The 57,671-nt window shown below is 54.9% G+C and carries 48 protein-coding genes, 1 tRNA gene and 1 pseudogene (2 of these 50 cut by a window edge); 29 read left to right on the forward strand and 21 right to left on the reverse strand.

Features of this window, described 5'->3' with window-relative positions; translation table 11 throughout:
- The 5 genes from murQ to FE839_RS11485 all read right to left on the reverse strand — a co-directional run.
- On the reverse strand, nucleotides 1-732 hold the 5' portion of the coding sequence (gene murQ / locus FE839_RS11465; RefSeq protein ID WP_138360938.1) for an N-acetylmuramic acid 6-phosphate etherase. 171 nt of this gene lie to the left of the window's left edge; only the first 732 of its 903 coding nucleotides appear in the window; the start codon lies at nucleotides 730-732; the stop codon falls past the left edge of the window.
- Nucleotides 733-893: 161 nt separating this feature from the next.
- Nucleotides 894-2,060, reverse strand: coding sequence for a multidrug effflux MFS transporter (locus tag FE839_RS11470; RefSeq protein WP_138360939.1), 1,167 nt, complete (start codon nucleotides 2,058-2,060; stop codon nucleotides 894-896).
- Between the two features lie 50 nt (nucleotides 2,061-2,110).
- Nucleotides 2,111-3,475: an efflux transporter outer membrane subunit gene (locus FE839_RS11475; protein WP_138360940.1), complete on the reverse strand. Its 1,365-nt coding sequence runs from the start codon at nucleotides 3,473-3,475 to the stop codon at nucleotides 2,111-2,113.
- Between the two features lie 3 nt (nucleotides 3,476-3,478).
- Complete coding sequence (locus FE839_RS11480; RefSeq protein WP_138360941.1) at nucleotides 3,479-6,586, reverse strand: efflux RND transporter permease subunit; 3,108 nt, start codon at nucleotides 6,584-6,586, stop codon at nucleotides 3,479-3,481.
- The gene (locus FE839_RS11485) at nucleotides 6,586-7,719 is read right to left on the reverse strand and encodes an efflux RND transporter periplasmic adaptor subunit (protein ID WP_138360942.1); all 1,134 of its coding nucleotides are present in this window, start codon (nucleotides 7,717-7,719) and stop codon (nucleotides 6,586-6,588) included. Before FE839_RS11485 ends, FE839_RS11480 begins: the two co-directional genes overlap by 1 nt.
- Nucleotides 7,720-8,347: 628 nt before the next feature.
- Between FE839_RS11485 and FE839_RS11490 the strand changes: the two are divergent.
- From FE839_RS11490 to FE839_RS11520, 7 genes and pseudogenes are all read left to right on the forward strand, one after another.
- A pseudogene (locus FE839_RS11490) lies at nucleotides 8,348-8,543 on the forward strand (GNAT family N-acetyltransferase); the annotation flags it as partial.
- Between the two features lie 151 nt (nucleotides 8,544-8,694).
- Nucleotides 8,695-9,504 carry a lipoprotein NlpA gene (gene nlpA, locus FE839_RS11495; protein WP_138360943.1) on the forward strand — a complete coding sequence of 270 codons (810 nt, stop codon included), beginning with the start codon at nucleotides 8,695-8,697 and terminating at the stop codon, nucleotides 9,502-9,504.
- A gap of 24 nt (nucleotides 9,505-9,528) precedes the next feature.
- The gene (locus FE839_RS11500) at nucleotides 9,529-10,389 is read left to right on the forward strand and encodes a DMT family transporter (protein ID WP_138360944.1); all 861 of its coding nucleotides are present in this window, start codon (nucleotides 9,529-9,531) and stop codon (nucleotides 10,387-10,389) included.
- 251 nt (nucleotides 10,390-10,640) lie between these two features.
- Nucleotides 10,641-11,420: an MBL fold metallo-hydrolase gene (locus tag FE839_RS11505; protein ID WP_138360945.1), complete on the forward strand. Its 780-nt coding sequence runs from the start codon at nucleotides 10,641-10,643 to the stop codon at nucleotides 11,418-11,420.
- A gap of 14 nt (nucleotides 11,421-11,434) precedes the next feature.
- Entirely contained in the window at nucleotides 11,435-12,388 is a 954-nt protein-coding gene (locus FE839_RS11510) for a GlxA family transcriptional regulator (RefSeq protein ID WP_138360946.1), read from the forward strand.
- An 812-nt stretch (nucleotides 12,389-13,200) separates the two neighbouring features.
- On the forward strand, nucleotides 13,201-14,106 hold the full coding sequence (locus tag FE839_RS11515; RefSeq protein ID WP_138360947.1) for a glycosyltransferase family 2 protein: 906 nt from the start codon (nucleotides 13,201-13,203) through the stop codon (nucleotides 14,104-14,106).
- Nucleotides 14,094-15,383, forward strand: coding sequence for an O-antigen ligase family protein (locus FE839_RS11520; RefSeq protein ID WP_138360948.1), 1,290 nt, complete (start codon nucleotides 14,094-14,096; stop codon nucleotides 15,381-15,383). The genes FE839_RS11515 and FE839_RS11520 overlap by 13 nt, the downstream gene beginning before the upstream one ends.
- A gap of 17 nt (nucleotides 15,384-15,400) precedes the next feature.
- On the opposite strand, the gene FE839_RS11525 is transcribed toward FE839_RS11520, so the two are convergent.
- Nucleotides 15,401-16,798 (reverse strand): aminotransferase-like domain-containing protein, encoded by a 1,398-nt coding sequence (locus tag FE839_RS11525; protein WP_138360949.1) that lies wholly within the window; start codon nucleotides 16,796-16,798, stop codon nucleotides 15,401-15,403.
- Between the two features lie 227 nt (nucleotides 16,799-17,025).
- Between FE839_RS11525 and FE839_RS11530 the strand changes: the two genes are divergently transcribed.
- Genes FE839_RS11530 through FE839_RS11550 form a run of 5 tightly spaced genes read left to right on the forward strand, consistent with a single transcriptional unit; the run spans nucleotide 17,026 to nucleotide 23,734 of the window.
- Entirely contained in the window at nucleotides 17,026-18,648 is a 1,623-nt protein-coding gene (locus FE839_RS11530) for an ABC transporter substrate-binding protein (RefSeq protein WP_138360950.1), read from the forward strand.
- A gap of 18 nt (nucleotides 18,649-18,666) precedes the next feature.
- Nucleotides 18,667-19,608, forward strand: a complete 942-nt coding sequence (locus tag FE839_RS11535; protein WP_138360951.1) for an ABC transporter permease — start codon at nucleotides 18,667-18,669, stop codon at nucleotides 19,606-19,608.
- Nucleotides 19,609-19,632: 24 nt separating this feature from the next.
- A complete protein-coding gene (locus FE839_RS11540; protein ID WP_138360952.1) occupies nucleotides 19,633-20,505 on the forward strand; it encodes an ABC transporter permease in 873 nt (290 codons plus the stop codon).
- Between the two features lie 23 nt (nucleotides 20,506-20,528).
- The gene (locus tag FE839_RS11545) at nucleotides 20,529-22,199 is read left to right on the forward strand and encodes a dipeptide ABC transporter ATP-binding protein (protein WP_138360953.1); all 1,671 of its coding nucleotides are present in this window, start codon (nucleotides 20,529-20,531) and stop codon (nucleotides 22,197-22,199) included.
- Nucleotides 22,200-22,258: 59 nt separating this feature from the next.
- A complete protein-coding gene (locus FE839_RS11550) occupies nucleotides 22,259-23,734 on the forward strand; it encodes an amidase (RefSeq protein WP_241675626.1) in 1,476 nt (491 codons plus the stop codon).
- A gap of 281 nt (nucleotides 23,735-24,015) precedes the next feature.
- On the opposite strand, the gene FE839_RS11555 is transcribed toward FE839_RS11550, so the two are convergent.
- The 6 genes from FE839_RS11555 to FE839_RS11580 all read right to left on the reverse strand — a co-directional run bounded on the left by FE839_RS11555 (nucleotide 24,016) and on the right by FE839_RS11580 (nucleotide 27,961).
- A tRNA-Sec gene (locus FE839_RS11555) sits at nucleotides 24,016-24,110 on the reverse strand.
- 344 nt (nucleotides 24,111-24,454) lie between these two features.
- Nucleotides 24,455-25,276, reverse strand: a complete 822-nt coding sequence (cysE, locus tag FE839_RS11560; RefSeq protein ID WP_138360954.1) for a serine O-acetyltransferase — start codon at nucleotides 25,274-25,276, stop codon at nucleotides 24,455-24,457.
- Nucleotides 25,277-25,615: 339 nt separating this feature from the next.
- A complete protein-coding gene (gene gpsA, locus FE839_RS11565; protein WP_138360955.1) occupies nucleotides 25,616-26,644 on the reverse strand; it encodes an NAD(P)H-dependent glycerol-3-phosphate dehydrogenase in 1,029 nt (342 codons plus the stop codon).
- Nucleotides 26,644-27,111, reverse strand: coding sequence for a protein-export chaperone SecB (gene secB / locus FE839_RS11570; RefSeq protein ID WP_138360956.1), 468 nt, complete (start codon nucleotides 27,109-27,111; stop codon nucleotides 26,644-26,646). Before secB ends, gpsA begins: the two co-directional genes overlap by 1 nt.
- A gap of 57 nt (nucleotides 27,112-27,168) precedes the next feature.
- Nucleotides 27,169-27,420, reverse strand: coding sequence for a glutaredoxin 3 (gene grxC, locus FE839_RS11575; protein ID WP_138360957.1), 252 nt, complete (start codon nucleotides 27,418-27,420; stop codon nucleotides 27,169-27,171).
- A 109-nt stretch (nucleotides 27,421-27,529) separates the two neighbouring features.
- On the reverse strand, nucleotides 27,530-27,961 hold the full coding sequence (locus FE839_RS11580) for a rhodanese-like domain-containing protein (RefSeq protein ID WP_138360958.1): 432 nt from the start codon (nucleotides 27,959-27,961) through the stop codon (nucleotides 27,530-27,532).
- Between the two features lie 244 nt (nucleotides 27,962-28,205).
- Here FE839_RS11580 and gpmM point away from each other — a divergent pair, with 244 nt between their 5' ends.
- The 3 genes from gpmM to FE839_RS11595 are packed head-to-tail and all read left to right on the forward strand — an operon-like array spanning nucleotide 28,206 to nucleotide 31,955.
- On the forward strand, nucleotides 28,206-29,750 hold the full coding sequence (gpmM, locus tag FE839_RS11585) for a 2,3-bisphosphoglycerate-independent phosphoglycerate mutase (protein ID WP_138360959.1): 1,545 nt from the start codon (nucleotides 28,206-28,208) through the stop codon (nucleotides 29,748-29,750).
- A 9-nt stretch (nucleotides 29,751-29,759) separates the two neighbouring features.
- A complete protein-coding gene (envC, locus tag FE839_RS11590) occupies nucleotides 29,760-31,031 on the forward strand; it encodes a murein hydrolase activator EnvC (RefSeq protein WP_138360960.1) in 1,272 nt (423 codons plus the stop codon).
- Between the two features lie 3 nt (nucleotides 31,032-31,034).
- Nucleotides 31,035-31,955, forward strand: a complete 921-nt coding sequence (locus tag FE839_RS11595; protein ID WP_171034867.1) for a divergent polysaccharide deacetylase family protein — start codon at nucleotides 31,035-31,037, stop codon at nucleotides 31,953-31,955.
- Here FE839_RS11595 and FE839_RS11600 read toward each other — a convergent pair.
- From FE839_RS11600 to kbl, 3 genes are all read right to left on the reverse strand, one after another.
- The gene (locus FE839_RS11600; RefSeq protein ID WP_138360961.1) at nucleotides 31,952-32,749 is read right to left on the reverse strand and encodes a glycosyltransferase family 2 protein; all 798 of its coding nucleotides are present in this window, start codon (nucleotides 32,747-32,749) and stop codon (nucleotides 31,952-31,954) included. The two genes, FE839_RS11595 and FE839_RS11600, sit on opposite strands and share 4 nt — an antisense overlap.
- Nucleotides 32,750-33,136: 387 nt before the next feature.
- The gene (tdh, locus tag FE839_RS11605) at nucleotides 33,137-34,162 is read right to left on the reverse strand and encodes an L-threonine 3-dehydrogenase (RefSeq protein ID WP_138360962.1); all 1,026 of its coding nucleotides are present in this window, start codon (nucleotides 34,160-34,162) and stop codon (nucleotides 33,137-33,139) included.
- Nucleotides 34,163-34,171: 9 nt separating this feature from the next.
- A complete protein-coding gene (kbl, locus tag FE839_RS11610; protein ID WP_138360963.1) occupies nucleotides 34,172-35,365 on the reverse strand; it encodes a glycine C-acetyltransferase in 1,194 nt (397 codons plus the stop codon).
- 442 nt (nucleotides 35,366-35,807) lie between these two features.
- Here kbl and rfaD point away from each other — a divergent pair, with 442 nt between their 5' ends.
- From rfaD to rfaC, 3 genes are read left to right on the forward strand one after another with little or no spacing between them, the layout of a single operon-like run.
- Nucleotides 35,808-36,740, forward strand: coding sequence for an ADP-glyceromanno-heptose 6-epimerase (gene rfaD, locus FE839_RS11615; protein WP_138360964.1), 933 nt, complete (start codon nucleotides 35,808-35,810; stop codon nucleotides 36,738-36,740).
- A 9-nt stretch (nucleotides 36,741-36,749) separates the two neighbouring features.
- A complete protein-coding gene (gene rfaF / locus FE839_RS11620; protein ID WP_138360965.1) occupies nucleotides 36,750-37,808 on the forward strand; it encodes an ADP-heptose--LPS heptosyltransferase RfaF in 1,059 nt (352 codons plus the stop codon).
- Nucleotides 37,809-37,811: 3 nt separating this feature from the next.
- On the forward strand, nucleotides 37,812-38,783 hold the full coding sequence (rfaC, locus tag FE839_RS11625; RefSeq protein WP_138360966.1) for a lipopolysaccharide heptosyltransferase RfaC: 972 nt from the start codon (nucleotides 37,812-37,814) through the stop codon (nucleotides 38,781-38,783).
- A gap of 180 nt (nucleotides 38,784-38,963) precedes the next feature.
- Here rfaC and FE839_RS11630 read toward each other — a convergent pair whose 3' ends face one another.
- Nucleotides 38,964-39,926: a polysaccharide deacetylase family protein gene (locus tag FE839_RS11630; RefSeq protein ID WP_138360967.1), complete on the reverse strand. Its 963-nt coding sequence runs from the start codon at nucleotides 39,924-39,926 to the stop codon at nucleotides 38,964-38,966.
- A 111-nt stretch (nucleotides 39,927-40,037) separates the two neighbouring features.
- On the opposite strand from FE839_RS11630, the gene rfaQ reads away from it, so the two are divergent.
- The 7 genes from rfaQ (at nucleotide 40,038) to coaD (ending at nucleotide 46,970) form a co-directional block, all read left to right on the forward strand.
- Complete coding sequence (gene rfaQ, locus FE839_RS11635; protein ID WP_138360968.1) at nucleotides 40,038-41,114, forward strand: putative lipopolysaccharide heptosyltransferase III; 1,077 nt, start codon at nucleotides 40,038-40,040, stop codon at nucleotides 41,112-41,114.
- Complete coding sequence (locus FE839_RS11640; protein ID WP_138360969.1) at nucleotides 41,111-42,238, forward strand: glycosyltransferase family 4 protein; 1,128 nt, start codon at nucleotides 41,111-41,113, stop codon at nucleotides 42,236-42,238. Before rfaQ ends, FE839_RS11640 begins: the two co-directional genes overlap by 4 nt.
- Nucleotides 42,239-42,240: 2 nt before the next feature.
- A complete protein-coding gene (locus tag FE839_RS11645) occupies nucleotides 42,241-43,335 on the forward strand; it encodes a glycosyltransferase (RefSeq protein ID WP_138360970.1) in 1,095 nt (364 codons plus the stop codon).
- Between the two features lie 29 nt (nucleotides 43,336-43,364).
- Nucleotides 43,365-44,354 (forward strand): glycosyltransferase, encoded by a 990-nt coding sequence (locus FE839_RS11650; protein ID WP_138360971.1) that lies wholly within the window; start codon nucleotides 43,365-43,367, stop codon nucleotides 44,352-44,354.
- Between the two features lie 92 nt (nucleotides 44,355-44,446).
- The gene (waaA, locus tag FE839_RS11655; protein ID WP_138360972.1) at nucleotides 44,447-45,721 is read left to right on the forward strand and encodes a lipid IV(A) 3-deoxy-D-manno-octulosonic acid transferase; all 1,275 of its coding nucleotides are present in this window, start codon (nucleotides 44,447-44,449) and stop codon (nucleotides 45,719-45,721) included.
- Nucleotides 45,721-46,497, forward strand: a complete 777-nt coding sequence (locus FE839_RS11660; RefSeq protein ID WP_138360973.1) for a glycosyltransferase family 2 protein — start codon at nucleotides 45,721-45,723, stop codon at nucleotides 46,495-46,497. Before waaA ends, FE839_RS11660 begins: the two co-directional genes overlap by 1 nt.
- The gene (gene coaD / locus FE839_RS11665; protein ID WP_138360974.1) at nucleotides 46,494-46,970 is read left to right on the forward strand and encodes a pantetheine-phosphate adenylyltransferase; all 477 of its coding nucleotides are present in this window, start codon (nucleotides 46,494-46,496) and stop codon (nucleotides 46,968-46,970) included. The genes FE839_RS11660 and coaD overlap by 4 nt, the downstream gene beginning before the upstream one ends.
- Before the next feature lie 118 nt (nucleotides 46,971-47,088).
- On the opposite strand, the gene FE839_RS11670 is transcribed toward coaD, so the two are convergent.
- From FE839_RS11670 to FE839_RS11685, 4 genes are all read right to left on the reverse strand, one after another.
- Complete coding sequence (locus tag FE839_RS11670) at nucleotides 47,089-48,804, reverse strand: AsmA family protein (RefSeq protein WP_138360975.1); 1,716 nt, start codon at nucleotides 48,802-48,804, stop codon at nucleotides 47,089-47,091.
- 145 nt (nucleotides 48,805-48,949) lie between these two features.
- Entirely contained in the window at nucleotides 48,950-50,341 is a 1,392-nt protein-coding gene (locus tag FE839_RS11675) for a nucleobase:cation symporter-2 family protein (protein ID WP_138360976.1), read from the reverse strand.
- A gap of 433 nt (nucleotides 50,342-50,774) precedes the next feature.
- A complete protein-coding gene (gene glpK / locus FE839_RS11680) occupies nucleotides 50,775-52,286 on the reverse strand; it encodes a glycerol kinase GlpK (protein ID WP_138360977.1) in 1,512 nt (503 codons plus the stop codon).
- Nucleotides 52,287-52,307: 21 nt separating this feature from the next.
- The gene (locus tag FE839_RS11685; protein ID WP_138360978.1) at nucleotides 52,308-53,168 is read right to left on the reverse strand and encodes an MIP/aquaporin family protein; all 861 of its coding nucleotides are present in this window, start codon (nucleotides 53,166-53,168) and stop codon (nucleotides 52,308-52,310) included.
- A 444-nt stretch (nucleotides 53,169-53,612) separates the two neighbouring features.
- Here FE839_RS11685 and zapB point away from each other — a divergent pair, with 444 nt between their 5' ends.
- The 4 genes from zapB to FE839_RS11705 all read left to right on the forward strand — a co-directional run bounded on the left by zapB (nucleotide 53,613) and on the right by FE839_RS11705 (nucleotide 57,473).
- A complete protein-coding gene (gene zapB, locus FE839_RS11690; protein ID WP_171034868.1) occupies nucleotides 53,613-53,858 on the forward strand; it encodes a septal ring assembly protein ZapB in 246 nt (81 codons plus the stop codon).
- Between the two features lie 148 nt (nucleotides 53,859-54,006).
- Nucleotides 54,007-54,996 carry a sulfate ABC transporter substrate-binding protein gene (locus tag FE839_RS11695; protein WP_138360979.1) on the forward strand — a complete coding sequence of 330 codons (990 nt, stop codon included), beginning with the start codon at nucleotides 54,007-54,009 and terminating at the stop codon, nucleotides 54,994-54,996.
- Nucleotides 54,997-55,166: 170 nt separating this feature from the next.
- The gene (locus FE839_RS11700; protein WP_138360980.1) at nucleotides 55,167-55,922 is read left to right on the forward strand and encodes a CDP-diacylglycerol diphosphatase; all 756 of its coding nucleotides are present in this window, start codon (nucleotides 55,167-55,169) and stop codon (nucleotides 55,920-55,922) included.
- A 246-nt stretch (nucleotides 55,923-56,168) separates the two neighbouring features.
- Nucleotides 56,169-57,473, forward strand: coding sequence for an SLC13 family permease (locus FE839_RS11705; protein WP_138360981.1), 1,305 nt, complete (start codon nucleotides 56,169-56,171; stop codon nucleotides 57,471-57,473).
- Between the two features lie 58 nt (nucleotides 57,474-57,531).
- On the opposite strand, the gene tpiA is transcribed toward FE839_RS11705, so the two are convergent.
- Nucleotides 57,532-57,671, reverse strand: the final stretch of a protein-coding gene (tpiA, locus tag FE839_RS11710; RefSeq protein ID WP_138360982.1) for a triose-phosphate isomerase. It continues 628 nt past the right edge of the window; only the last 140 of its 768 coding nucleotides appear in the window; its start codon lies off the right edge, out of view — the gene reads right to left on this strand; the stop codon is at nucleotides 57,532-57,534.

Here is a 57,671-nt window from a genome sequence, read left to right on the forward strand (position 1 = left end):
GACGATGGACACCTGGCGCTCAATAAGTTTGGCGTTGGTGGCTTCAACATCCACCATCAGGTTGCTGTAGACCTTGCCGATGCGGATCATCGCGCCGGTGGAGATCATATTCAGCACCAGCTTTTGCGCGGTACCCGCCTTCAGACGCGTTGAGCCGGTCACTACTTCCGGGCCGACGACCGGCGTAATGGCGACATCCGCCAGTTGCGCCATTTCGCCGTGTGGGTTACAGCTGACCATAGCGACAAAGGCATTCTGACTGCGGGCATATTCCATCGCGCCAATCACGTATGGCGTGCGCCCGCTGGCGGCCAGGCCGACCAGCACATCACCGCTGCTGACGCTGAGGTTTTGCAGATCCATCGCGCCTTGCGCTTTGTTATCTTCAACGTTTTCGACGGCGCTCAGAATCGCTTTATGGCCGCCCGCGATGATCCCCACCACCTGCTCAGGGCGGGTACCGAATGTTGGCGGACACTCGCTGGCGTCGAGGATCCCCAGACGACCGGAAGTCCCTGCGCCAATGTAAATCAACCGCCCGCCCGCCTGCAGCGCCGCCGCAACCTTATCCACGACCTGGGCAATTTGTGCCAGCCAGGGGGTGATCGCGTGCGCCACCAGCTGATCTTCCTGATTAATCACCGTCAGCATCTCTTCGGTGGAGAGGGTGTCAATATTGGCGCTATTGGCGTTTCGGCGCTCGGTCGGCAGTTTGCTCAGGTCGATACTCATAAGAACCTCATTATTCACAGTGACAGGCAGTATAAGGAATTAATTATTCCTTTCGTGTGAAGATTATCACGATTGGGATGTTATGAATAATAGGAGATTTCAGTAAGAGCGGGAAACATGGCGGTAATAAAATTGGAATATTTTATTACCGCCAGAGGATGTTATTCGCTGACGTGTGGTTTTTTCAGGCCAATAAGCAGGGAGGCCAGGTAGGCAAGAGTCATGGCAAGGCTCATTTTTAGCATCGTTTCACCGCCGATCCCGGCCAGCGGCGCGGCAATGCCGCCAAAGACAAACATCAGCGTACCGAGCAGTGCCGACGCGGTGCCGGACTGGCGAGCGTTGATGGCATTCATTGCCTCCGCGCCTGCCACGGTACCGATTCCGCTCATGATGGAAACCGTGAAAAACAAGCCGATCAGGGCCAGCGTCGACAGGTGTAGCCAGGCAAACAACAGAGTGATGACAGCAAATGTCACCGCCAGCACCTGGCCGCTGCGTAGTAGCGGCTCGGCGCTGATGCGGCGTGCCAGACGCGAAAAAATCAGCGCGGTGATAATCAGCCCGATACCGTTAAGGCCGAACAGCAGGCTGAACTGCATCGCGCTCATGGCGTATTCATTCTGGATAACGAACGAAGATGAGCCGATATAAGAGAACAAACCGGCCATCATAAAGGCCTGAATCAGGCAGTAGCGCATAAAGCGGCGATTTTTCAGCACAGGAGTATCAGTCTGCTGCTGTGTCACGGAAGCGGCGCTTTTTTTCGGCAGCGTTTCATGGAGAACCACCAGGCTGAGCAGCAGCAATATGATGCCGATAGCCGCCATAGCCCAGAACAGAATGCGCCAGTTAAACGCGGTGATGATCCAGCCGCCAATCACCGGCGACAGCACAGGAGCGATGCCGTTGACGGTCATCAGCAGAGCGAAAAACTGGGTCAGAAGGGTGCCCTGGTATCGGTCACGGGCGATGGAGCGTGACAGCACCGAACCGCCCGCTCCGGCGAAGCCCTGCAGAAAACGCCAGGCGATCAGCATATGAATATCGTAGGTTATCGCACACATCACCGAGGAGAAGATAAACAGCAGCAGAGAAAGCGCCAGCGGTTTTTTACGGCCAATCCGGTCGCTCAGCGGGCCAAAAAAAAGCTGGCCAAGGCCGAGTCCAATCAGCGCCGCGGTCAGCGATAGCTGGGTTTGCGTGCCGGTGGCGTTAAGCTGTTGGGTGATTTCCGGCAGCGCGGGCAGATAGAAATCGGTACACAGCGGCCCGATGGCACTGAGTAACCCGAGAACCACCACCCAGGAGAGGGATATTCGGGACATATTTACTGGCTCCTTGTCAGCATACCGGGCGTTGCCGCCCGGAATAAGCGTTAACTGGCTCCGCCTCCCAGCGACTGCCAGAGAGTAATACGGTTTTCCAGATCGGTTTGTTGAAGAGAGATTAGCGTTGCCTGTGCCGACCACAGCGTCCGTTGGGCGGTGAGCACCGACAGGTAATCTCCAACGCCGGCCTGGTAGCTCTTCATCGCAATATCCAGCGATTTTTGTTCCGCCGCGACATATTTTTTCTGCGCGTCCAGCTGTTCGTTGAGCGTTTCCCGGCGCGCCAGCGCATCGGCCACGTCCTTGAAGGCGCTTTGAATCGTCTTCTCATAGGTGGCGATTAGCCCTTTTTTCTCCGCTTCAGCATAGCGCAGTTGCGCCAGATTACTGCCGCCGGTAAACAGCGGCAGGCTAATGGACGGTGCGAATGACCACACCTGCATGCCGTGACTAAACAGAGAAGAGAGCGAGTCGCTACCAACTCCGGCGCTGGCGGTCAGCGAGATCGACGGGAAGAAGTTGGCCCGCGCCGCGCCGATATCGGCGTTAGCGCTCTTCAGATTATGCTCTGCTTCCTGAATATCCGGGCGACGTAGCAGTACCGAAGAGGATACACCCGCCGGGACCAGGGCGATACTGTGGCCGCCGAGACTCTCCAGCGTGCCGGGCAGCAGACTATCCGGTACGGTTTCTCCGGCCAGCAGATTGAGCGCATTTTTATCCTGCGCCACCAGCGTACGGTAGCTGGCGACGCTGGCGCGCGCCTGCTGATAGACGCTTTCCGCATCGCTGAGGTCACTTGCCGAAGCGGTACCTACGTCCATCTGGCGGGTGACGATTTTGCGTGAATTCTCCGCGCTGGCCATCGTTTCCTGAGCCAGCGCCAGATTACTGTTATCCGCCGCCAGCGTTATCCAGGCGGTGGTCAGGTCGGCGATCATCGTCAGGCGCGTATTCTGCGCGGTGTATTCACTGGCAAGCCAGGTCTCCCGCGCCGCACGCGTCAGGCTTTGGTTCTTGCCGAACAGATCCAGCTCAAAGCTGGAAACCGCGCCGTCGGCTTCCGATGACGACGTGAGCCCATTGGCGACCGTTTTGCTGCGGGTATGGCTCAGTTCCGCGTCGAGGGTCGGGAATAACGAGGCGCGGGTTTCGCCAAACTGGGCGCGCGCGGCTTCGATATCGGCCAGCGCTTTCTGCACGTCGCGGTTGCTGGTCAGCGCAATACTCACCACTTTTTTGAGGCGGGCGTCATTCACCACCTGCTGCCAGTCATTCACTACCGCGGTTGCCTCGCCGTGGCTACCGGGCAGGGTGGCGGGAATGGGCGCCGCCGGGCGCTCATAGTGCGGATCGAGAGAGACACAGCCTGCCGTCAGGAGCGCAACAAACACGAGGGAAAAACGAAACATAGCTTACTCCTGAGAAGAACGATAGCGGGTGAAGAAACGTTTCACCAGCACGAAGAACAACGGCACGAAGAAGATTGCCAGCAGCGTCGCCGTCAGGGTCCCGCCGATAATCCCGGTACCAATCGCCACGCGGCTGTTGGCGCCAGCGCCGGTGGCGATTGCCAGCGGCAGAACCCCGGCGATAAACGCCAGCGAGGTCATCACAATGGGGCGTAAACGCGTTTGCGCAGCGCGCATGGCGGCACGCGACAGGGAGTAGCCCTCTTCCAGCGCCGATTCGGCGAATTCAACGATCAGGATGGCGTTCTTTGACGACAGGCCGATAGTGGTGAGCAGCGCCACCTGAAAGTAGACATCGTTATTCAGACCGCGCATCCATGTCGCCAGCGCCGCGCCAAGCAGCCCGAGCGGGATCACCATGATCACCGAGAACGGTACCGACCAGCTTTCATACAGCGCCGCGAGGCACAGGAATACCACCAGAATAGAGATCGCATAGAGGCTCATCGCCTGGCCGCTGGCGAGTTTTTCCTGCAGCGACATGCCGCTCCAGGCCCAGGTGCTTCCGGCAGGCAGCTTATTGGCTAAGGCTTCCATCTTGTCCATCGCCGCGCCGGAACTAAACCCGCTGGCATTCTCGCCCTGGATTTCAAAGGCGGCGGAGCCGTTGTAGCGCACCAGGCTTTCTGGTCCGTATTCCCAATGGGTGGTGGCGAAGGCGGAGAACGGCGTCATGCTATCGTCGCTACTCCGGACGAACCATTTTCCGAGGTCGGACGGTACGGCGCGGGCGTCGCTTTCCCCCTGGATATAGACCTTTTTGACGCGACCGCGATCGATAAAGTCGTTGACGTAGGTCCCACCCCAGGCGCTGGAGAGAGTATCGGTGACATCGCTTAACGACAGCCCAAGCGACACCGCTTTATTATTATCGATATCCACCCGGAGCTGCGGCATCTGCGGCAGATCGTTGGCGCGCACGGATTGCAGCTCTGGGCTTTGATGCGCCTCTGCCAGCAGCTGGCTGCGCATCTTCATCAGACTATCACGATCGGTGCCGCCGCTGGCCATCAGTTCAAAGGTGAAGCCATTGCTCTGCCCCAGACCATCCACCGAAGGCGGGGTCATGGCGAACAGCGTGGCGTCACGAATGCGGCCGAGTTCTTTATTGGCACGCAGAGCAATAGCCTGGGCGGTATTTTCCGCACCTTTACGTTCGGACCAGTTTTTTAGCGACACGAAAGCCATCCCGGTGTTCTGCCCACTACCGCTGAAGCTAAAGCCGTCGACGGTAAAGATAACGTCAGTATTGGCTTTCTCTGTGGTCAGGAACCAGTTGGTGACCTGGCGCCGGACCTCGGCGGTACGCACTGCCGTCGCCCCGGCGGGCAGGGTGTACTGGACCATGATTTCGCCCTGATCTTCTGTCGGCAGGAAGCTGCCCGGCAGTTTCCACATCGCCAGCGCCATGCCGCCGCAAATCAGCACAAAGGCACCCATCATCACCGCCGAGCGGCGCAGGCCGCCGACTACCCGGTGCTGGTAACCCTGTTCGGTGCGCCCCCACAGGCGGTTGAAGGCGCCGAAGAAGCCTTTGGTATGAGGTTTAGAATGGGTCAGCAGCGACCCGCACAGCGCCGGGGTTAAGGTCAGCGCGACCACTACCGACAGCATCATCGCCGAGATAATAGTGACCGAGAACTGGCGATAGATCACCCCGGTGGAGCCGCCGAAGAAGGCCATCGGCAGGAACACCGCCGAGAGGACCAGGGCAATGGCGATCAGCGCGCCGGAGATTTCTCCCATTGATTTTTCGGTGGCTTCGCGGGCGGGCAACCCTTCGTCGCGCATAATACGTTCGACGTTTTCCACCACCACGATGGCGTCATCTACCAGTAACCCGATCGCCAGCACCATCGCAAACAGCGTCAGGGTATTGATGGAGTAACCAAACAGCGCCAGTACGCCGAACGTTCCCAGCAGCACCACCGGAACCGCGACCGCCGGAATCAGCGTTGCGCGGAAGTTTTGCAGGAACAGATACATCACGCAGACGACGAGGACGATGGCTTCAAACAGGGTCTGAATCACATCTTCCACCGAGATTTTAATAAACTCGGTGCTGTCTTTCGGGTAGGCGATTTCGTAGCCCTGCGGCATCTGACGCTGGAATTCGGCAATCTTGCTTTTCACCAGCGTCGCGGTATTCAGGGCGTTGGCCCCTGGGGCCATCATCACCGCGATCCCCGCGGCCGGGTGGCCGTTGAGGTTGGCGGAAGCGGTATAATCTTCACTCCCCATTTCGACGCGGGCGACATCGCTCAGGCGCACCACCGAACCGTCGGCTTTGCTTTTGACGATAATATTTTTGAACTGGTCGACGGTTTGTAGCCGTGACTGGGCGCGGACCGTCGCGGTCAGCTGTTGATGACTGGATGCGGGCAGCGCGCCGATTTTACCGGCGGAGACCTGCACGTTCTGCGCCTCTATTGCTGATTCCACATCAGAGGGCATCAGCGAATAGGAAGCCAGTTTGGTCGGATCCATCCAGATACGCATGGCGTGTTCCGCGCCAAAAACCTTCAGACTGCCGACGCCTTCAAGACGCGCCAGCGGGTCCTGCATGTTACTGACCAGCCAGTCGGAGATATCGGAACTGGTGGCTTTGTTATTTTTGTCATATACCGCGAGGATCAGCAGGAAGCTGCTCTGTGATTTTTCCACCGTCACGCCGGACTGTTGCACTTCGCTGGGCAGGCGTGATTTGGCCTGCTCGACTTTGTTCTGTACCTGAACCTGTGCGGTATCCGGGTTGGTACCCTGCTCGAACGTCACGGTGATGCTGACTGAACCGTCCGAGCTGCTGGTGGAGGTAAAATAGAGCAGATTATCCAGCCCGGTAAGCTGCTGTTCGATGACCTGGGTCACGCTGTTTTCCAGCGTTTCCGCAGAGGCGCCGGTGTAGGTGGCGGAGATTTTTACCGCCGGCGGCGCGACGTCGGGATACTGGGCGACCGGCAGAGTACGGATCGCCAGAACCCCGGCAAGCATAATCAAAATGGCGATAACCCAGGCGAAAACCGGACGTCGCACGAAGAAACGGGAGAACATCAGGCGTTATCTCCGTCATTTTGGGTTTCTTTGACTTCAACGGCTTTCACCTGTTGGCCGGGGGCGACTTTGCTGGAACCCTCGACAATGAGCTTATCGCCACTTTTCAGACCTTTGACTATCAGCCACTTGTCGCCATAGGTGTCGCCGGTTTCTACGCTGCGTTGCTCAACTTTATTGTGAGCGTCGACGACCAGCGCGATAGCGTCGCCTTTGGCGTCACGGGTGATACCCTGCTGCGGGGCGAGGATCGCATCGTTCATGATGCCTTCATCAATGCGGGCGCGAACGAACATCCCGGGCAGCAGTATGTGCTGCGGATTGGGGAAGATTGCGCGCAGCGTCACCGACCCGGTGGATTCATCCACTGCCACTTCGGTCAGCGCCAGACGGCCTTTTTGGTTGTAGGTGCTGCCATCTTCAAGGGTCAGGGTCACGTTAAGCGTATCGCTGTTGGTCGCGAGGCTTTGCTTACGCAGGCGCAACAGGTCGACGCTGGAGCGGGTGAGATCGACATACATCGTATCCAGACCGCGGATCGTTGCCAGCGCAGTATCCTGATCGGCGGAAACCAGCGCGCCCGGCGTGACCGAGGAGATGCCGATGCGGCCGGAAATGGGCGCTGTGACTGTGGTCCAGTTCAGGTTGATACGCGCGCTCTCCAGCGCCGCTTTTTTCGACTCGACGCTGGCTTTGTCCTGGTTACAGGTCGATAGCGCGTCGTCGGCGTCCTGACGGGAGACGCCGTTATCTTTGACCAGCACCGCGTAGCGCCGGGCTTTTTGACAATCGGCTGTCACCAGCGCCTGGGCCTGCTTCAGCGATGCGGCAGCTTCGTCGAACGTCGCCCGATAGCTGGCCGGGTCGATTTGGTACAGCGCCTGTCCGGCTTTGACCATATCGCCTTCGGTAAACAGGCGTTTTTGTATGATACCGCCGACCTGTGGCCGCACTTCGGCGCTAAGCGAAGCGGTAGTACGGCCCGTAAGGTTGCTCACCACCGGGACTGGCTGGCTTTTCAGGGTGACGACGCCCACTTCCTGGAGCTGTTGTTGTTGGGAGGATGTTTGTGCATTATCGCATCCGCTAAGGAGAAATAATGCTATTGCGATGGGGGCTATAGTGTATTTCATTATATTTTCTCAGGATGAACGACGTCCGCCCCGTAAAACTCACAGTCGGGGTGATGGGGTAGACGATGATGCATCTCCGGGCAAGCATAAAATAACAAAATGGAAAATAAATATTCCTGTTTGCAGTAAATGACGCTGATATTACCGTTATGAACTAACCGGTTTTTTAGATAATGCCTCTGACGGCAAGATGGTATCAGATAGTGATTACAGACTCTGAACCAGGACGTTTTGCCTGTCACAGGGCGTACATATATACCCGTCATACTTTAAGTTGCTTATGCGTTGGCTACGCTCGAACACCTCAGTCACATAGTTATCTATGCTCCAGGGGACTCATGCCCTTGCCGCCTTTAAGCAACCCGAATTATTTAGGGTATCGGATAACCCTGATTTAAAATAATGAGAATAGTTATTCTCATTTTCTCCATTATACGTCAGTGCTGAATGATGGAAAGGCTTTTTACACAAATTTTAATGACTTAATTTTAGTCAGGGAATAATGGAGAAAAAAAGGATATTTTGTGAAAACCGAATAGGAAATGGTCTGTAAAAAATAAAAGGTGGAGATGACGGGTGACGCTGATAATAACAAATAACATTCAACCCACCGATCGGGAGGAATTGCTGGCTGTGCATTGGGTATCTGTGGATCAGGGAAGCCTCTCGGCAGCGGGTTGGGGCGCGGGCTGATGCAAGAAGCGGAAAACCCGGCGCGGTGGTGCGGTTGCAATCATATGCTGGTGGATACGTTCAGCTTTCAGGCGCTGCCGTTTTACCAGAAGCCGGGTTATCAACTGCTGATGATTTGGCAAATCGGCTGATCCTGTCTTCAGCATGGTACGGGGGCGCGTAAGCCGGGGAAGATGATTTTATTTCCAGTTGCCGCTTTTGCAGTTTAAAACCCAACCCGGAAGTCGTTATAGTTTTATACGGAAAAATAATAATTCTGTATGGATTAACGGGGTAATAACAATGACTTTGCGTTTACGGACAGCCGCCGCCGTCATGCTGGCAGGCCTGTTGCTGGTGGGCTGCGACCAGAAGGGCAGTGATGCGAAACATATTAAAGTCGGCGTCATTAATGGCGCTGAGCAGGATGTGGCGGAAGTGGCGAAGAAAGTGGCAAAAGAGAAATATGGCCTCAATGTCGAACTGGTGGGCTTTAGCGGTTCACTGTTGCCGAATGAGTCCACCAACGCCGGTGATCTGGACGCGAATGTTTTTCAGCATCGGCCGTTCCTCGAACAGGATAACAAAGCCCACAACTATCACCTGGTGGCAGTTGGTAATACTTTCGTCTTTCCAATGGCGGGCTATTCGCGCAAAATCAAATCTGTCGCTGAACTGAAAGACGGCGCGACTATTGCGATTCCTAACGATCCGACCAACCTGGGGCGTGCGCTGCTTCTGCTGCAAAAAGAGAAGCTGATCACGCTCAAGGCAGGTACAGGTCTGCTGCCGACGGCGGTCGATATTACCGACAATCCGCATCACCTGAACATCATGGAGCTGGAAGGGGCGCAACTGCCGCGGGTCATTGATGACCCGAAAGTTGACGTGGCGATCATCAGCACCACCTATCTTCAGCAGACAGGACTTTCGCCGGTACGAGACGGTCTCTTTATTGAAGATAAACATTCGCCGTATGTGAACATTATCGTGACCCGTGAAGACAACAAAGATGCGGAAAACGTAAAAGAATTTATACAGTCCTACCAGTCACCGGAAGTGGCGAAGGCGGCTGAGACTATCTTCAACGGCGGTGCGGTTCCCGGCTGGTAACGATTAACACAAGGAGGCGTGGCGATGACCCGGCAACGCCAGGCAGATTTGCTGCTCATAGCCGCGACGGTTATCGCCGCCTGCGGATGGATTTTTTCCCGTGAAGCGATTGCCGGCATGCCGGTTTTCGCCTTCCTTGGTCTGCGCTTTTTCTTCGCTGCGCTGTTGCTGCTGCCGTTCTGCCGCGGTTATCGCGTCAACAAGCAGCACTGGCCGCGCATCATTATCAGCGGCCTGTGGTTTGCGCTAAACCTGTGTCTGTGGATCTATTCGGTATCGACAACTCCATCGCTGGGTGAAGGGGCGTTTATTATGAGCCTGTCGATGCTGTTTGTGCCGCTTACCGCCTGGATGATGATGAAGGCGCGACCGGCGCGGGCATACTGGGAGTGTCTGCCGGTTGCGGTTATCGGCCTCGGATTACTGAGTCTGCATATGCCGATTGCGTTCCATCCCAGCCAGGGCTGGTTTCTGCTCACTGCGCTGGTACAGTCAATCTGGTTTTGCTACACCAGCAACTGCGCCCGCGAGGTACCGCTGATCCCGTTGACTACCGTACAGTTAGGTATTACCGGGATTGTCGGACTGGGGATCTCCGCCGCTTTTGAAAGCTGGGATCAGCCGTTTACGCTGCCGACCTTTGGCTGGCTGCTGGCCAGTATCGTTATTGCGACCAGTCTACGCTTCGGTTTGCAAATGAAGGGGCAGAAGTATGCCGCGGTCGCCAGCGCTGCGATTATTATGGTGCTGGAACCTCTGTTGACGGTGATCGCCGCTGCACTGTGGTACGGCGAACAACTGCCATTACAGAAGATTATCGGTGGTGTGCTGATCCTCGTCGCCCAGTTGTGGTTTCGTTGGCGGATGCTGAAGCCGCTACGCTAAAGCGCCCCGTTTTCTCCTGCGGTTCGCTCCACCGTCTCGCGCGGGAAAACGTCCGTTGTCCGCCAGTCGCCATATCGATCTCACCTTGTGCATCAGCGCCGCTGCGTGTGCGGCACAGCCCTCTGTATTGCGCATATGGCGGCTGCCGTAAACTGGCCCAATCTCATCGCTCATTGACCAAACGGCCATATTTCGCCAGGGCGGTGACAGGTACGATGTTTATCAGATGACTGCGAAGAGGAATGAACATCATGCAAATCACCCATATCCGTAATGCTACTCAGATTATTGAATACGCAGGTAAAAGATTTCTGATAGATCCTATGCTGGCGGACAAAGGCGCCTGGTCGGGATTCGCCGGTACTGCGCGTAGTGAGTTGCGTAATCCGCTGGTGGATCTGCCTTTTCCTGTCAAAGAGATAGTTGACGTTGATGCTGTTATCGTCACCCATACGCATGAAGATCACTGGGATGCGGCGGCGATCGCCGCGATCCCCAAAACGTTACCGGTTTATGTCCAGCATCAAGCCGATGGTCAGCTACTGTACGGGCAGGGTTTTTGCAATATTCATCTGCTTTCAGCGCACGGCAAGTTTGCTGATATCTCCCTGGTGAAAACGACGTCAGGTCAGCACGGTAGCGACCGTACTTATGCTATTCCGGCGATGGCTGAACGTCTGGGCGAAGCCTGTGGGGTCGTCTTCCGTCATCCGCAGGAAAAAACGTTATGGCTAGTGGGTGACACGATCTGGCGCGATGAGGTTGAAGCCGATATGGTCAGACTACATCCGGACGTCATCGTACTGAATGTCGGGTATGCTCACGTCATCGCTTTTGGGCCGATCATTATGGGTAAAGAAGATGTACTGAAGGCGCACTTCACTCTGCCGGAAGCCAAAATTGTCGCCAGCCATATGGAAGCGGTGAACCACTGTTTGCTGAGCCGGGATGAGCTGCGGCAGTACGTGGCTGATAATCGGATTGCCGATGCGGTCAGCATCCCGCAGGATGGGGAAAGTATGTTTTTTTAAAGCCGGAGCGGGCGATGAAACTAACGGAAGTGGCGATTGTGGCGGTGGACGGGTTTAGCCCGTTTCATTACTCGGTTCCCTGTATGCTATTTGGCGATACGGTCTCGGAAACCAAACGCTTTAATCTGCATATCTGCGCCGAACGGCCTGGTCTTCAGAGCGCTCGCGACGGCTTTATGCTAAATGCCAGCGGCGACTTTTCGATCCTGGAGCAGGCGGATATTGTTGTGGTGCCATATTGGGGGGCGGTGAATCAACGTCCTCCTCAGTCGTTGCTCGATAGTCTGCTGCGCGCGCGCAATAACGGTGCGGAAATGGTCGGTCTGTGCCTCGGGGCATTTGTGCTGGGCTACGCCGGATTACTGGACGGTAAACGCGCTGCAACACACTGGGCATTTGAGCAGGATTTTCAACGCCTGTTCCCGCAAGTGCGTCTGGATATTAATGCCCTGTACGTGGACGATGAGCGGATTATCACTTCGGCGGGCACTGCGGCGGCGATCGACTGTTGCCTGTATATTATTCGCCAGCGTTTCGGTAGCCTGGCGGCGAATCAGATTGCCCGGCGGATGATAATCGCTCCGCACCGTGAAGGCGGGCAAGCGCAATTTATCGCTCAGCCCGTACCGAAAAGCACCCGAGATACGCGGATTAACGGTCTGCTTGAGTATCTCCAGCAGCATATTTGCCAGCCGCACAATCTTGACTCTCTGGCGCAGGTGGCTGCAATGAGCCGCCGTACTTTGACCCGCCATTTCGTGAAAGCAACAGGTATGAGCCTTACCGACTGGCTGTCTGCGGAACGTCTGCGCCGCAGCCAGCTCCTGCTGGAAGCCGGGGATTTGCCTGTTGAGCAGGTGGCGGAGGAAGTGGGTTATCTCTCTGCGGTAACTTACCGCCAGCAGTTTAAATCGCGTTTTGGCGTCAGCCCGGCAGAGTGGCGTCGTACTTTTCGCCGCCGGACTTAATCGCCGCTAAGGGCGCAGTCGATTCCCGGCGCCGCGACCAATGGCATTGATCTGCATAGCAAAATCTCTTTTGCATCACTCTTGCATAAACGCAGGCTGGAACGCCTTTTGAGCGATAACAGTAATATGAAGACTGACGGAATGAGCGTATTTTAGTCTGGCACGGACGGTTTTAAGCCATAACTTAGAACCTATCCCACCAGGCGTTATTGGCGCAGACAGTTTGAACACGGCCAGCGCGGAAGAACCGGAGCGTACACGTAGTACGTGAAGATTCTGAGCACTGCCCTGGTTCAAAATGGCAAGCAAAATAGCCCTAATGGGATAGGCTCTTACTCTGCATAAGTAACCAAAAGCGTCTTTTGAGACATTGTCATACTAATAATGAAATTAAGAATTAGTGTAATAGACAATGCGTCATATTCTGATGATTATCTATCTGAGCGTATGCGAATTATCTCAACTGTTTTCTCATTAAAACATGCAGTGGTTGTTTTTAAGACGGTTCGACTTTTATTAATCAGTTGACTTCACTATGCGTGATATCAACATCTTGTTGAATAACTAAATTTTATTTTTTGATCTGATTCCAGATAATAATTCTGATAAATTTATTTTCCTAAAATTACATTTTGATACAAATTGTTTCATATGGTTTCTTTTTTTGTTACAAGTTATTTGTTTTTCTACTAAAATTGGCTGGAACTATAATAAATAGATTTTTAATACTATCTGGATGTTATATTTTAAGATTTATCCTATTTGCTCGAAATATAAACTTATAAAACAGGCTATCCAACAGGAGTGCCCTTATGCCCTTTTTAAGCATTGTCGTCACAGCCCATGATTGTGAGCTAACTCTTGCTGAAACGTTGAAAAGTGTAAAAAAGGCCATTGATTGTGAAAATGATGTTGAAGTTATCATTCTTAATGACAGTTCTCATGATAGAACACAGCAAATTATTGAGCGCTATGCACAAAGCTTTTCTTCGGTTCAGATACAAGAAGTTCAGATGAGGAATGTCGGGAGCGTCAGAAACATTGCTGTACGGATGGCCCGTGGTGACTATATCACCATGGTTGACGATGATGATCTCCTTAAGCCCCGAAGTCTGCGTGATGCGGTGGCGTTTCTTAAGCAACACCGCCCCGATTTGCTGCTGACGCATCTGATTGAGACCCGTGACCCTGGCACGATTGATAACCACTGGGCGGGCTTTTCCCCGATTCAACTCACGCAGAACGAGGCCATTCGTCGTTTTCTGATCCATAAGGATTTTCAGGCGCATTTAATTGGTCAATTTATTCGTAAGGATATTTATCTTTGTGAGCCCATACCCGCCATGACCTGCTACGAGGATTTCGCCGTTTTCCCCTCTTTTCTGATGCGGTCGCAAAATATCTGGTTTCAGAAAGAGGGACATTATTATTATATTAAACGCAAAAATAGCCTCTCCAGTGCGTTGGATAGAGCAAAAATTAGTAATTTAGTTAACTGTACGAGAAAAATGGAAATCGTCTTTCCTCCCTCATTTCAGTGGCTGATTTACTGTCATTGGCTGGATATTTATCTGAAATATGCCCGCTTCTTGACTGAAAAACAGACTCATATTGTTGAAAAAAAGATAAAGGCAACATTGTCACCGGGATTTTTTATGTCTGGCGACGTGCGATTAAGTTATAAGAAAAAGGCAATCCAGGCATTATGGAAAAGATAAACCGCAATACTTATATGCTGACAATAATACTGTCGGCGATATCATTACTATTTCTGCTGCTGGATTCCGCTCAGCAGCGTGTTTTTTTCTATCTGGCGGTATATGCCAGCATACTGGGATTCGTTGTTGAACGCAAAAATCTCAGAAAAGTACGCCTGAAGGTCGCTCTGTTGCCGATGATCATGGGGGCGATGGAGCTGCTATGGTTTCTCTTTTTCGAGGTCAGGAATGGTCATGTCAACCATTATAATGACCACTTTCTCGGCGGTAAAAAACTGCTGCTGGGCAGTATTCTGGTGTTATACCTGGATAGCTTTAAATATCATCTCCATCGCGACATGGCGAAGAAGATTTTTATTATTGTTTCGGGAGTGAGTCTGTTACTGGCAACCGGATATGGTTTTATTCAGGAATGGCAGGGGATGCAGCGTATTGAGATGGCGATCAGTCGCCCCACGATTGCCGCTTATATCTATTCAACGCTGTCGCTGGCGTTTATCTATGCGTTGTTCCAGTTACGCAAAAAATCGGCTTATATGTTGGCTGTCGCGGTGATACTTATCTCATACCTGAATATTATCTTCACCGGTACGCGGGCGGCGATGGGGGTCTACCCGATATTGATCTTCTTGTTAACACTGTTTAACTTCAAAAAAAATATTCCGCTTAAACCAATGCTGGGCGTGGCGGTGGTTATTCTGTGTATTGTGGGGATTAACTTTAACGCCCATGTTAAACCTAAAATTCTCCAGACGGTGCATGAGATCTCGTCTTATCAGACCGGTAATGACGATACGTCGCTGGGAGCAAGATTTTCGATGTGGACGCTGGGCATTTATAACGGAGTCCATAAACCGCTTGGGCAATCGATGGAGAGCCGTGAGCGTTTAAGCGCTGATTATGTTCAGACTCATCCGGAGAATAAAACCGCGATGATGTACATTAACGTCCATCTGCATAACGAGCTGATTGATACCTTTTCGTTACAGGGCGTGATTGGGTTAGTCCTGCTTCTGGGGTTCTATATCGGCGGTGTTCTGCTTGCTCTTCGGCGTAATAATTTGCTGTTGTTTTTCATTATGCTATCGATGCTGATTTATGGCCTTACGGACGTACTGTTAATCAGCGCTGAATTTGTTGCTTTCTTTATTATTCTGATGGCATTCAGTACGCTCATTACCGATGAAAAAGCGGCGCCGGTCAGCGTAGTGCGAACTGGGAAATTTCCGGATCGGGCCGGGCGCCATGATCGACATTACGTAAGCCATGGTTCTTAATGCTTTTCGCAAAAGCGTTATCGCCCTTCGGCGATATACCTGGCCAAAAAATCATATACTTCAGGTCGATGGCAGTAAGAGACGTTAAAACGCAGCCAGGGCTCCTGACAGGGTTCAACATGAAACAGGTGCCCTGGCGCCAACAGGATGCCGCGTTCGGCAGCGCTGCGGGTCATGGCTAACAAATCAACCTCATGAGGCAGGCGCGCCCAGAGAAACGGGCCGCCGATGGGGCGATGGAATAATTGCAGGCCGATGCTCTCCAGGCGGTTGCATACGGCCTGTTGCGCGTCGGCCAGGCGGGTTGCCAGGCTTTTAAGATGCAGGCTCCAGCCTTTCTCCGTTAAAATTGTCCACAGTAGCGTTTCGGTGAGTTCTGATGTCGTGAGACCGTGAATCATTTTGTAGAGCATCAGTTTTTCATTGAGTGCTTCGTCGCAAGCGATAAACCCCGCTCGCAGTTCAGGCGACAGGGTTTTAGAGAAACTGCCGATATAGCATACCCGTCGGAGTTGATCCTGACTGGCGAGGGTTGTGGGTACCATCGGCGTCAGCCCGGCCATAATGTCGTTTTCTACCAGTGTGAATTCATAGGTATGTGCCAACCGTAAGAGCTGGTTGACCATTGTCGCGCTCAAGGATGAACCGGTGGGATTGTGTAGCTGGCTGGTGGTGAAGAACAGTTTGGGCCGATACTGGCGCAACTGCTGTTCCAGTGCCGATAAATCATAGCCGTCAGGGCGGCGCTGAATTCCCACCAGATTCAGACCAAATGCCCGTAGCTGAATAAAGAAGGTGCTGTTTCCCGGGGAGTCGACAAACACGGTATCTCCCGCCCGTGTTAAACAGTGAACCAGCAGGATCTGCGCCTGGGTAGCCCCTGAAGTGGTCATGATCTGATGAGCCGGTACGTGGATACCACGTCGGGCAAGGACCTGTTCTATCTGCTGACGTAGCGGCAACAGCCCTTGTGGTGATGCGTATTGCGTCAAACCATGGGTTTTGTTGCGTGCCAGCCGGGTTAAGGCCTGGCGCATGCCTTCGCCATACAGCCACTGCGGATGGATCCAGCCGCAACCCGCCTTTAATAAGGAATTGTTCTCTTCATAGGCCCGTTGAATCAACCATAGTTTGTCCACTTTAACGCCGGCGGATTCCGGTTCAACGACACCTCGCGGCAGTGAATGACTCACGAAGTATCCCCGTCCCGCCTGAGAGACCAGATACCCCTCCGCAACCAGGCGACTGTAAGCGTTTGTCACCGTCATGACACTGACATGGAAAAAACGCGCCTGCTGGCGAATGGACGGTAGCTTGCTACCAGGGACGAGCTGCCTTTTGGCGATTTGTCCGGCAATTCGGTCGACAATTTGCCTGACCAACGGTTGTGCCGAGGCGGTGTTCAAAAGCCCCATATCCCCTCCGGGAATTGCTGATTTTTTGTTCTTTTCTGGTGCAGGACATGCACCGCAATGATGAGTTTTTACATCATTGCATACTGACGGTGCAGACCTAAGCTACTGTTATTAAATATTTCATTCTCGCTGTATATATGTGCTCAGACGGCCGGTTTCTATACTGACTACGCATCCCATTAATGTAAAGCGTGACTTCGTCCACTCGAAAATCTGAGGATATGGCAATGAAATATGACAGTGTATTCCCTGCGATTTTCGCTCCTCGTGTTCAGCGAGGTTTGCCATTGCTTGGCGCTTGTTCTATCGCCATCATGCAATGGTTTTTTACCGCCCCGGCCATAGCGAATACCTTACGTATTGTGCCCGCCTCCAATATCACGGTACTGGATCCAATATGGACCACCGCCTACGCCAGTCGTAATTTCGGTTATATGGTGTTCGATACACTATTTGGTACGGATGCCAAAGGGGCTATTCAGCCACAGATGGTGCAGAGCTGGCAGGTGAGTGATGACAAGAAAACCTGGACCTTCACACTGCGTGACGGTCTGGTATTCAGTGATGGCACGCCGGTGACCAGTGCCGACGTGATTTCTTCACTCAAGAGATGGATGGCGCGGGATACGCTGGGGGGGTTAATGGCCAGCGCGCTGGACCACCAGGACATCGTCAATGAGAAAACATTCAAATTAGTGTTCCGCACACCGTTTGGACCGGTGCTGGAAGCGCTGGGTAAACCATCGTCAAACGTTCCCTTTATCATGCCGAAACGTATTGCCGATACCTCAGCGGATACGCCAATTAAGGAGATTGTCGGTTCGGGGCCTTATATCTTTGAGGCGGATCGCTTCCGTCCAGGGGAAAGCTTATGGTTTCGTAAAAACCCCGCGTATAAGCCGCGTAATGAGCCACCGTCAGGAACGGCTGGCGGCAAGAAAGTGTATGTCGATGAAGTGGAATGGAAAATTATCCGCGATCCGCAGACGCAAATGAACGCGCTATTGGCTAATGAAGTCGATATTCTCGAACAGCCCGCCTTTGAACAACTTCCCACCCTGAGCAAAACGGCCCACATACGGCTGGTGAATGCGCAGCCGAATGGCTATCAGTTTATGTTTCGCTTCAACTTTATTCAGCCTCCGTTTAATGATGTGAAGGTGAGGCAGGCGGCGATGCTGGCGCTCGGTCAGGAACCGATGCTACGCACTCAGGTAGGCGATGCAAAATACTATCGTACCTGCGCCAGTCTGTTTCCGTGCGGTACCCCTTATGCCAGCGATCCGGGCACGGCGTTCACCGGCAAGGCCGACCTGGCAAAAGCGAGAGCGCTACTGCGACAGTCTGGTTATAAAGGCGAGCCGATTGTGCTGCTGCGCCCGACTGATAACGCCACCATCGGCAAACTGCCCTTAGTTGCCCAACAAATGCTGCAGCAGGCCGGGTTCAAGGTTCAGGTCATGAACATGGACTGGTCGAGTCTGGTATCCCGGCGGGCGAAAAAAGATGCGCCGGGCGCCGGCGGCTGGAATGCCTTTATCAGCGCCTGGGGCGCAGAGGATGTCCAGAACCCGCTCAATAATGCCATGTTAAATGCCACAGGCGATAAAGGGTGGTTCGGCTGGCAAAACGATCCGCATCTCGAAGCGTTGAAAGCGCGTTTTGCCCGGGCGACAGACGATGCTGAGAAGCAGCAACTGGCTCAGGAAATACAGACTTACGCCTATCAGGTTGTTACCCATGTTCCGTTGGGACAATACATGATCCCCGCCGCGGTACGCGACAGCATCAGCGGCATTGTGCCCGCTGGCGCCCAGGTGTACTGGAATATCCGTAAGAACGGCCAATAAGCCGCCCGGGAGGATGTTATGTTGCTATTTATCACCAAACGGCTGTTAGGCCTAATCCCGGTACTGATGATCGTGGCGGCGATCGTCTTCCTGATCGTGCGCCTGACCCCCGGCGATCCGGCGGCCATTATCGGCGGCAATGGCGCCAGCAGTGATGATCTGGAGCGTATTCGCAGCCAACTGGGACTCAACTTGCCACTGTGGCGGCAGTTTGTTATCTGGTGCCAGCATCTGCTGAATGGCGATCTGGGTTACTCCTTCTTCCTTAATACTCCGGTCAGCTCGCTAATCTCTCAGCGCCTGGGGCCGACGCTATCGCTGACATTGTTGACGCTACTCTTCACCGTGGTCATTGCCGTGCCGCTGGGCACGTTGGCAGCATGGCGGATGGGCGGGTGGCTGGACAGGGCCGTGATGGCATTTTCTGTTGCTGGTTTTTCCGTTCCGGTATTTGTTATCGGCTATGTGCTGATCTACTTCCTGGCAGTAAAAACGTCATTATTTCCGGTTCAGGGCTATCAGCCGTTGTCTGCGGGTTTCTGGCTCTGGCTGAACCATTTGATTTTGCCCTGTCTCTCTTTGTCTATTACCTACGTCGCTTTGTTGGCGAGGATGACGCGCGCGGCGGTCAGTGAGGCGCTGACTGAAGACTATATTCGCACTGCGCGGGCGAAGGGTATTCGCGAGTGGCAAGTGGTCACGTTTCATGCTTTGCGTAATGCGGCGGTACCCATCGCAACCATTATCGGCATTAGCGCGGCGTTATTGCTGGGTGGCGTTGTGGTCACGGAAACCGTATTTGCGGTACCGGGTCTGGGCCAGTTGACGGTAGACGCGGTACTTAACCGTGATTTTCCGGTACTACAGGGCGTGGTGCTGTTTTTTGCGCTGGCCTATGTGGTGGTGAATATGCTGGTGGATATTAGCTACCTGGTACTCGATCCGCGCATTCGTTATTGAGGCGTTAACTGAAGAGGCTAAGCAATGAACACACTGACAACGTTGTGGCATAACCTTTCGGTCCGTTCGGGTGGCGCAGTTCTCATATTGCTGCTGTGTTTAGGCGGGTTGGCGCCGCTGCTGGGAACGTTCGATCCCGCCACCATGGATTACAACTTTATTTCCGTTGCTGCCGGTACTCGGGGCGAGGTGACGCTGGTAGATGGTGAGGTCATTCCCCATCTGTTTCTGATGGGGAGCGACAGCATGGGGCGTGATATCTGGAGCCGGGTTCTGTTCGGTACCCGTATTTCGCTGTTGGTGGGGGTCGCCACTGCGCTGATTGCGGTGGCCGGTGGCAGTCTGCTAGGGATGCTTGCGGGCTATTACCGTCGGCTGGACATGATTCTGATGCGTATTGTCGACGGTATGATGGCCATTCCCTCCGTGCTGCTGGCAATTACGCTGGTAGCGATGCTGGGAGCCAGCCTGCCCACGGTAGTGCTGGCGATTGCGATCCCCGAAGTGCCGCGGGTAACACGATTGGTGCGTTCCCTGGTCATCAGCCTGCGTGACGAACCTTTTGTTGAAGCGGCAAGGACCATGGCAACGCCCTCAATCACCATTCTTTGGCGCGATATTCTGCCTAATGCTCTGGCGCCGATTCTGGTTCAGGGGACGTTTATTGCTGCTTCCGCCATCATCACGGAAGCCATCCTGAGTTTTCTGGGGCTCGGTCTACCGGCGGATATACCTACCTGGGGCAATATCATGTCTGAAGGGCGCATTCAGTTCGCCCAGCATCCCGGGAATGTGCTGTTCCCGGCGCTGTTTCTGGTTCCCGCCGTTCTGGCATTCAATCTGTTGGGTGATGGACTGCGTGATGTTTTCGACCCTAAACTCGCCCGGCGCGCCTGATGGCCGACCATAAGGAGGTAACCATGTCTGCCGTGTTTACGCTTGATTTCGACCCCGGCATCATTCCTCACAGCGATCCGGCGCTACTGACTATTGAGGGCCTGAAAATTGCGCTCCCCCCGGGCGGCGATCGCGCGGAGGCCATTGAAGATCTCTCTTTATCGCTGCCGGCAGGACGTACTTTGTGCGTGGTCGGGGAGTCCGGTTCCGGAAAATCAGTTCTCGCCATGACGTTGATGGGGTTGTTAGACCCTGAGCTGAGCGTACAAGCCGGCAGGGTGAAGATTGGAGAAACCCTGTTACTTGACCAGGGGCGTTATGCGTCGCCTTCGGTGATCAATGCGCTACGCGGCGCACAAATCGGCATGGTATTTCAGGAACCGATGACGGCACTCAACCCGGTGGTGACCTGCGGTAAACAACTTGACGAAATGCTACGGGCGCACCAGCGCTTATCCCGCCGCGAGCGGCGGGCAGCAATCCTGGCGATATTTGCCCGGGTCCAGTTGCCAGATCCTGAGCGTATCTATCACAGCTATCCCCATCAGCTCTCTGGCGGTCAGCGGCAACGGATTGTGATCGCGATGGCCGTGATCCTGCGCCCAAGGCTGTTGATTTGCGATGAACCCACCACGGCGCTGGATGTGACTACCCAAAAAGAAATCCTCGGTTTGATCCGCGAACTGCAACAGGAAAACGACTGCGCGGTGTTGTTTATTACGCATGACATGGGGGTGGTGGCGGAAATTGCCGACAGCGTCATGGTGATGCATCTCGGGAGGGTGGTTGAGCAGGGTGAGGCCGCCCAGGTGTTGCGCCAGCCGCGTCAGGCGTATACCCGAATGCTGCTGGGTAGCGTTCCTGACGGCATACCACGGCGTAGCGGAGATAAACGGCGTGGCCAGCCTTTGTTGAGTGCCGAGCTGGTCGCTAAAACCTATACCCGACGTTCGCTTCTGGGACGCAGCCAAAGGATAGCGGCTTTAAATGACGCCAGTCTGGCCGTGCATTACGGAGAGACGGTGGGCATTGTCGGGGAATCGGGCTCCGGTAAATCGACCTTTATCCGTTGTCTGATGCGGCTGATCGACCCATCCTGCGGCGTGATTCGTTGGGGGGAAAAAGAGGTGCAGTCTTGTCGGGAGAGCGAATTATGGGCGCTGCGTTCCCGGGTACAGATGGTATTTCAGGATCCTAACCGCTCGTTTAATCCCCGTCGTACCGTTGGATCGTCGATTTGTGAAGGCGCTATTAACTTTGGCCTCGACCGCGCGAGCGCATGGGCGCTCGCGGAAACATTAATGGATCGCGTGCGGCTGCCTCGCGAGGCGTTATTTCGCTTTCCTCGTCAGTTTTCCGGTGGTCAGCGTCAACGGCTGGCTATTGCCCGAGCGCTGGCTTGTCGTCCACGTGTTCTGGTGGCCGATGAAGCGGTATCGGCGCTTGATGTATCGGTCCAGCAACAGATCCTTTCATTGCTGGAAGAGATTCAACGCGATCTTGGGCTGGGAATGATTTTTGTTACTCACGATCTGCGTGTGGCTGCGCGTTTGTGCGATCGGCTAATCGTGATGCAGAAGGGCGAAATTATTGAACAGGGGCCGACAGCCGAGCTGTTTGCCGCGCCAAAACAGGCCTACACGCGGAGTTTATTGGCTGCGATGCCGCGCTGGGAAGCGCCAGCGACGCTTTAATCTGCCGTATCCGGTCCGCAAAACGACAATATTCAGTGTGACAAGTACAGGATAGCGTGATGATGAAAAACGTAATGAGTTGGGATGAATGGGGTGCCTGTGATGCAACCGCGATGGCAGAGCTAATTAAAAAAGGAGATGTCACACCAACGGCGTTAGCGCAACAGGCGGCGCAAGCCACAGCGCTGGTGAATCCGCATCTCAGTGCCGTCGTTGAACTGTTCGATGATGTTATCGCCGATCCGCAACGCGATGGCACCCGACTTGACGGACCGTTCGCCGGCGTACCTTTTTTGATCAAAGACCTGGGGCCGGGAGTGAAAGGCCGTTTGCAGGAACAAGGGTCGAAATTTATGCGCGGCAACAGGCCTACTGAAGATGCGTTTCTTACCACCAAAATCCGTGCTGCCGGGCTGAACATCATTGGGCGTAGCGCCGCGCCAGAATTTGGCGTCTGCGGTTCGGCGGAAAATCCCGACATATATGTGACGCATAATCCCTGGAACCCGGATTACACCACGTTTGGTTCTTCTGCTGGGGCGGCTGCGTCGGTTGCGGCTGGAGTGCTTCCCCTTGCACATGCGACTGATGGCGGCGGTTCTATCCGCATTCCCGCCGGATCTCACGGGTTGATCGGTCTGAAATGTAGCCGCGGCGTTTTCTCTATTGCTCCCGGGCTTTCTGATATCAGCGGTTATGTTTCCACTCAAGGTTGCGTGAGTCGTAGCGTCCGGGATTCGGCTCTGTTTGTCGACAGCTGTCGTGGCGGCGCACCAGGGGAATTTATGCCCTACTGGCAAAGCAATGAGCCGTTTAGCGAACTGATTAAACGCGATCCTGGTCGATTGCGTATCGCGGTATCACACCAATGGGGGCAATATCATGCCGACCCGCATTTTGTCAGCGAGCTGGAGCGAACGGTAACGCTGTTACGAGAGCTGGGACATGAGGTGGAATGGGTGACGCCGGATATCGATTTTGACGCCGCATTCGCGGCGCAAACCACCTGCTATATTAGCAATTTTGCCCAGTTTATTCAGCGGTTACTGGAGAAGAAAGGCCTTTCCTCCCCGCCGGAAGATCAGGTGGAGCCAATTAACATCAAAATCTGGCAGAAAGGGATTGATATGTCCTATAGCGAACGGTGGAAGATGCAGGATGTGTTTAACACGACATCGCGCAAGCTGGGGCAGTTTTATGAACAATGGGATATCATTCTGACGCCTACTTTTTCAAAACCAACGCCATTGATGGGCGAAAAAAAGTACCTGACCCTGAGTGATAACCCGGATGTATTGAGCTGGTTTTATGACTTGTGGGACATTTTTTCTTATACACCGCTCGCCAGCTTAACCGGCACGCCCGGTATTTCTGTGCCGCTGGCCTGGCAGCAATCCGGCATTCCGCTGGGAATGCATTTTCAAACCCGGCAGGCCAATGACGGAACATTATTACAGTTGGCAGCTCAGTTGGAACGCGCTCTGGACGGGCATTTCCTGCGCGGAGCCCGACCTCAGGTACATGTGACACGCTAACTTGGCTTATTTTGGCCATTTTTATGGGAAATGGCCATTTTTACCGCTCTTACTTCAATAACGCGTTTTCTTCCCGCTTTGCCACGCGAATCGAGTATTCCGGGTGACAAACCATCAAATTTTTTGCTTGTGGGCTGAGGAAGTGATTGTCCTGCACTTTGCCAGTAGATTCAGCGTGTCCCCGTTGCCTTATGTGTTACGAGTGAGGGAGATTTGCGGATGAGGCATTTGTGAAAATAAAGCGACTTTTTGGATGTTATCGGCGGGGGGGAAATGACGTTTGGCGGAAGATCACAGGAGTTGAACCTGCCCGGGACCGCTGGCGGCCCCAACTGGATTTGAAGTCCAGCCACCTCACCGGAGATGACGATCTTCCGCGCCTCGATTGCTACATGGAGGCGGGCGCATTATAGCTACTTTCCTGCATTAACCACATCCCCCAACGCACTTTTTTACTGTGAAAACTGGGCTTTACAGAACCTTCCGAAACAATTCCTTGCAAAATCCGTGGGTTACAATTCTGAACGATTTTCAGGTTAACCCTGTTGCCACATTGCTGACAGATCGTTTGCTGACCTCTTATGCTGTATCCCGGTTTTTGGGCTGCAGAATTTTTTCTGATGGCGTGAAAAATATCAATAGTGGACGATGATAAGCACGTTATTCAGGATGACTCTGACCCTGTGTGTACGCGAAGGGAGCCTCGCTGCCGGGAACGCGTTAAATACCATCACCGTATTCAAAGGTATGGTGTATCCCATTGAAATGCTGATCCATATCCATCGCGGGCTTATCGCTCTCCGGCTTGCCGACGATGCGAGCGGGAACGCCTGCGGCGGTGGTATGCGGCGGTACCGGCTGTAACACCACGGAACCGGCGCCGATTTTCGCGCCACAGCCCACTTCAATATTGCCGAGAATCTTCGCTCCGGCACCAATCATCACGCCTTCGCGAATTTTCGGGTGGCGATCGCCGCTGGTTTTACCGGTACCGCCAAGCGTCACGGATTGCAGAATGGATACATCATCTTCAATCACCGCCGTTTCACCGACGACAATACCGGTGGCGTGGTCAAGCATGATCCCGCAGCCAATCTTCGCCGCCGGATGGATATCCACCTGGAAGGTTACAGAAACTTGATTTTGCAGGAAAATCGCCAGTGCCTGACGCCCCTGGTTCCACAGCCAGTGGCCGATACGATAGGCCTGCAGCGCGTGAAACCCCTTCAGGTAAAGCAGCGGCGTGGAATATTTATCCACCGCCGGGTCGCGGGTGCGCACGGCCTGAATATCGCAGGCGGCTGAGGCGATCATTTCCGGGTCAGCGGCATAGGCTTCTTCCACCACTTCACGAATCGCGATAGCGGGCATAATCGGGGAGGCCAGTTTATTTGCCAGCATATAGCTCAGCGCGCTGCCGAGGTTTTCGTGCTTGAGGAGTGTGGCGTGGTAAAAACTGGCGAGCATCGGCTCACAGTCTGCTAAAGCCCGGGCTTCGGCTTTAATATTATTCCAGATGGTATCCAGTTCTTCACACGGCATTGCTGACTCCAGACGATATAATAATGACCGGCCAGTTCTTTGCTGACCGGGTCATACAGACGATAAATGTTCCCTTCTGACGATCCCCATTATACTCGCCATCCTTCATGTTGCCTCTGTGGTGGCTGTGCTGATTCGCCCCGGTTTAGTAAGCCCCGGGGATTCGATCGCTTGCCGCCTTGATGCAACTTGCTTGAATGATTTTGTGTATATACTTCAGGCTGCATAGACGCTGGCTGCTGATTTACTGGTCTCATTCATGAGACTTACCCTTTCGAGCCATTACTCCGCGACGGCGAGATCCTTTCCGGACATGCTTATCGCTTTCTGCAGCACGAATTATTTCGTGGAGAAACTGCTTCGCTCGTCCTTGCGTTCACGACCTAATAAGGTTAATGCTGCCTCGCGCGCAATTTTTCCGCAATACAATACCTGATAAATTTCCTCAGTTATTGGCATTTCGACGCCTAAACGCTGCGCCAGCACGCGAACTTCTTTGGTATTACGGTAGCCTTCAACCACCTGACCAATTTTATCCTGTGCGCTTTGCACATCCATGCCCTGACCGAGCATCATGCCGAAGCGGCGGTTACGCGATTGGTTATCGGTACAGGTCAGCACCAGATCGCCCAGCCCCGCCATGCCCATAAAGGTTTCCGGATCGGCGCCAAGCGCCTCTCCCAGACGAGACATCTCCACCAGCCCGCGGGTGATAAGCGCGGTGCGCGCGTTGGCGCCGAAGCCAATACCGTCCGACATCCCGGCGCCGATGGCGATAACGTTTTTCACCGCGCCGCCGAGCTGAACGCCAATAAAATCCGGGTTGATATAGACGCGGAAGCTCTTGCCGCAGTGCAGCAGGATTTGCAGGTCGTCAGCGAACTGCGGTTCGGTGGAGGCCAGGGAGATAGCCGTCGGCAGGCCTGCCGCCAGCTCTTTGGCGAACGTTGGACCGGAAATTACCGCCAGCGGGATATCATCGCCCAGCGCTTCCCGCGCCACGTCCTGCAGCAGACGGCCGGTTTCTGCTTCGAGGCCTTTTGTCGCCCAGACCAGGCGCGCATCAGGGCGCATCAGCGGTTTAATCTGCCGCAAAACCTCGCCAAATACATGGCTCGGTACGACGACCAGGATGTCGCGGCTGGCTGCCAGCGCGGTCGCCAGATCGCTCTCCAGATGCAGCGTATCAGGAAAAGGCACATCAGGAAGGAATGCGGCGTTGCAGCGATCGTGTTGCAGCGTCGCAATATGTTTCGGGTCATGGCCCCAGAGCACAACATGGTGGCCATTTCTTGCCAGGGTGATGGCAAGAGCGGTGCCGTAAGAGCCGGCACCGATCACAGTCATTGCAGCATTAAGCGCGTTCATCAGGCATCCTGATGTTGTTCAGCACCTTCGCCAGTTTGCTGCTGCAGATAGTTCATAAACAGCGCATCGAAGTTCACTGGCGCAAGGTTCAGTTGCGGGAAGGTACCGCGAGAAACCAGGCTGGTGATGCACTCACGCGCGTACGGGAACAGAATGTTCGGGCAGTATGCGCCGAGGCAGTGCGCCATCTGGGTGCCTTCAATGCCATCAATGGAGAAAATACCGCCCTGCTGTACTTCACACAGGAATGCAGTTTCTTCGCCCAGCGAGGCGGTGACGGTCACACGCAGCACCACTTCATACACGCCTTCAGCGAGTTGGCTGGACGCGGTATCCAGATCAAGTTTAACTTCCGGCTGCCAGTCTTTCTGGAAAACTTGCGGGGCATTCGGCGCTTCGAAGGAGATATCCTTGGTGTAGATACGCTGAATCTGGAAAGTCATTTCGGTGCTGTTTTGTTCTGACATAGTAAAACCCTTTCGTGTTGTCCTTAAATACGCCCGTCGATGGGATGGGCGTAAAAATTAGCGCAAGAGGGGATCGAGTCCACCACGTGAATCAAGCGCGTACAAGTCGTCACAGCCGCCAATGTGCTGCGTATCAATAAAAATCTGCGGAACCGTCGTCCGGCCGCTGCGCTGAATCATCTCTTCACGCTTTGCGGCATTGCCATCGATAGGCAACTCGTTGAACGTCACGCCCTTGCTGTTCAGCAGCGCTTTCGCACGCACGCAGAACGGACAGGTCGCTTTGGTATAGATATCAATATTGGCCATGACTTCACTCCTGTTTTACCCGCGAGGATTTTACGTCGCAGACATCATTTCCCCCTGACGAAAAGGCGCCAGAGGGAAAACGCGCTACGCCATAAAAGGCGCGGGTAAATTATTTACCGCGTACCAGCGGAAGGTTTTCGCCGCTCCAGCCGGCGATGCCTTCTTTCAGTACGAAGACCTTTTCAAAACCGGCTTTATTCAGCGCGCTGGCGGGTTCTTGCGCCTGCATACCGGAGCCGTCTACCACTATAATGGGTTGCGCTTTGTGCTTTTCCAACTCGCCGACGTTATTTGCTTTGATATCGCTCGGCAGCAGGTTAACGGAGCCAGCAATATGGCCTTTACGAAAATCGTCACGCTGACGCAGGTCGACAACCACAGCATCTTCTTTATTGATCAGGCGCGTCGCTTCACCACGGGTGATGACTTTAACTTTCGACATCAGCCCTTTAAAGGTAGTGAACAGCACCGCCACCAGCAACGCGACCCACGCGATGCTCAGGACGGGGTGACGGCCGATGAATTGCATTATTTCTTGCATGGGGGGTTACAACTCCCGACTAAGTGATAAAAAAACCAGGGAAGGAGTATACCTGTGCATTGCGGCAAATACAGCCAGTGAGCACGATGTAATGTATTTTCTGCGGTTCGTCACGAAAAAAAACCGCTTTCAAGCTAATGCTGCGCTCTGGCCGCTCTCTTTCTTTGATCTTTTACGGTAATTTGATCGATTCAGCTGTAGTAAAATTACGCAAATTTTTGTCTTTGAGCATGAGGTTGTCGCAATGTCGGTTTCTAAAAAACCTATGGTACTGGTGATTCTGGATGGCTACGGCTATCGCGAAGAGCAGCAGGATAACGCAATTTACAGCGCAAAAACCCCCGTTATGGACGCATTGTGGGCGAAACGTCCTCATACCCTGATTGATGCTTCCGGTCTTGAAGTGGGCTTGCCGGATCGTCAGATGGGCAACTCCGAGGTGGGCCACGTCAATCTTGGCGCAGGCCGCATTGTCTATCAGGATCTGACCCGCCTGGACGTTGAAATTAAAGATCGCGCATTTTTCGCTAACCCGGTACTGACAGGCGCTGTGGATCAGGCGAAAAACACAGGTAAAGCCGTGCACATTATGGGTCTGCTCTCTGCGGGCGGCGTACACAGCCATGAAGATCATATTATGGCGATGGTGGAACTGGCCGCGGAACGCGGCGCAGAAAAAATTTACCTGCATGCTTTCCTTGACGGTCGCGATACCCCGCCGCGCAGTGCTGAATCTTCGCTGAAAAAGTTTGAAGACAAATTTGCCGCATTAGGCAAAGGCCGCGTGGCTTCTATCGTTGGTCGTTACTATGCGATGGACCGCGACAACCGCTGGGATCGCGTTGAGCAGGCTTACGATCTGCTGACCCTGGCAAAAGGCGAGTTTCAGGCGGATACCGCCGTCGCGGGTCTGCAGGCGGCTTATGCTCGCGACGAAAACGATGAGTTTGTGAAAGCGACGGTTATCCGCGCAGAAGGCGAAGCCGATGCGGCAATGGAAGATGGCGATGCGCTGATTTTCATGAACTTCCGCGCCGACCGCGCGCGTGAAATCACTCGTGCGTTTGTTAATGCTGATTTTGACGGCTTCGCTCGTAAGAAAGTGGTTAATATCAACTTTGTGATGCTGACCGAATATGCTGCTGACATCAAAACCGCCGTCGCTTATCCGCCTGCTTCGCTGGTGAACACCTACGGCGAGTGGATGGCGAAGCACGATAAAACCCAACTGCGTATTTCTGAAACGGAAAAATATGCGCACGTAACCTTCTTCTTTAACGGCGGCGTCGAAGAGCCGTTCAGGGGCGAAGATCGTATTCTGATCAACTCGCCGAAAGTGGCAACCTACGATCTGCAGCCGGAAATGAGTTCTGCCGAGCTGACCGAAAAACTGGTTGCCGCGATCAAAGGCGGTCAGTACGACACTATCATCTGCAACTATCCGAACGGCGATATGGTTGGCCACACCGGGGTGATGGAAGCCGCAGTGAAGGCGGTGGAAGCGCTGGATCACTGCATCGACCAGGTCGCTCAGGCGGTAGAGTCGGTCGGCGGCCAACTGTTAATTACCGCAGACCACGGCAACGCCGAACAGATGCGCGATCCCGCCACCGGCCAGGCGCATACCGCGCACACTAACCTGCCGGTTCCTCTGATTTACGTTGGCGATAAAAACGTCAAAGCGGTCAACGGCGGCAAACTTTCCGACATCGCGCCGACGATGCTGACGCTGATGGGAATGGAAATCCCGCAAGAGATGACTGGCAAGCCGCTGTTCATCGTGGAATAATCCTTCCCCATGAGGGGAAAGGCGACTTATTCAACTACATGGATCGCAACGGCAGTTCGATCCGTCCTTTACGCCAGCGCGCTTAGCGCTGGCGTATTGCTGTGCGCCGCATCTGCGCATGCAGATGATCGTGACCAGCTAAAATCCATTCAGGCCGATATCGCCGCCAAACAGCGGGCGATTAAGCAGCAGCAGCAGCAGCGCGCTTCCCTGCTCGCCCAGCTTAAGGCGCAGGAAGAAGCCATTTCCGCCGCCGCGCGTAAACTGCGAGAAACCCAGGAGACGTTGAATCAGCTGAATAAGCAGATCGACGAAATGAACGCCGCGCTTGCGAAGCTGGAACGCCAGCGCGCTTCACAGGAGCGTAATCTGGCGGCGCAGCTTGACGCCGCGTTTCGTCAGGGGCCGCATACCGGCATCCAGATGATCCTCAGCGGCGAAGAGGGCCAGCGTAATGAGCGTCTGCAGGCCTACTTTGGCTATCTGAACCAGGCGCGTCAGGAGACCATCGCCCAGCTAAAGAAAACGCGTGAAGAGGTGGCGGTGCAGAAATCCATGCTGGAAGAGAAACAGAGCCAGCAGCAAACCCTGGTATATGAGCAACGCGCCCAGCAGAACAAACTGGAACAGGCGCGCAACGAACGTAAAAAAACCCTCGCCAGCCTTGAATCGTCGATCCAAAAAGGTCAGCAGCAGCTGAGTGAAATGCGGGCAAACGAATCGCGCCTGCGTAGTCGTATTGCGCAAGCGGAGGCGGCAGCCAAAGCCCGCGCGGATCGTGAAGCCCGTGAAGCGCAGGCGGTGCGCGATCGCCAGCAGGAAGCTTCACGTAAAGGTACCACCTATAAGCCCACTGAAAGCGAACGTTCGCTGATGTCCCGTACCGGTGGTCTTGGCGCGCCGCACGGCCAGGCTTTCTGGCCGGTACGCGGGACAATTCTGCATCGTTATGGCGAACGGCTGCAAGGTGAACTACGTTGGAAGGGGATGGTTATCGCTGCGTCTGAAGGCAGCGAGGTTAAAGCGATCGCTGATGGCCGCGTTATTCTTGCCGACTGGCTGCAGGGCTATGGCCTGGTCGTCGTCGTTGCGCACGGTAAAGGCGACATGAGTCTTTACGGCTATAATCAAAGCGCGTTGGTCAGCGTTGGCACTCAGGTCCGGGCGGGTCAGCCGATCGCGCTCGTTGGCAGCAGCGGTGGTCAGGGCCGTCCGTCGCTCTATTTCGAAATTCGCCGCCAGGGTCAGGCGGTCAATCCACTGCCGTGGTTGGGAAGATAAGTTTTGCTTCAGTTTCGCCGAATTGTACTCGCAGTAACCACTACACTGATTATGGCGTCGCCGGTTTTTGCCGGCAAACTCTCCATCGTTATTGACGACTTTGGTTACCGTCCGCAAACAGAAAATCAGGTGCTGGCGCTGCCTGCGACGATTTCCGTTGCCGTACTCCCTAATGCCCCTCACGCCCGTGAAATGGCGATCAAAGCGCATAATCTCGGGCACGAAGTGCTGATTCACCTGCCGATGGCGCCGATAAGCAAACAGCCGCTGGAAAAAGACACGCTTCGTCCGGATATGAGCAGTGACGAGATCGCGCGTATTATCCGCGACGCGTATGGCAAAGTCCCCTACGCCGTGGGGCTGAACAACCATATGGGCAGCGCCATGACTTCGAATCTGTTTGGCATGCAGAAGGTGATGCAGGCTCTGGAGCACTACAACCTCTATTTCCTTGATAGCGTCACCATCGGCAACACTCAGGCCATGCGCGCGGCGCAGGGCACTGGCGTGAAGGTGATTAAGCGTAAGGTGTTCCTCGACGATACGCAGAACGAAGCGGATATCCGCTATCAGTTCAATCGCGCGATTGCTCTGGCGCGCCGTAACGGGTCGGCGATCGCCATTGGCCATCCCCATCCAACCACGGTACGCGTACTGCAGCAGATGGTGTATAACCTGCCGTCAGATATTACTCTGGTGCGCCCGAGTAGCCTGCTCAACGAGCCGCAGGTCGACACCTCAACGCAGCCGGTTCAGCCGCCGCGTAATCCGTTCCGCGGCGTGACGCTGTGTAAAACGAAGCATCCGCCGAAGCCGGTAAATGCCAGCCGCTTCTTTACCATTCTCAGCGAAAGCATCAGCCAGAGTACGCTGGTGCAGTACTATAAATTGAAGTGGCAGGGCTGGAATAGCCCAACTCACTAAACCGTTCGGGAATCCGTGTGCTTTTTCGCCGCGGGTTCCTGCTTATCCTGATGGGCATACCAGGCCTTAAAGTATTTCAGAAAGCTGTAAAACGTCGCGTATAGCCCGGTGACCACGCCTACCTTACCTTTCCGCCATGCGCCGCTGAACAGATACCACTTAAAGAACGCGCCAATTGCGCTGATAATTCCGCGCCCGATCGACGGCCTGATCTTCTGATGCACAACCAGCCGCGTGGTGTAGCTATTCAGCTTACTGAATACCTCGTGCAGGGAATAGAAAGTGTCATGGCGAACGAAACCCGGCAGCTTACTGTCGTGTTTAAAACCCACTACCTGATCGTCCACCGGGCGGTCATTGAATCTGGCAACGGCGCGATTAAATAAGCGCACCGGAAAATCCGGCGATGACACCGGGTAAATGGTGCGCACTTCTTCACCCAAAACAAACCAGTAGCGCGGCAGACGCCATGCACAGGCTGGGTCAGGCTCATCACCCGCCTTTAGCGCCAGAATTGCCGCTGTTACCTCATCATCAAGAATTTCATCGCTATCCATACACAGTACCCAGTCATGCGTAGCCCGTGAGATGGCGTAATTCATCTGCGCGCCGTGAGTGACATAAGGATGATGGTGAGCGGTGAGGCCAAATTGCTGGCAAATCTGCAGCGTGGCATCCGTGCTGCCTGAGTCGATGACGATAAGTTCATCGGCTACCTTGAGCAAAGGGGGTAAAACTTCCCGTAACAAGCGGGATGAATTACAGGTCAATAAGCATACAGAAAGTTTAAGCATGTTTTTTGTAAGGGATAAACGTTGACTAAACAGACTGTATAAATGATTAAGTAAGAAAGCACTTTAAAAAAAGTGCGGCGTGGGAGCGATATCGTAAAACTGTAAGTTAATTCTCAAAAATCGTCCGGGTCATGCCGGTCAGTTAAGTAAGTCATAGGGTTTCTATGTGGCTTCATTTGCCAGCGAGTATTGTCTTTTTTATAACTTTCAGCACTCTGGTAGCTGAAGATTTGCAGGGGGTTGGGCGCGAGTAAAACGCCCCCATGCTGTTCACAGGCTGCGGAGATGGCGAATATCTTCTTTCTGACCGGTAATAAAGCCCGGCAAACAGTACCTGACTGACCGGCATGACCCGCAGGCGCTTTTTATGGCGCCGCGCGGGTTAAATTAATCCCAGTTGAGGATCACTTTTCCGGACTGACCGGAACGCATGGCATCAAAGCCCTGCTGGAAGTCATCAATCGCAAAACGGTGGGTGATAATCGGCGACAGATCGAGACCAGACTGGATGAGCGCAGCCATTTTGTACCAGGTTTCAAACATTTCCCGGCCATAAATCCCTTTGATAAACAGCCCTTTAAAAATCACCCTGGTCCAGTCGATAGACATATCCGATGGCGGAATTCCGAGCATCGCGATTCGCCCGCCGTGGTTCATGGTATCCAGCATGGTACGGAACGCTGATGGCGCGCCGGACATCTCCAGACCGACATCAAAACCTTCGGTCATGCCCAGCCCGGCCATCACCTCGTTAAGGTTCTCTTTCGCCACGTTTACCGCCCGGGTAACCCCCATTTTACGCGCCAGATCCAGACGATATTCGTTCACATCGGTGATCACGACGTTACGCGCGCCGACGTGCTTCGCTACCGCTGCCGCCATCACGCCGATCGGGCCTGCGCCGGAAACCAGTACGTCTTCGCCGACCAAATCGAAAGAGAGCGCGGTATGAACCGCATTACCAAATGGATCGAAAATCGACGCCAGATCGTCAGAGATATTGTCCGGGATTTTAAACGCGTTAAATGCCGGGATCACCAGATACTCAGCAAAGCAGCCCGGACGGTTTACGCCAACGCCGGTAGTATTGCGGCACAGATGCGTGCGTCCGGCACGGCAGTTACGGCAGTGGCCACAGGTAATATGCCCTTCACCGGAAACGCGATCGCCAGTCTTAAAACCGCGAACTTCCTGGCCAATACCTACCACTTCGCCGACGTATTCATGGCCTACCACCATCGGAACCGGAATGGTTTTTTGCGACCAGTCGTCCCAATTGTAGATATGCACGTCGGTACCGCAAATCGCGGTCTTACGGATTTTAATCAGCAAATCGTTGGGGCCGACCTCCGGTTCCGGTACGTCGGTCATCCAGATGCCTTCTTCCGCCTTCAGTTTGGATAATGCTTTCATATCACACCCTCAGGCAATGACGCCCAGTTGTTTACCGATGCGGGTAAAGGCCGCCACCGCACGTTCAATTTGTTCAGGGGTATGCGCCGCAGACATCTGGGTACGGATACGCGCCTGGCCTTTTGGCACCACCGGATAGAAAAATCCGGTGACGTAAATGCCTTCTTTTTGTAACTCGCGCGCAAACGCCTGCGCCACGGTAGCCTCGCCGAGCATCACCGGGATAATGGCATGATCGGCACCCGCCAGAGTGAAGCCCGCGGCGGTCATTTTTTCACGGAACAGACGAGCGTTAGACCACAGACGATTGCGTAATTCGCCGCCTGCCTCCACCATCTCCAGCACTTTGAGGGAGGCGGCAACAATCGCCGGAGCCAGCGAGTTGGAGAAGAGGTACGGACGAGAGCGCTGGCGCAGCCATTCAACAACCTCTTTACGCGCCGCGGTATAACCGCCGGATGCGCCGCCCAGCGCTTTACCCAGGGTGCCGGTGATAATGTCTACCCGGCCCATCACGTCGCAGTATTCATGGGAGCCGCGGCCGTTTTCGCCCACGAAGCCGACGGCGTGGGAGTCATCGACCATCACCAGCGCATCGTATTTATCCGCCAGATCGCAAATGCCTTTCAGGTTGGCGATCACGCCGTCCATGGAGAATACGCCGTCGGTGGCGATCAGCACATGGCGCGCGCCGGCCTCACGGGCTTCTTTCAGACGGGCTTCCAGCTCCTGCATATCGTTATTGGCGTAGCGAAAGCGCTTCGCCTTGCACAGGCGCACGCCGTCGATAATCGATGCATGGTTCAGGGCGTCGGAAATAATCGCGTCTTCTGCTCCGAGCAGGGTTTCAAACAGACCGCCATTGGCGTCAAAGCAGGAAGAGTAAAGAATGGCATCTTCCATGCCGAGGAAATCCGCCAGCTTCTTCTCAAGCGCTTTATGGCTGTCCTGAGTGCCGCAGATAAAGCGCACGGAGGCCATGCCAAAGCCGTGGCTGTCCATCCCACTTTTCGCGGCGGCAATGAGCTCCGGATGATTGGCAAGGCCCAGATAGTTATTGGCGCAGAAGTTAATCACCTGGCTGTTGCCGACGGTGATAGCGGCTTGCTGCGCCGAAGTGATAATACGTTCTTCTTTAAACAACCCCTCCGCACGCGCGGTATCCAGGTCATTGGTTAACTGTTTGTAGAAATCCCCACGCATTGCAATTCTCCAGATTCGGCCAAATTTGGCACATATTACCTAAAGCTATACGTTGATACGAGATGATGCATTACCAGATGAATTATTTGCAGCATATACCCGTCATACTTCAAGTTGCATGTGCGTTGGCTTTCCTCGTTCACCCCAGTCACGTACTGGAGTACGCTCCCGGGGATTCACTGCGTCGCCGCCTTCCTGCAACTCAAATAATTTAGGGTATAGATACGTTATCCGTCGGCTGCAACGCCGGTCACCGCGCTATCCTTGTTGCTGGCGGTTTCGCCGCCTGCCGCCCTGATGCATCCTGAATGATCTTGTGGATAAAACGTGAGACCTGCGGCACCTTCTCGGCGAAGGGCTGAAGCCTTTACGATGTGGTGATATGATAGAAATATTCGTGTCCGGATTGTCTCTGGACTCCCTACATTTAAAGGTTACAGTTATGATCATCGTTACCGGCGGCGCAGGCTTTATCGGCAGCAATATCGTTAAAGCGCTGAATGACCAGGGCATTACCGACATTCTGGTCGTGGATAACCTGAAAGACGGCACCAAATTCATCAATCTGGTGGATCTGAATATTGCCGATTATATGGATAAAGAAGACTTCCTGATCCAGATTATGGCTGGCGAGGAATTCGGCGATATCGATGCTATTTTCCATGAAGGCGCTTGCTCTTCCACCACTGAGTGGGACGGCAAGTACATGATGGATAACAACTATCAGTACTCAAAAGAAGTGCTGCATTACTGCATGGAGCGTGAAATCCCGTTCCTGTACGCTTCTTCCGCGGCGACCTACGGTGGCCGCACCAGCGACTTTATCGAATCCCGCGAATATGAGCAGCCGCTCAATGTTTATGGTTACTCCAAATTTCTGTTCGACGAATACGTTCGCCAGATTTTGCCGCAAGCGGATTCGCAAATTGTCGGCTTCCGTTATTTCAACGTTTACGGGCCACGAGAAGGCCATAAAGGCAGCATGGCGAGCGTCGCTTTCCATCTCAATACTCAGTTGAATAATGGCGAAAACCCGAAACTGTTCGAAGGCAGCGACGGCTTCAAGCGCGACTTCGTCTACGTCGGCGACGTTGCCGCGGTGAACCTGTGGTTCTGGGAAAGCGGCGTGTCCGGTATTTTCAACCTTGGCACCGGTCGCGCGGAATCCTTCCAGGCAGTCGCCGATGCGACTCTGGCTTATCATCAGAAAGGCAGCATCGAATACATTCCGTTCCCGGATAAACTAAAAGGCCGCTATCAGGCGTTTACCCAGGCGGATCTGACTAACCTGCGCGCTGCGGGCTATGACAAACCGTTTAAGACCGTCGCCGAAGGCGTAACGGAATATATGGCCTGGCTCAATCGCGACGCGTAAGAAGTAAGCATGAAGATATTGGTGGTGGGCCCGTCTTGGGTGGGCGACATGATGATGTCGCAAAGTCTGTATCGCACGCTCAAGGCGCGCTATCCCCAGGCGATAATCGACGTGATGGCGCCCGCGTGGTGTCGTCCGTTGCTGTCACGTATGCCGGAAGTTAACGAAGCGATTCCGATGCCGCTCGGTCATGGCGCGCTGGAGATCGGCGAACGACGTAAGCTGGGACACAGCCTGCGCGAGCGTCGCTACGATCGCGCTTACGTGCTGCCGAACTCGTTTAAATCCGCTTTAGTTCCTTTTTTTGCCAATATCCCGCTGCGCACCGGCTGGCTCGGCGAGATGCGCTACGGCCTGCTAAACGATGCCCGCAAGCTGGATAAAGCGGCCTGGCCGCTGATGGTTGAACGCTATGTGGGTTTAGCCTACGACAAAGGGGTGATGCGCTCGGCGAAAGACCTGCCGCAGCCGCTGCTCTGGCCGCGACTACAGGTTCATGAAGGCGAGAAATCACAAACCTGTAGCGCGTTCAATATCTCAGCAGATCGGCCGATTATCGGCTTCTGCCCCGGCGCGGAGTTCGGCCCGGCGAAACGCTGGCCGCACTACCACTACGCAGAACTGGCAAAACAGCTTATTGATGACGGTTATCAGATCGTTCTGTTCGGTTCCGCTAAGGATAACGACGCGGGTAAAGAGATCGTTGCGACGCTGAGCAGCGAGCAGCAGGCATGGTGCCGCAATCTGGCCGGGGAAACTCAGCTTGAGCAGGCCGTTATCCTGATTGCCGCCTGCAAAGCGGTGGTCAGCAACGACTCCGGCCTGATGCACGTCGCAGCCGCGCTGGACCGCCCGCTGGTGGCGCTTTATGGTCCGAGCAGCCCCGACTTCACGCCGCCGTTGTCGCATAAAGCGCGCGTTATCCGCCTGATTAGCGGCTACCACAAAGTACGTAAAGGCGATGCTGCCGAAGGTTATCACCAGAGCCTGATCGATATTACCCCACAGCGCGTACAGGAAGAGCTAAATGCGCTGTTGCTGGAAAAAACGGAACAAAAGGAAGCGTAGCGGATGCGGGTATTAATCGTAAAAACCTCGTCCATGGGCGACGTGCTGCACACGTTGCCCGCGTTGACCGATGCCGCGCAGGCCTTTCCTGGTATTCGCTTCGACTGGGTGGTTGAGGAAGGTTTCGCCCAGATCCCTTCCTGGCATGAAGCCGTCGACCGGGTTATCCCGGTGGCGCTTCGCCGCTGGCGCAAGGCGTGGTTTTCCGCGCCAGTTAAAGCTGAGCGCAGGGCCTTTCACGACGCCATACAGGCGGAAAAGTATGACGCCATTATTGATGCTCAGGGGCTGGTGAAAAGCGCCGCGCTGGTGACCAGACTGGCTCGCGGCGTGAAGCACGGCATGGACTGGCAGACCGCGCGTGAACCGCTGGCGAGCCTGTTTTATAACCGTCGTCATCATATTGCTAAAGCGCAGCACGCCGTTGAACGCACCCGCGAGCTGTTCGCCAAAAGCCTCGGCTATACTCAGCCGCAAAGCCAGGGCGATTACGCCATCGCCCAACATTTTTTGCGCCAGGATGACACCTCTGCCGCGCCGTATCTGGTGTTTCTTCATGCCACGACCCGCGATGATAAACACTGGCCGGAAGAGAACTGGCGGGCGCTTATCGCGCTGCTGGCCGACAGCGGTCTGATAGTGAAGCTGCCGTGGGGCGCGCCGCACGAAGAGGCGCGGGCCAGACGGCTGGCGGAAGGGCACGATTTTGTCGAGGTGCTGCCGCGTATGAGTCTGGAACAGGTCGCTCAGGTGCTGGCTGGCGCGCGCGGGGTGGTTTCCGTCGATACCGGACTGAGCCATCTCACCGCCGCGCTCGATAAACCGAACTTCACGCTGTACGGCCCGACCGATCCGGGATTGATTGGCGGCTACGGTAAAAATCAGTATGTGGTGCGCCCTGAAAGCGGTAACAGCACCGGGGATATTGCCGCTTCTCAGGTGCTGCAATTGTTGCAATCTCAGGGGCTGGCTTAATGGCGTGATGATTTACGCTGCCTGGCGCTACATGTATTGACAACATCATCTGTATCGCCAGCGCTAACGCCGTAACCTGTCGGACAAGAGGAAACGGCCACGCTGGTTAATCTGAGTGACATGAGGAATAGCCAGCAGAACGCTGTGCTGCTGATTACACCGATGCCGGGCCACGAGCTTTTATCGCTGCGCGTATTTCTGTTGGTAGTATTCCGCCAGCGTCATCCCCTTCACCTGCGGCGCCAGCCAGCTGAAAAACGCCTCCAGATCGGCGTATAAGCGCTCGATATCCTGCTCGTTCTTAAACGTCGGGCTGCCGCCAGGCATGTACTCGGAAGAGTGCAGCATATATTCGACGTAGTCATTGCCCTGCGCCAGCGTCTGCTGAACAACGTTCTTCATCGTCTCGACGTTGCCGCCCATCGGGCGCAGCCAGTGTACCGACGGGGAGCGCACTTTACCGCGCAGGCGGTCGTAACCCTGTTTCAGGCTATTCATCCACGCCGAATGCTTGAACTGAATGCTCATTGGCACTTCAAGCAGCGGCGAGTGGCCTTCGCGGCTGATATCATTTTCATCAAGGAAGTAGGCATGCTGGGGGAAGCGGCGATAATCGGTGCCGCCGTCGCCCTGCGGCGCGCCTTTGGCGGTTTTCCAGTTCACCCGCGGCGTTACCGAGCAATCCACCTGATAACCATACTCCACCAGCAGACGCGCGTAGCGCTCATCAAATGCCCAGCGTCCGGCGCGGTGGCTGACCATTTTGGTCTGGAAGGTGTCCTCCAGCAGTCGGGTCATATAGTCGACTTTTTCACGCATCAATGCATCGCTGTACTCGATCAAATACGGTTTATGCCGCCAGTCGTCATCGGTGAGCGGATCGGTCGGCGGACTGTTCCAGGCATGAAGATGCATACCGATTTCCGCAGTTCCCCGGGCGATGACATCTTTGGCGAATTCGATATACGCGGGATCGATGGCCATCTCATAGTTGGTCAAATATACCGGTTTGAAGCCATACTTTTCGCAAAGCTGCTGAAAACGCGGTAAATAGCGTGCATTCTCGGTGGTGATGCTGTCATGTTTTTGCCAGAGGTTGTCGCCCTCTGTATCAATCGTGATGAGAAATGCGGGTTTGTGCACGAAAACGTCCTCAGGTCATACCTATCGGCTCATGGTAGAGCAAGACAACGCTTCTCTCAATCTATCTGATCCCCTAGAATTGGAACCTTGATCCTGAATGAAGAACAGAGCATGACGCCTGAAACCCGCACTTCCGGCCGCGTGAACCCGGCGCGAATCCTGGTCATTAAGCTTCGCCATCATGGCGACATGTTATTGATAACGCCGCTTATTCATGTGCTAAAACAGCAATATTCCACCGCCTGTGTGGATGTGCTGCTTTATGAAGAAACCCGGGATATGCTGGCGGCAAATACCGATATCAACCACATTTATGGCATTGACCGGCGCTGGAAAAAACAGGGAACCGCGCATCAGCTTAAGATGGAGTGGCGGCTTATTCGCACCCTCCGCCAGCAGCGCTACGATATGGTGTTTAACCTTGCCGATCAGTGGCCCAGCGCGATCATCAGCAAACTGACCGGCGCGGCGACCCGTATCGGTTTTGACTTCCCAAAGCGTCGGCATCCGGCCTGGCGTTTTTGCCATACCGCACTTGCTTCCACGCAGCAGCATAATCAACTGCATACGGTTCAGCAGAATCTGTCGATTCTGGCGCCATTAGGGCTGAATATTGACGATGCGCCGGCAAAGATGGGCTACAGCGAGCAGGACTGGGCCACCAGTTGCGCGCTGCTACCAGATGGGTTTCAGGACCGCTACATTGTGATTCAGCCAACCTCCCGCTGGTTCTTTAAGTGCTGGCGAGAAGAGCGTATGAGCGCATTAATTAACGCCCTCTCTGCGGCGGGTTACCGGGTGGTGCTGACTTCCGGGCCGGACGCCAAAGAGAAGCAAATGATAGCGACCATTATGGCGGGCTGCCCCGATGCCCGTCTGCACTCCCTTGCCGGGCAACTGACCCTGCGCCAGCTGGCGGCGCTTATCGCTCATGCCCGCCTGTTTATCGGCGTCGATTCCGTACCGATGCATATGGCCGCCGCGCTGGGCACGCCGCTGGTGGCGCTGTTCGGCCCCTCCAAACTCACCTTCTGGCGACCCTGGCAGGCGCGGGGCGAGGTGATCTGGGCGGGGGATTTCGGCTCCATTCCCGATCCTGATGATATCGACACCGACACAGACGAACGTTATCTCGATTTAATTCCCACCGACGCGGTTATCGCGGCGGCGAAAAAGGTACTGGCATGAGTAAATTCAGGCTGGCTCTGGTACGCCAGAAATATCGCCCGGATGGCGGCGCGGAACGCTTTGTCTCCCGCGCGCTGGAAGCCCTCGACGACAGTGACCTTGAACTGAACGTCATCACCCGTGAGTGGCAGGGGCCGGTGAAACCGGAGTGGAACATTCATATCTGCAACCCGCGCAAATGGGGGCGGATCAGCCGCGAGCGTGGATTTGCCGAAGCCGCGCGCCAACTGTGGCAGCGCGAGTCTTTCGACCTGGTGCAGAGCCATGAACGCATCCCCGGCTGCGATCTGTACCGCGCCGGAGATGGCGTACATCGTCGCTGGCTACAGCAACGCTCGCGCATTTTACCCGGCTGGAAAAGCCGCCTGCTGTTTGCTGACCGCTATCATCGCTATGTGATGCAGGCTGAGCGCGAAATGTATCTGGATTCGCACCTGCGCGGCGTTATCTGCAACGCGGAGATGATTAAACAGGAAATCATTGAAGACTTCGGTCTGCCGGCGGAGAAAATCCACGTTATCTATAACGCTATCGATAATCAGCGTTTTCTGCCGCCTGCGGAAGCTGACTTTGCCGCGCTGCGCGCCAAATGGGATCTTCCGCAGCAGGCGACCTGCCTGATCTACGTGGGCTCCGGGTTTGAGCGTAAGGGGCTGGATGCGGCGATTCGCGCCATCGCCCCCACCGATCGCTACCTGCTGGTGGTCGGTAAAGATAAAGAGCAGAAGCGTTACCAGCAACTGGCGAAAACCCTGGGCTGCGAGGCGCGGGTCCGCTTTTTCGGTATGCAGTCGGAAACCCTGCCGTTCTATCAGATGGCCGACGGTCTGCTGCTGCCAACGCTGTACGATCCGTTCCCTAACGTGATCCTTGAAGCGATGGCCTGCGGTCTGCCGGTGATCACCACCACCGGCTGCGGCGGCGCGGAATTTATCGTTCAGGGGCGTAGCGGTTATGTTTGCGATGCGCTGGATATTCCGGCCCTGCGGGAGTCGGTTATTGCGCTCCCCGCCCGCGCTTTAGGTTCGGCAGAAGGCGAATGCGCCCGCGAGCGTATCATGGCCTGCACCAGCGAACGCTTATCGGCGCAGTTGCTCTCCCTTTATCAGGATTTGGTGAAATAACAATGCGCATACTGTTTGTCATCGACGGTCTGCCGGGCGGCGGCGCGGAAAAAGTGGTGTTGACCCTGGCGGAGCAGTTTCTCAGCGAGGGCGAACAGGTCTCGCTATTTTCCCTGCGCGACGTCTGCGATTATCCGTTGCCGGAAGGCCTGGATTATCAGGTCATCGTTGACCGTTGCCGCAAACCGTGGCGCAAGCTAACCGAGCTTTCCCGACGCGCGCGCCAGCTTGATGCGGCAGTGGAGAAAGCGGAACAGCAGGGGCGTTTCGACCTGGTGCTCTCGAATCTGCATAAAACCGACCGTATTGTCCGCCGCAGTCGACTGTTGCGCGGGCGTAACCTCTGGTTCTGCCTGCACGGTATGTTTTCCGCTTCATATCTCGGCCATCGTACCGGCTTCGATCGCTGGATAAAGCAACAGAAGATCAAGCGCGTTTACCAGGGGCGCAACATCGTTACCGTCTCTGATGCGGTTGGCAGGGATCTGGTGGAACAGTTCGCTATTCATCCCGCCCAGTTGAAAACTATTTATAATCCGTTTGATATCGTCGCCCTGCGCGCCGCGGCGGCAGAAGCCAGCGAACGGCCTGAGGGTGACTATATCATTCACGTAGGACGCTTCCATCCCGGCAAACGTCACGATCGGCTGATTGAAGCCTATGCGCAGAGTGGTATTGATGCGCCGCTGGTGCTGTTGGGGCAGGGGAAAACGGAGCAGGAACAGCGCCTGCGTCAGCTGGCGCAGACGCTGCAGGTTGGCGATCGCGTCCTGTTTAAAGGCTTCCAGAAGAACCCGCTGCCGTGGATTAAAGGCGCGCGGATGCTGGTGCTGAGCTCCGATAGCGAGGGCTTCGGCAATGTGATCGTTGAGGCGCTGTTGCTGGAGACGCCGGTCGCCAGCACCCGCTGTCCGGGCGGCGTGAGCGAAATTTTAACCGGCGGGCTATCGCGCGGTCTGGCGGAGCTGAACAGCCAGGCACTGGCTCAGACGATGCAAAGCATTTACCATAGCCCGCCTGCCATCGACGTATCGGCGCTGGAAAAATTTAGCGTCGCGTCGATTTGTCAGCAGTACCGTCAGTTGCGCAGCGTCTGACGCCGTTATTTAACCAGGACGAATGAGTGATGAGTCAAACGCCTTTGTTGAGCATCGTGGCCGCCGTTTATAACGGTGAAAAATTCCTTGCGCAATTTTTTGCGTGTCTTGAGCAACAGCAACTGGAAAGCTATGAGCTGATCCTGGTGAACGACGGTTCGACGGACGGCAGCCTCGGGGTTATTGACCAGTGGAAAGATCGTCTGCAAAACGTGAAGGTGCTGGAGCAGGAAAATCAGGGCGTTTCGGTGGCGCGTAATACCGGGCTTGCGGTGGCCGCCGGTAAGTACCTGGCCTTCCCGGATATTGACGATAAGTTTTACCCTGGCATGTATCGTACCCTGCTGGAGATGGCGGAAAAGGGCAACCTCGACGTAGCGACCTGCAATGGCCGCTACGTCTACGAGACGAAAAAAGATATCCACCCCATTTTCCCGCCCGACCGTCTGCGGTCTACCGGCGTGTTGCCCGGCCACGCGTGGTTAAAGCAGGCGCTGGATTCACGCAAGTTCCTGCATGTCACCTGGCTGAATATCTACCGTCGTGCATTTATCGCTCAGCACAACTTTCACTTTGAGCCGGGTCTGCGCCATCAGGATATTCCCTGGACCACGGAAGTGTTGCTGGCGGCTGAACGGGTGCAGTACACCAGTGAGCCGTTCTACGATTACTATATTCATTCGCAATCGGTGTCGCATAAGCCGGATAACGACGATACGCTGATGCGCTCGGCGCGCCACTATATGAAGATTCTGGAGATGCTGGAGATTATCAACCAGCGTTATCCGGATAAGGTTCGCGATATTTCCGCCTGCCGCTGGCAGATAGCCAAAGAGGGGCTGGGAATTATCCATACCTTCGATAGCATGAAAGATGAGGCAAAAAAACATATTATCGTTAAAGAATTTTTTGAGCGCGGCATCTGGCGTCTGATCTGGAAAAACGCCCGTACGCCGCGTTTACGCTGGCGTCTCGGGCGCCGCTATCTGCGCATCAGGCGCTATCGCGACGCGGCTTAATACAGAATCCCTTCGTTTCTGCCAAAGAGATAGCTTTACGCGGGGTAAATGCTTAGAATTTGCCCGCAAAAACATAAATACGGATAAATCGCTTGGAATTGCTTTATACCGCCTTACTCTACCTTATTCAGCCGCTGGTGTGGCTGCGGTTGCTTTTACGCAGCCGTAAGGCCCCTGCCTATCGTAAACGCTGGGCGGAGCGTTATGGCTTCTGTCAGAACAAGGTAGAACCGGATGGCATTTTGCTGCATTCCGTTTCCGTAGGCGAAACTCTGGCGGCTATCCCGCTGGTACGCGCGTTACGCCATCGTTACCCCTCTCTGCCGATTACTGTCACTACCATGACCCCAACCGGTTCGGAGCGAGCGATGTCCGCTTTCGGTAAAGACGTGCATCACGTCTATCTGCCTTACGACCTGCCCGGTGCGATGAATCGTTTCTTCAATACTGTACAGCCGAAACTGGTTATCGTCATGGAGACCGAGCTATGGCCGAATATGATCGCAACGCTGCATAAGCGTAAAATCCCGCTGGTGATCGCTAACGCCCGTTTGTCCGAACGTTCGGCGAAGGGTTATGCCAGACTGGGCAAATTTATGCGCCGTTTGTTGAGCCGCATTACGCTTATCGCCGCGCAGAATGAAGAAGATGCAAACCGCTTTATTAGCCTGGGTCTGAAGCGCAATCAACTGGCGGTCACTGGGAGTCTGAAATTCGACATCTCGGTGACGCCGGAGCTGGCCGCACGCGCCATTACTTTGCGTCGCCAGTGGGCGCCGCATCGCCAGGTCTGGATTGCCACCAGCACCCACGACGGCGAAGAACAAATTATTCTCCAGGCGCACAGAAAGCTGCTGGAGACCTTCCCCGGTCTGCTGTTGATCCTCGTCCCTCGTCATCCGGAGCGCTTTATCGACGCCCGCGAGATGGTGCGCAAAGCGGGGATGAGCTACACCCTGCGCAGCACCGGTGAGATTCCCTCTGGCAGCACTCAGGTGGTGATTGGCGATACCATGGGGGAACTGATGCTGCTGTACGGCATTGCCGACCTTGCGTTTGTCGGCGGTAGCCTGGTGGAACGCGGGGGCCATAATCCGCTGGAGCCCGCTGCCCACGCAATCCCGGTGCTGATGGGCCCGCATACTTTCAATTTCAAAGATATCTGCGCCAGGCTGCAGCAGGCCGACGGCCTGATTACCGTCACCGACGTCAGTTCTCTGGTGACGCAGGTGTCTAACCTGCTGACGGATGAAGACTACCGCCTGTGGTATGGCCGCCACGCGGTGGAAGTGCTGCACCAGAACCAGGGCGCGCTCTCCCGTCTGCTACAGTTACTGCAACCCTATCTGCCACAGCGGAGCCATTAATGTCGCCTCGACTTTCGGTCGTGATGATCGCCAAAAACGCCGCAGATCTGTTGCCCGATTGCCTGGCGTCGGTAAACTGGGCCGATGAAATCATCCTGCTGGATTCCGGCAGTAGCGACAATACGGTTGAATTAGCCCGCAGCCTGGGCGTGCAGGTTCATATCAATCGCGACTGGCAGGGCTACGGAATTCAGCGTCAGCGGGCCCAGGAGTACGCCTCCGGCGATTACGTACTGATGCTCGATACCGATGAGCGCGTCACCCCAGAGCTTGCGCAAGCTATCCGCAGCGTGCTGGCCGCACCGCAAACCGGCGCGATATACAGCATCGCCCGGCGCAACTATTTTCTTGGCCGCTTTATGCGCCACAGCGGCTGGTACCCTGACCGCGTGATGCGCCTGTATCAACGCGAGCGTTATCGCTATAACGATAATCTGGTACATGAATCTCTCGACAGTAAAGGCGCGCAGGTCGTTGAACTTTCCGGCGACTTACTGCATTTAACCTGCCGTGATTTTTCCGCCTTTCAGCAAAAGCAGTTAGCTTATGCCGCCGCCTGGGCGCTGGAGCGTTACCAGAAAGGTAAAAAAACCTCGTTGGTTGCGATCTTCGGCCATACTCTGGGAGCATTTGTGAAAACGCTGCTGCTGCGCGGCGGAATTCTGGATGGCAGACAGGGCTGGCTGCTGGCGGTGGTCAATGCGCAATATACGTTTAATAAATACACCGAGCTGTGGGCGCTAAGCCGCGGCTACTCGGAGAAAGTGTCATTATGAGCACAAAAGCGATCTATCCGGGAACCTTCGATCCTGTCACTAACGGCCATATTGATATCGTCACCCGTGCGGCCAGCATGTTTGATAAAGTCCTGCTGGCGATCGCCGCCAGCCCGAGTAAAAAACCGATGTTCACCCTCGATGAGCGGATTGCGCTGGCAACGCAGGCCACGGCGCACCTGGTCAACGTTGAAGTTATTGGCTTCAGTGATTTAATGGCTAATTTCGCCCGCGCGCAGCAGGCGAATATTTTAATTCGCGGTCTGCGGGCGGTAGCGGATTTTGAATATGAGATGCAGCTGGCGCATATGAACCGGCATCTGATGCCAACGCTGGAAAGCGTTTTTCTGATGCCGTGCAAAGAGTGGTCGTTTATCTCATCATCGCTGGTCAAAGAAGTCGCGCGCCACCAGGGCGATGTCTCCCACTTCCTGCCCGCTAACGTACACCAGGCACTGCTGAAGAAGTTGTAGGTCGCCCCTCAATTTGCAGGCCGTTCACAGGCTGAGGATATAACCGATGTCCTCGTAATGGCGGTGAACGGAACAGTCCGCCGAACAAAAACAGGCGAAAAGAAAATCCCCCTCGCATTTAAGGCGTGGCAACTGTTGGAGCTGAAGGCTCCTGAGTCGTAGTGACGTCTCCATTGCGCATTATCTGCGCAACCTGCTGCTTCTCCATATTGATCGCACTAAGCTGGCCGTTGACGGTTGGCTTCAGCGACGCATCGGCCAGGACGCTGCCGGTAGCGGTCAACTGGAGATTACCGTCGCCGGAAATCGGCAGCGCCGGCCAGCCCCACGCCTGTAAAATATTTAGCGGCACGCCGCGGCCATTCAGACTTACATTAACTTGTCGCTGCGGGAGCTGTGAGACCACCGCTGTGGCCTGCAAAATGCCGCGTTCAGTAAAGGCGCTGAGTTCGTTAATGTTCACCGTTGAGGCGTTTGCGCTAAGCTTCAGCGATGGACGGCGGACGTCGATACGATTAAAGGTGGCGGCAGCGGCGTTCAGCGTCGCACTGCCGTTCCATATGCCCCAGCTGCGGTTTTTCACCAGCTGTAGCTCGCCGCCGTAGCCATCAAGGGCGGTAATCTGCCACGGGAATGTCGGTTCAACATCAATAATCAGGTTACGGCTGGCGCTAAATTTTTTCAGCGTCAGGCTTTGCAGCCACTCCGGTAGTGGTTCCATCCACAACTGCTTCCAGTTGGCGGGCAGGGTATATTCGAGACCCGCGAACGCGGTGTCATCCAGCACCAGGGCACGGTCGGCGCGCAGCCAGTTGCCGGACGTGCGCACCATCCCTCCCTCCCAGCGCGAGGTGAACTGGCGCAGGGCGAGGCCCTGCGGCGAGAAACCGGCGTTGAGAATAGGATCGAGAAAATGCAATGAGCCGTAAATAAATTCGTCGGCATTCATCGACAGCGCACCATCCTGGCTTTGCCAGTCGCCGTGATTCAGGGCGAGGTTGCGCAGATTTAGATCGAGGTTGGTGACCGCCCAGCCAGGCCCCTGCAGGCTGGCGTCGGTGATATCAATACGACCAATTTGCAGCGAAGGAAGGGTGCCCAGTGGCGCAAAAAAGTCGGCAAGCGATTTATTGCTTTGCAGGCGGATCTCGTTGAGGCGTAAATTATTGACCTGCCAGCTACCGTCGGCGCTACGTTTCGCCGTGCCGGTGAGTGTGCCGCGCGCAACATCCGCTCCGATGGTTGAGAGCGTCACTTCCCCGTTATCAATATTGCCCTGAATCAGCACATTGCTGGTTTCAATCCCGTTGAGCGTCATTGATCCGGCGCTCATCTGAATCTGTGTTTTCTTGCCAAGGACATTACCGGCTTCCGGTACCCATGGGCTGACGCCGCCGGTGACGCGTTGAGCGCTGAGATCCCAGTCGCTTTCCGGGCTGTTGAACGCCATGTTGCGCAACTGCAGACGGTCCGCAGCAAACGGCAGTGCCGCGGAAGACGGCGAGAAATTGAGCGTGCCGTTACTGAGAACAATATCGTCAGCGTGCAGCGGGTTGCTAAACTGGCGACTGCTAAAACCGATATCCACCGTTTTAGCAACCAGCGTGGCGGGTTTGCCGTCGCGACCGAGGGTGACGTTTTGCAGCCGCAGGTGCAGGGGCGAGGAGAAATTATGCTCCATCTTGTCGAAGGAGACCTGCCAGCCAGTACCGTCGCTTAGCCAGGCGCTGGCCTGGCGCGCCCCCCAGCGGGTTTGCAGCAGGAAATAAGCGGCGATAACCGCCACCAGCAGGGCAATCAACAGCCAGAGAATCAGCTTTTCGAGAAATTTCATGGTCTTCGATCCTGAGCGAGGCATATAAGGCTGTTATGCCCGAATTATGCACAATCCTCAAGACAGGAATTGTGTAATGAGATGATGTGGCGTTGATGATACTCGCGCCCCGACCATCAGTATGTGGCCGGGGCACCAGACAGGATCAGTTTTTTTCTGGCGGGAAAATCAGATTCAGTATAATTGCCGTGATACCACCGGCAGCGATACCGGAAGAGAGCAGATTCTTCAGCCAGTCAGGGGCGAACTGCAGGATCAGCGGCTGTTGGGAGACGCCAAGACCGACGGCCAGCGACAGGGCGATAATCAGGATTGCGCGGCGGTTCAGCGGCTCGCGGGAAACAATACGCACGCCGGAAGCGGCGATAGTCCCGAACATCACCAGCGTTGCGCCGCCGAGTACCGGCTCAGGAATATGCTGTACGAAACCGCTTACCGCCGGGAACAGACCGAGCACGATCAGCATCAACGCCACGACGAACCCGACATAGCGGCTGGCGACGCCGGTCAGTTGGATGACGCCGTTGTTCTGGCCGAAGCATGAATTGGGGAAAGTATTGAACACCGCAGAGACAAACGAGTTCAGACCGTTTGCCAGCACGCCGCCTTTCAGGCGTTTCATATATAGCGAACCGGAAACCGGCTGCTCGGAGACGTCAGAAGTGGCGGTGATATCGCCGATGGTTTCCAGCGAGGTAATCATAAATACCAGCATCAGCGGCAGTAGCAGGTTCCAGTCGATGCCCAGCCCATAGTAAAGGGGGGTTGGCACCATAATCAGGCTGCTTTCCGTCGGGGCGCTATTGGTCGGCAGCATACCCAGGAACCATGCCGCCAGATAACCGGCCGCCATCGCGATAACCAGGGAAGCGATGCGCAGGTACGGATTGCGTTGGCGGTTAAGGATAATAATCAGCGCCAGGACGATACCTGCCAGTAGCAGATTTTTCGGCGCGCCGAAGGTGTGATCGGCCATCGCCCCGTAGCCGCCTCCGATGGAGGTCAGGCCAACCTGAATCAACGACAGGCCGATAATCATCACCACCACGCCGGAGACCAGCGGGGTAATGATACGGCGTGCGAGGTGCAGCACGCGGGAGAGTACCATTTCCGTGCAGCTGGCCAGCATCAGCGTACCGAACAGCGCGGCCATCATGGTCGGCACATCGGCGCCGCCGGTTTTCAGCGCGGTCCCCCCCATAATGAGCGGCGCGACAAAGTTAAAGCTGGTGCCCTGAATAGAGAGCAACCCGGAACCAACCGGGCCCCAGGCCTTAATTTGGATAATTGACGCCACACCGGAGGCGAAGAGGGACATGCTGATGATGTGTTGTGTGTCCTGAGCAGGAAGGCCCAGAGCCTGGCAAATTAACAGCGCCGGGGTGATTACCGCGACAAACATCGCCAGCAGGTGCTGGAAAGCGGCGAATAACGTTTGCGGTAACGGCGGGCGGTCTTCAAGCCGATAGATCAATTCGCTGGTTTGCTTATGCGCAATCGGTTGCGCATTTTCTGGCTCTGCGGTATTCACGGACATCACAACAATCCCAAAAGTGGCAAAGCAGGAATTTTATCGGACTGCCGGTCAAAAGCAAACGTTTGCCAATGTTTCATCGGTAAATATTGCTACAGGGGAAATACGCTAATTTATTGTTAACACTTTGCATCATTGATCGCAGCAGTATCCCGACAAAATATCTTTTTTTGTCACTTTTCTCTGCTCTTCTGATGAAAAATTCTTCCTGATTTCTCGGGATCGGCCATCCGGCGCCTTGCGGTGTGCGAATGCATTCGGTGTCGATAAGACGTCGTTCCGGTCAGTGAGAGGACTGTCTGGACGTTGATGATCATAAAAACAGCGTATTGCAACCGAATCCGGGCAGAAAAAGCCCGGATTGGCGAGGTATGCCCGTCCGGGCCTGGGTGATTACCCTGCCAGCGGGCGAGAGTGGAACTCACCCGCGACAATATTACCCCTCGTCGTGCTCTTCCCACGCCAGGGCGCGTTTTACCGCTTTCTTCCAGCCGCTATAGCGATAGTTACGCTCGGTGGTTTCGATCCCCGGACGGAATTCGCGCTCAATAACCGCTTTTTCCTGCAGCTCATCCAGGTTCTGCCAGAAACCGACCGCCAGACCAGCCAGATAGGCTGCGCCCAGCGCGGTAACTTCACGTACTTCCGGGCGCTCCACGCGAGTGCCGAGAATATCGGACTGGAACTGCATCAGGAAGTTGTTGGCCACAGCGCCACCGTCGACGCGCAGAGCGTGCAGACGAATTCCGGAGTCTGCCTGCATGGCTTCCAGCACATCGCGGGTCTGATAAGCAATCGACTCCAGCGTCGCGCGAATAATGTGATTCGCGTTCACGCCGCGGGTCAGACCGAAAATCGCGCCACGGGCATACGGATCCCAGTACGGCGCCCCAAGGCCGGTAAACGCCGGTACCACGTACACGCCATTGGTATCTTTCACTTTGGTGGCGAAATATTCGGAATCGAACGCGTCGCTAATCAGCTTCATTTCATCACGCAGCCACTGGATGGAGGCACCAGCCATAAACACCGCGCCTTCCAGGGCGTAGTTCACCTCACCGCGGGGGCCGCAGGCGATGGTGGTCAGCAGACCATGCGTTGACGCCACGGCTTTTTCGCCGGTATTCATCAACATAAAGCAGCCGGTGCCGTAGGTGTTTTTCGCCATCCCTTCTTTAACGCACAGTTGGCCGAATAGCGCAGCCTGCTGGTCGCCCGCGATACCGGCGATGGGAATACGCGTGCCGCCTTTACCGCCAATATTGGTCTGGCCGTACACTTCGGAGGACTTGCGCACTTCCGGCAGCATGGCGCGCGGGATATCCAGCGCATCAAGCATTTTGTCGTCCCAGTCCAGCGTGTGGATATTGAACAGCATGGTACGTGAAGCGTTGGTGTAATCGGTAACGTGGACGCGCCCCTGGGTCATTTTCCAGATAAGCCAGGTATCCACGGTGCCGAACAGCAATTCGCCGCGTTTCGCGCGTTCGCGCGCGCCATCGACATGGTCGAGGATCCACTTCACTTTGGTGCCGGAAAAGTAGGGGTCAACCACCAGGCCGGTGGCCTTGCGGATGTACTCTTCCATACCGTCGCGCTTAAGCTGCTCGCAGATTTCAGCGGTACGACGGCACTGCCAGACGATAGCGTTGTAAATCGGCTTACCGGTCTCTCGCTCCCACACGATGGCGGTTTCACGCTGGTTGGTGATGCCAATCGCCGCGATTTGATCGGAGCTGATATCGGCTTTTGCCAGCACTTCTACCAGCGTCGAGCTTTGCGATGCCCAGATCTCCATTGGGTCGTGTTCAACCCAACCCGGGCGGGGATAGATTTGTTCGAATTCTCGCTGAGAGACGCTGACGATATTGGCATCGTGATCCATTACAACGGCGCGGGAACTGGTGGTGCCCTGGTCGAGCGCTACGATATATTTTTTGTCGGTCATAGTATGAGTCCCGTAGTCAGATTACAGCGAAGCTTTGTGTTGCGACGTTGAGTGTGAAGTGGTTGCTGCTTTTTCTTCGACTTCGACGACGCAGGTGTCGCAGGGGAGATGGCGGCCAATCAGCTTGCGGTAGCCGAACGCACCCAGTGCAGCACCGACCACTGGCGCACAGAGCGGCACCAGGAAATAAGGGATATCTTTGCCGCCAGTGAAGGCGATGTTTCCCCAGCCGGCCAGCCAGGCGAAGGCTTTTGGGCCAATATCACGCGCCGGGTTCATGGCGAAGCCGGTCAGTGGGCCCATAGATGCGCCAATAACGGCGATCAGCAGGCCGATCAACAGCGGGGCCAGCGGGCCACGCGGCACGCCATTACCATCGTCAGTCAGCGCCAGAATGACGCCCATCAGGATAGCGGTAATCACCATTTCTACCGCGAAGGCCTGCACAAAATTGATATGTGGATTGGGGTAAGTGGAGAATATGCCGGCCAGTTCAAGACTTTCGACGCTACCGCGCACCATATGGTGAGTATGTTCGAAATCGAAGAAAAGATTGTAATAAAGCCCGTAAACCAAAGCCGCAGCGCAAAAGGCGCCAGCGAATTGCGAAAAGATAAAAGGAACGACTTTACGACCATCGAAACAGGCGAACAGCCATAGCGCGATGGTAACCGCCGGGTTAAGGTGCGCCCCGGACACGCCTGCGGTCAGGTAAATCGCCATTGCGACACCGAGACCCCAGATGATGCTGATTTCCCATTGACCGAAGCTGGCCCCCGCGACCTTGAGCGCAGCGACGCACCCAACGCCGAAAAAGATCAACAACCCGGTACCGAGGAACTCTGCAATGCACTGGCCTTTTAGTGTTGATGTTTGGCTCATAATTGAATCCTGAAGCGTAATGATGGTTATTGTATGTCTGAAGGTCGCGGGCGACCACGCTGCCGTGTAGGCATAGTGTTAATTTATCGTTAACGAGCAAAAACGAGAAATATCGAAATTCAAATGTGTGTGCTGCGTCAAGAAAATGAGCGTTTTCGCGCTATAAACGGGTGTTCAGCCATTTTGCGGGAGCGTTTCACCGCTCAATTTTTTAACCTGAAGATTAACAATTATGAAAAAGTCGCGGGGAAACACAGTTAGCAGACCAGGTAAAGGCTGAAAAGTGTTGCAAACCGCAATCTGCGCGGCTTGCCGCTGGACAGTGACGGCGGGGCTTCATACAATCGACTACATCATTACTGTAGTGCGCTAATTTTCGTTAAGGCGTCAACGCGTATACGAAACGGACGGTTTCTATCAACGCCTTGCAAGTTCAGGAGAGGTATGACGATGTCATTAGAAGTGTTTGAGAAATTAGAATCTAAAGTTCAGCAGGCGATTGATACCATCACTCTGTTACAGATGGAAATCGAAGAGCTGAAAGAAAAGAACAACACGCTGGCGCAGGAAGTACAGAGCGCGCAGCACACCCGTGAAGAAATTGAGCGTGAAAACGGTCAGTTGAAAGAACAGCTGCAGGGCTGGCAGGATCGTCTGCAGGCGCTGCTGGGCCGCATGGAAGAAGTATAATGATTTCCCCCTCTCCCGTTTGGGAGAGGGTATTCCCCCCCGCTTTATATATTCACAAGTTATAGCAAATCTTTTTTTATTCTTTAATCATCGATTGGCTTTCTGGCACGCTTAACCCCTCACAACACAACACAAAGAGAGCGGTGCGATGAATAAATGGGGCGTAGGGTTAACTCTGTTGCTGGCATCCGCCAGCGTTCTGGCAAAAGATATTCAACTATTAAACGTTTCTTACGATCCGACGCGTGAGCTGTACGAACAGTACAATAAAGCGTTTAGCGCGCACTGGAAGCAGGAAACTGGCGACAACGTGGTGATTCGCCAGTCTCATGGCGGCTCCGGCAAACAGGCGACCTCGGTAATCAATGGCATTGATGCCGATGTTGTCACTCTTGCGCTGGCCTATGACGTCGACGCGATTGCTGAGCGCGGCCGGATTGATAAAAACTGGCTGAAACGCCTGCCGGATAACTCGGCGCCATATACTTCAACCATTGTGTTCCTCGTACGTAAAGGCAATCCCAGGCAGATTCATGACTGGAACGACCTGATAAAACCAGGTGTGTCGGTGATTACTCCGAACCCGAAAACTTCCGGCGGCGCGCGCTGGAACTATCTGGCGGCCTGGGGCTACGCTCTGCATCATAACAATGGCGATCAGGCTAAAGCTCAGGCGTTCGTGAAAGCGCTGTTTAAGAACGTTGAAGTGCTGGATTCTGGCGCGCGTGGCGCAACCAACACCTTTGTCGAGCGCGGCATTGGCGATGTGCTGATTGCCTGGGAAAACGAAGCCCTGCTGGCGACGAGCGCGCTGGGTAAAGATAAATTTGAAATCATCACCCCGAGTGAATCGATTCTGGCTGAGCCGACCGTTGCTGTCGTTGATAAAGTGGTCGACAAAAAAGGAACCCGCCAGGTGGCGGAAGCGTATCTGAAGTATCTCTACTCGCCGGAAGGCCAGGAGATCGCGGCGAAGAATTTCTATCGCCCACGGGACCCTGAAGTGGCGAAAAAATATGCCAGTGAGTTCCCGAAACTGAAGTTGTTCACTATTGATGATGTATTTGGCGGCTGGACTAAAGCCCAGAAAGAGCACTTTTCTAACGGCGGCACCTTCGATCAGATTAGCCAGCGTTAATTCTCTTAGTTTGTCCCCGGCGGCACCCTTGCCTGTCGGGGAGCGACGTTCATGCAGCGTGGCGGTTTTGCCGCCTCACCGCCGGAAAAGGATTCCGTAACTCTCTTCTGTTTTCATTTAGTCATTAAACTGCGCTACTCTTCCGTTTCCGGTCGAGACAGGAAAACATAATGCGAAGAGTACGGTATCTTTTATTAGCGTTGCTGGTTGTGGTTCTGGCGGCGATTGCTGGCGGTTATCACTGGTTCCATTCCGGCAATCCTGACGCGTTGCGTCACATTGTGCTGCAACAGTGCGTCCCTGACCAACAGCAGAATCATAATCCTGCGCCCTGTGCGGAAGTGAACCTGAAGGCTGGCTATGTTCTGTTGAAGGATCGCAATGGTCCGCTGCAGTACCTGTTGATGCCGACTTACCGTATTAACGGTACCGAAAGCCCGTTGTTGCTTAACCCATTGACGCCAAACTTCTTCTGGCAGGCCTGGCAGAGGCGCGAAATCTTGAGTCAGCATCGTGGTTCCGCCGTATCGGATAATGTGGTCTCTTTGGCTATCAACTCACGCAGCGGGCGTACGCAAAATCATCTCCATATTCATATCTCCTGCCTGCGGCCTGATGTTCGAACGCAACTGGATAACGAAGCGTCCGCTATTAGCAGCCGCTGGTTGCCGCTGCCCGGTGGGTTAATGGGCCATAAATATCTGGCGCGTCGGGTTACCGAAACGGAGCTGGCGCAGCGCAGCCCGTTCCTGATGCTGGCGGAAGAGGTGCCGGAGGCGCGGGAGCATATGGGCCGCTTTGCGCTGGCAATGGCGAAACAGAGTGACGGATCGCTGGTACTGCTGGCGACCGAGCGTAATTTGCTGACGCTCAATCGCGCATCGGCGGAAGAACTTCAGGATCATCGTTGCGCGATCCTGCATTAACCCCGCGATATCCGCCATTTTTATGGCCTTCAGCATTGGGGGCCGCAAATTCATCGCGCACTTACCGCATGGAGGCGGTACGCATCAGGGACGCTGGTGAGAACGTAAGGGCGCATCCAGAAGTGGCCGCCAGATGAAAGTGGCGTGCTGATGGCTTGCTTATCTGGCTGGCATTACATCATCTCAAGCGTTTACCTGTCTTACTGGCTGGCGTATTCTTGCTGAAAAAAACGACAGGAGACAGGTATGTCACTCTGGTTGTCCCATCCTCTGTTCCTTCCTACGATTATCGTTGGTATCACTATTCTTCTTTGGGCGACTTCGCTGCTGCCGGAGTTTTTGACCGCGTTGCTGTTTTTTGCCGCCGCAATGATTGCCAAAATCGCTCCGCCGGATGTTATCTTCGGCGGCTTCGCCTCATCGGCTTTCTGGCTGGTATTCAGCGGCTTTGTGCTGGGGATCGCCATTCGCAAAACCGGTCTGGCGGACAGAGCGGCGCGGGCGCTATCGTCGCGGTTGACCAATTCCTGGCCGCTGATGGTTGGTAGCGTAGTGCTGCTCAGCTATGCCCTGGCTTTCGTTATGCCATCCAATATGGGGCGCATTGCGCTGCTGATGCCGATTGTTGCGGCGATGGCGAAGCGTGCGGGTATTGAGGATGGCACGCGCCCCTGGTACGGGCTGGCGCTGGCGGTTGGGTTCGGTACCTTTCAACTGTCCGCCACGATTCTGCCTGCCAACGTACCGAATCTGGTGATGAGCGGCGCGGCGGAAGGGTCATACGGTATCCACCTGAATTACGTGCCCTATTTACTGCTCCATACACCGGTGCTCGGCTGGTTGAAAGGGGCGGTGTTGATTGCGCTGATATGCTGGCTGTTTCCCGGGCAACCCCATCCGCCGAGCGATATGACGCCGCAGCCGCCAATGAGCCGTGACGAGAAGCGCCTGGCGTGGATGTTGGCGGCAGTATTGACGCTGTGGGTGACGGAGAGCTGGCACGGCGTCGGGCCAGCCTGGACCGGGCTGGCGGCGGCGGCGATCACGCTTCTGCCGCGGATCGGTTTTATTCGCGGCGAAGAGTTCTCCAGCGGGGTGAATATTCGCACCTGCCTCTATGTTGCCGGAATTCTGGGGCTGGCGATCACGGTGACTCAAACCGGTATTGGTCGTGTGATGGGGAATGCGTTGCTGCATATTATGCCGCTGGATCAAGAGAGCCCGTTCACCAGCTTTCTCGCATTGACTGGTATCACCAGCGCGCTGAACTTTATTATGACCGCTAACGGCGTGCCGGCGCTGTATACCACCTTCGCTCAGAGCTTTGCCGATGCCACCGGCTTCCCGCTGTTAAGTGTGATTATGATTCAGGTGCTGGGCTACTCTACGCCGCTGCTGCCGTATCAGGCGTCGCCGATTGTGGTGGCGATGGGGCTGGGAAAAGTCCCTGCGCGTGCCGGCATGCTGCTGTGTATTGCGCTGGCGGCAGTGAGCTATTTGATTCTGCTGCCGCTGGATTATCTGTGGTATCAGGCGTTGGGGAAATTGTAGCAGGATAAAAAGAACCCGGACGTTTTGTCCGGGCCATCTGTATTGTAACTATTGTATCTTACGCATTTTTTGCCGCTTCAGCGGCTTTAACGATCACTGCGAAAGCGTCAGCTTTCAAGGATGCGCCGCCAACCAGCGCGCCGTCGATATCCGGCTGGGTGAACAGCTCCGCCGCGTTGCCCGCGTTAACGGAACCGC

The sequence above is a fragment of the Klebsiella indica genome, assembly GCF_005860775.1.
GTDB lineage: Bacteria > Pseudomonadota > Gammaproteobacteria > Enterobacterales > Enterobacteriaceae > Klebsiella > Klebsiella indica.

Bases quoted from the DNA above. Each gene is read 5' to 3' on its own strand.
- FE839_RS11515 (WP_138360947.1), top strand. From the start codon at position 13,201: ATGCCCTTTTTAAGCATTGTCGTCACAGCCCATGATTGTGAGCTAACT.
- FE839_RS11505 (WP_138360945.1), top strand. From the start codon at position 10,641: ATGCAAATCACCCATATCCGTAATGCTACTCAGATTATTGAATACGCA.
- FE839_RS11685 (WP_138360978.1), bottom strand. From the start codon at position 53,168: ATGAGCCAAACATCAACACTAAAAGGCCAGTGCATTGCAGAGTTCCTC.
- FE839_RS11660 (WP_138360973.1), top strand. From the start codon at position 45,721: ATGTCGCCTCGACTTTCGGTCGTGATGATCGCCAAAAACGCCGCAGAT.
- FE839_RS11640 (WP_138360969.1), top strand. From the start codon at position 41,111: ATGAGTAAATTCAGGCTGGCTCTGGTACGCCAGAAATATCGCCCGGAT.
- FE839_RS11470 (WP_138360939.1), bottom strand. From the start codon at position 2,060: ATGTCCCGAATATCCCTCTCCTGGGTGGTGGTTCTCGGGTTACTCAGT.
- FE839_RS11695 (WP_138360979.1), top strand. From the start codon at position 54,007: ATGAATAAATGGGGCGTAGGGTTAACTCTGTTGCTGGCATCCGCCAGC.
- FE839_RS11700 (WP_138360980.1), top strand. From the start codon at position 55,167: ATGCGAAGAGTACGGTATCTTTTATTAGCGTTGCTGGTTGTGGTTCTG.
- FE839_RS11550 (WP_241675626.1), top strand. From the start codon at position 22,259: ATGATGAAAAACGTAATGAGTTGGGATGAATGGGGTGCCTGTGATGCA.
- FE839_RS11480 (WP_138360941.1), bottom strand. From the start codon at position 6,586: ATGTTCTCCCGTTTCTTCGTGCGACGTCCGGTTTTCGCCTGGGTTATC.
- FE839_RS11530 (WP_138360950.1), top strand. From the start codon at position 17,026: ATGAAATATGACAGTGTATTCCCTGCGATTTTCGCTCCTCGTGTTCAG.
- FE839_RS11475 (WP_138360940.1), bottom strand. From the start codon at position 3,475: ATGTTTCGTTTTTCCCTCGTGTTTGTTGCGCTCCTGACGGCAGGCTGT.
- gpmM (WP_138360959.1), top strand. From the start codon at position 28,206: ATGTCGGTTTCTAAAAAACCTATGGTACTGGTGATTCTGGATGGCTAC.
- rfaF (WP_138360965.1), top strand. From the start codon at position 36,750: ATGAAGATATTGGTGGTGGGCCCGTCTTGGGTGGGCGACATGATGATG.
- FE839_RS11705 (WP_138360981.1), top strand. From the start codon at position 56,169: ATGTCACTCTGGTTGTCCCATCCTCTGTTCCTTCCTACGATTATCGTT.
- FE839_RS11510 (WP_138360946.1), top strand. From the start codon at position 11,435: ATGAAACTAACGGAAGTGGCGATTGTGGCGGTGGACGGGTTTAGCCCG.
- FE839_RS11545 (WP_138360953.1), top strand. From the start codon at position 20,529: ATGTCTGCCGTGTTTACGCTTGATTTCGACCCCGGCATCATTCCTCAC.
- FE839_RS11670 (WP_138360975.1), bottom strand. From the start codon at position 48,804: ATGAAATTTCTCGAAAAGCTGATTCTCTGGCTGTTGATTGCCCTGCTG.
- zapB (WP_171034868.1), top strand. From the start codon at position 53,613: ATGACGATGTCATTAGAAGTGTTTGAGAAATTAGAATCTAAAGTTCAG.
- FE839_RS11525 (WP_138360949.1), bottom strand. From the start codon at position 16,798: ATGGGGCTTTTGAACACCGCCTCGGCACAACCGTTGGTCAGGCAAATT.
- FE839_RS11580 (WP_138360958.1), bottom strand. From the start codon at position 27,961: ATGCAAGAAATAATGCAATTCATCGGCCGTCACCCCGTCCTGAGCATC.
- FE839_RS11535 (WP_138360951.1), top strand. From the start codon at position 18,667: ATGTTGCTATTTATCACCAAACGGCTGTTAGGCCTAATCCCGGTACTG.
- nlpA (WP_138360943.1), top strand. From the start codon at position 8,695: ATGACTTTGCGTTTACGGACAGCCGCCGCCGTCATGCTGGCAGGCCTG.
- coaD (WP_138360974.1), top strand. From the start codon at position 46,494: ATGAGCACAAAAGCGATCTATCCGGGAACCTTCGATCCTGTCACTAAC.
- gpsA (WP_138360955.1), bottom strand. From the start codon at position 26,644: ATGAACGCGCTTAATGCTGCAATGACTGTGATCGGTGCCGGCTCTTAC.
- rfaD (WP_138360964.1), top strand. From the start codon at position 35,808: ATGATCATCGTTACCGGCGGCGCAGGCTTTATCGGCAGCAATATCGTT.
- secB (WP_138360956.1), bottom strand. From the start codon at position 27,111: ATGTCAGAACAAAACAGCACCGAAATGACTTTCCAGATTCAGCGTATC.
- FE839_RS11500 (WP_138360944.1), top strand. From the start codon at position 9,529: ATGACCCGGCAACGCCAGGCAGATTTGCTGCTCATAGCCGCGACGGTT.
- rfaQ (WP_138360968.1), top strand. From the start codon at position 40,038: ATGACGCCTGAAACCCGCACTTCCGGCCGCGTGAACCCGGCGCGAATC.
- kbl (WP_138360963.1), bottom strand. From the start codon at position 35,365: ATGCGTGGGGATTTCTACAAACAGTTAACCAATGACCTGGATACCGCG.
- FE839_RS11650 (WP_138360971.1), top strand. From the start codon at position 43,365: ATGAGTCAAACGCCTTTGTTGAGCATCGTGGCCGCCGTTTATAACGGT.
- cysE (WP_138360954.1), bottom strand. From the start codon at position 25,276: ATGCCGTGTGAAGAACTGGATACCATCTGGAATAATATTAAAGCCGAA.
- FE839_RS11540 (WP_138360952.1), top strand. From the start codon at position 19,633: ATGAACACACTGACAACGTTGTGGCATAACCTTTCGGTCCGTTCGGGT.
- grxC (WP_138360957.1), bottom strand. From the start codon at position 27,420: ATGGCCAATATTGATATCTATACCAAAGCGACCTGTCCGTTCTGCGTG.
- FE839_RS11645 (WP_138360970.1), top strand. From the start codon at position 42,241: ATGCGCATACTGTTTGTCATCGACGGTCTGCCGGGCGGCGGCGCGGAA.
- FE839_RS11485 (WP_138360942.1), bottom strand. From the start codon at position 7,719: ATGAAATACACTATAGCCCCCATCGCAATAGCATTATTTCTCCTTAGC.
- FE839_RS11675 (WP_138360976.1), bottom strand. From the start codon at position 50,341: ATGTCCGTGAATACCGCAGAGCCAGAAAATGCGCAACCGATTGCGCAT.
- envC (WP_138360960.1), top strand. From the start codon at position 29,760: ATGAGGGGAAAGGCGACTTATTCAACTACATGGATCGCAACGGCAGTT.
- FE839_RS11600 (WP_138360961.1), bottom strand. From the start codon at position 32,749: ATGCTTAAACTTTCTGTATGCTTATTGACCTGTAATTCATCCCGCTTG.
- rfaC (WP_138360966.1), top strand. From the start codon at position 37,812: ATGCGGGTATTAATCGTAAAAACCTCGTCCATGGGCGACGTGCTGCAC.
- FE839_RS11520 (WP_138360948.1), top strand. From the start codon at position 14,094: ATGGAAAAGATAAACCGCAATACTTATATGCTGACAATAATACTGTCG.
- tdh (WP_138360962.1), bottom strand. From the start codon at position 34,162: ATGAAAGCATTATCCAAACTGAAGGCGGAAGAAGGCATCTGGATGACC.
- glpK (WP_138360977.1), bottom strand. From the start codon at position 52,286: ATGACCGACAAAAAATATATCGTAGCGCTCGACCAGGGCACCACCAGT.